Source organism: Halomonas sp. GXIMD04776 (genome assembly GCF_049808615.1).
Taxonomy (GTDB): domain Bacteria; phylum Pseudomonadota; class Gammaproteobacteria; order Pseudomonadales; family Halomonadaceae; genus Modicisalibacter.
Genome location: NZ_JBNCAN010000009.1, coordinates 1 through 55,574 on the forward strand (window position 1 = coordinate 1; position 55,574 = coordinate 55,574).

60 protein-coding genes and 1 pseudogene (1 of these 61 running past the window's edge) are annotated in these 55,574 nt (G+C 59.7%); 38 read left to right on the forward strand and 23 right to left on the reverse strand.

Annotated features, from left to right (window positions below; translation table 11 throughout):
* Window positions 1–99 precede the first annotated feature (99 nt).
* From ACPF7Z_RS07505 to ACPF7Z_RS07545, 9 genes and pseudogenes are all read right to left on the reverse strand, one after another.
* Window positions 100–369, reverse strand: a pseudogene (locus tag ACPF7Z_RS07505) (thiaminase II); the annotation flags it as partial.
* A gap of 44 nt (window positions 370–413) precedes the next feature.
* Window positions 414–767, reverse strand: coding sequence for a DUF4870 family protein (locus ACPF7Z_RS07510; RefSeq protein WP_425192652.1), 354 nt, complete (start codon window positions 765–767; stop codon window positions 414–416).
* A gap of 162 nt (window positions 768–929) precedes the next feature.
* Entirely contained in the window at window positions 930–2,177 is a 1,248-nt protein-coding gene (locus ACPF7Z_RS07515; protein WP_425192653.1) for a PQQ-dependent sugar dehydrogenase, read from the reverse strand.
* Window positions 2,178–2,453: 276 nt separating this feature from the next.
* Window positions 2,454–3,521 (reverse strand): hypothetical protein, encoded by a 1,068-nt coding sequence (locus tag ACPF7Z_RS07520; RefSeq protein ID WP_425192654.1) that lies wholly within the window; start codon window positions 3,519–3,521, stop codon window positions 2,454–2,456.
* Window positions 3,518–4,630, reverse strand: coding sequence for an HlyD family secretion protein (locus ACPF7Z_RS07525; protein WP_425192655.1), 1,113 nt, complete (start codon window positions 4,628–4,630; stop codon window positions 3,518–3,520). The genes ACPF7Z_RS07520 and ACPF7Z_RS07525 overlap by 4 nt, the downstream gene beginning before the upstream one ends.
* 112 nt (window positions 4,631–4,742) lie before the next feature.
* Window positions 4,743–5,864, reverse strand: coding sequence for a poly-gamma-glutamate biosynthesis protein PgsC/CapC (locus ACPF7Z_RS07530; RefSeq protein ID WP_425192656.1), 1,122 nt, complete (start codon window positions 5,862–5,864; stop codon window positions 4,743–4,745).
* On the reverse strand, window positions 5,864–7,144 hold the full coding sequence (gene pgsB / locus ACPF7Z_RS07535) for a poly-gamma-glutamate synthase PgsB (protein WP_425192657.1): 1,281 nt from the start codon (window positions 7,142–7,144) through the stop codon (window positions 5,864–5,866). Before pgsB ends, ACPF7Z_RS07530 begins: the two co-directional genes overlap by 1 nt.
* Window positions 7,145–7,396: 252 nt before the next feature.
* A complete protein-coding gene (locus tag ACPF7Z_RS07540; protein WP_425192658.1) occupies window positions 7,397–8,335 on the reverse strand; it encodes a lysophospholipid acyltransferase family protein in 939 nt (312 codons plus the stop codon).
* A 60-nt stretch (window positions 8,336–8,395) separates the two neighbouring features.
* Window positions 8,396–8,779 carry a VOC family protein gene (locus tag ACPF7Z_RS07545; RefSeq protein ID WP_425192659.1) on the reverse strand — a complete coding sequence of 128 codons (384 nt, stop codon included), beginning with the start codon at window positions 8,777–8,779 and terminating at the stop codon, window positions 8,396–8,398.
* Between the two features lie 46 nt (window positions 8,780–8,825).
* On the opposite strand from ACPF7Z_RS07545, the gene ACPF7Z_RS07550 reads away from it, so the two are divergent.
* From ACPF7Z_RS07550 to ACPF7Z_RS07605, 12 genes are all read left to right on the forward strand, one after another.
* Window positions 8,826–9,461, forward strand: coding sequence for a class I SAM-dependent methyltransferase (locus tag ACPF7Z_RS07550; protein WP_425192785.1), 636 nt, complete (start codon window positions 8,826–8,828; stop codon window positions 9,459–9,461).
* A gap of 229 nt (window positions 9,462–9,690) precedes the next feature.
* Window positions 9,691–11,094, forward strand: coding sequence for an MFS transporter (locus ACPF7Z_RS07555; protein ID WP_425192660.1), 1,404 nt, complete (start codon window positions 9,691–9,693; stop codon window positions 11,092–11,094).
* 161 nt (window positions 11,095–11,255) lie between these two features.
* Entirely contained in the window at window positions 11,256–13,049 is a 1,794-nt protein-coding gene (locus ACPF7Z_RS07560) for an acyl-CoA dehydrogenase (RefSeq protein ID WP_425192661.1), read from the forward strand.
* A 14-nt stretch (window positions 13,050–13,063) separates the two neighbouring features.
* Complete coding sequence (locus tag ACPF7Z_RS07565; RefSeq protein WP_425192662.1) at window positions 13,064–14,692, forward strand: acyl-CoA synthetase; 1,629 nt, start codon at window positions 13,064–13,066, stop codon at window positions 14,690–14,692.
* A gap of 32 nt (window positions 14,693–14,724) precedes the next feature.
* A complete protein-coding gene (locus ACPF7Z_RS07570; protein WP_425192663.1) occupies window positions 14,725–15,573 on the forward strand; it encodes a 3-hydroxybutyryl-CoA dehydrogenase in 849 nt (282 codons plus the stop codon).
* A gap of 24 nt (window positions 15,574–15,597) precedes the next feature.
* Window positions 15,598–16,371: an enoyl-CoA hydratase-related protein gene (locus ACPF7Z_RS07575; protein WP_425192664.1), complete on the forward strand. Its 774-nt coding sequence runs from the start codon at window positions 15,598–15,600 to the stop codon at window positions 16,369–16,371.
* A 113-nt stretch (window positions 16,372–16,484) separates the two neighbouring features.
* Entirely contained in the window at window positions 16,485–16,694 is a 210-nt protein-coding gene (locus ACPF7Z_RS07580) for an addiction module protein (RefSeq protein ID WP_425192665.1), read from the forward strand.
* Entirely contained in the window at window positions 16,691–16,987 is a 297-nt protein-coding gene (locus ACPF7Z_RS07585; RefSeq protein WP_425192666.1) for a type II toxin-antitoxin system RelE/ParE family toxin, read from the forward strand. The genes ACPF7Z_RS07580 and ACPF7Z_RS07585 overlap by 4 nt, the downstream gene beginning before the upstream one ends.
* A 95-nt stretch (window positions 16,988–17,082) precedes the next feature.
* Complete coding sequence (locus tag ACPF7Z_RS07590; protein ID WP_298410397.1) at window positions 17,083–17,409, forward strand: hypothetical protein; 327 nt, start codon at window positions 17,083–17,085, stop codon at window positions 17,407–17,409.
* A 108-nt stretch (window positions 17,410–17,517) separates the two neighbouring features.
* A complete protein-coding gene (locus tag ACPF7Z_RS07595; protein WP_425192667.1) occupies window positions 17,518–17,937 on the forward strand; it encodes a GFA family protein in 420 nt (139 codons plus the stop codon).
* A 145-nt stretch (window positions 17,938–18,082) separates the two neighbouring features.
* The gene (locus tag ACPF7Z_RS07600) at window positions 18,083–18,316 is read left to right on the forward strand and encodes a hypothetical protein (RefSeq protein ID WP_425192668.1); all 234 of its coding nucleotides are present in this window, start codon (window positions 18,083–18,085) and stop codon (window positions 18,314–18,316) included.
* Window positions 18,303–18,566 (forward strand): type II toxin-antitoxin system RelE family toxin, encoded by a 264-nt coding sequence (locus ACPF7Z_RS07605; RefSeq protein WP_425192669.1) that lies wholly within the window; start codon window positions 18,303–18,305, stop codon window positions 18,564–18,566. The genes ACPF7Z_RS07600 and ACPF7Z_RS07605 overlap by 14 nt, the downstream gene beginning before the upstream one ends.
* A 161-nt stretch (window positions 18,567–18,727) precedes the next feature.
* On the opposite strand, the gene uraH is transcribed toward ACPF7Z_RS07605, so the two are convergent.
* Window positions 18,728–19,141 (reverse strand): hydroxyisourate hydrolase, encoded by a 414-nt coding sequence (gene uraH / locus ACPF7Z_RS07610; RefSeq protein ID WP_425192670.1) that lies wholly within the window; start codon window positions 19,139–19,141, stop codon window positions 18,728–18,730.
* A gap of 203 nt (window positions 19,142–19,344) precedes the next feature.
* On the opposite strand from uraH, the gene ACPF7Z_RS07615 reads away from it, so the two are divergent.
* From ACPF7Z_RS07615 to ACPF7Z_RS07635, 5 genes are all read left to right on the forward strand, one after another.
* Window positions 19,345–20,016: a heavy metal response regulator transcription factor gene (locus tag ACPF7Z_RS07615; RefSeq protein WP_425192671.1), complete on the forward strand. Its 672-nt coding sequence runs from the start codon at window positions 19,345–19,347 to the stop codon at window positions 20,014–20,016.
* Window positions 20,016–21,377, forward strand: coding sequence for a heavy metal sensor histidine kinase (locus ACPF7Z_RS07620; RefSeq protein ID WP_425192672.1), 1,362 nt, complete (start codon window positions 20,016–20,018; stop codon window positions 21,375–21,377). The genes ACPF7Z_RS07615 and ACPF7Z_RS07620 overlap by 1 nt, the downstream gene beginning before the upstream one ends.
* A 70-nt stretch (window positions 21,378–21,447) precedes the next feature.
* Complete coding sequence (locus tag ACPF7Z_RS07625) at window positions 21,448–22,611, forward strand: CynX/NimT family MFS transporter (protein WP_425192786.1); 1,164 nt, start codon at window positions 21,448–21,450, stop codon at window positions 22,609–22,611.
* A gap of 143 nt (window positions 22,612–22,754) precedes the next feature.
* A complete protein-coding gene (locus tag ACPF7Z_RS07630; RefSeq protein ID WP_425192673.1) occupies window positions 22,755–23,369 on the forward strand; it encodes an undecaprenyl diphosphate synthase family protein in 615 nt (204 codons plus the stop codon).
* 268 nt (window positions 23,370–23,637) lie between these two features.
* Window positions 23,638–25,221, forward strand: a complete 1,584-nt coding sequence (locus ACPF7Z_RS07635; protein WP_425192674.1) for an esterase/lipase family protein — start codon at window positions 23,638–23,640, stop codon at window positions 25,219–25,221.
* A gap of 44 nt (window positions 25,222–25,265) precedes the next feature.
* Here the strand turns inward: ACPF7Z_RS07635 and ACPF7Z_RS07640 are convergent, their stop codons facing one another.
* Window positions 25,266–25,934: a 2OG-Fe(II) oxygenase gene (locus ACPF7Z_RS07640; protein WP_425192675.1), complete on the reverse strand. Its 669-nt coding sequence runs from the start codon at window positions 25,932–25,934 to the stop codon at window positions 25,266–25,268.
* 1 nt (window position 25,935) lies between these two features.
* On the reverse strand, window positions 25,936–26,577 hold the full coding sequence (locus ACPF7Z_RS07645; protein ID WP_425192676.1) for a CoA pyrophosphatase: 642 nt from the start codon (window positions 26,575–26,577) through the stop codon (window positions 25,936–25,938).
* 71 nt (window positions 26,578–26,648) lie between these two features.
* On the opposite strand from ACPF7Z_RS07645, the gene ACPF7Z_RS07650 reads away from it, so the two are divergent.
* Window positions 26,649–27,206 carry an NUDIX hydrolase gene (locus ACPF7Z_RS07650; protein ID WP_425192677.1) on the forward strand — a complete coding sequence of 186 codons (558 nt, stop codon included), beginning with the start codon at window positions 26,649–26,651 and terminating at the stop codon, window positions 27,204–27,206.
* Here ACPF7Z_RS07650 and ACPF7Z_RS07655 read toward each other — a convergent pair.
* Window positions 27,203–27,514, reverse strand: a complete 312-nt coding sequence (locus ACPF7Z_RS07655; protein ID WP_425192678.1) for an NGG1p interacting factor NIF3 — start codon at window positions 27,512–27,514, stop codon at window positions 27,203–27,205. The genes ACPF7Z_RS07650 and ACPF7Z_RS07655 overlap by 4 nt on opposite strands.
* Window positions 27,515–27,685: 171 nt before the next feature.
* Here ACPF7Z_RS07655 and ACPF7Z_RS07660 point away from each other — a divergent pair, with 171 nt between their 5' ends.
* The 12 genes from ACPF7Z_RS07660 (at window position 27,686) to lpxL (ending at window position 38,948) form a co-directional block, all read left to right on the forward strand.
* Window positions 27,686–28,000 carry an FtsB family cell division protein gene (locus ACPF7Z_RS07660; protein WP_425192679.1) on the forward strand — a complete coding sequence of 105 codons (315 nt, stop codon included), beginning with the start codon at window positions 27,686–27,688 and terminating at the stop codon, window positions 27,998–28,000.
* The gene (ispD, locus tag ACPF7Z_RS07665) at window positions 27,997–28,731 is read left to right on the forward strand and encodes a 2-C-methyl-D-erythritol 4-phosphate cytidylyltransferase (RefSeq protein WP_425192680.1); all 735 of its coding nucleotides are present in this window, start codon (window positions 27,997–27,999) and stop codon (window positions 28,729–28,731) included. The genes ACPF7Z_RS07660 and ispD overlap by 4 nt, the downstream gene beginning before the upstream one ends.
* A 9-nt stretch (window positions 28,732–28,740) precedes the next feature.
* Window positions 28,741–29,250, forward strand: coding sequence for a 2-C-methyl-D-erythritol 2,4-cyclodiphosphate synthase (gene ispF, locus ACPF7Z_RS07670; protein ID WP_425192681.1), 510 nt, complete (start codon window positions 28,741–28,743; stop codon window positions 29,248–29,250).
* The gene (gene truD / locus ACPF7Z_RS07675; RefSeq protein ID WP_425192682.1) at window positions 29,247–30,299 is read left to right on the forward strand and encodes a tRNA pseudouridine(13) synthase TruD; all 1,053 of its coding nucleotides are present in this window, start codon (window positions 29,247–29,249) and stop codon (window positions 30,297–30,299) included. The genes ispF and truD overlap by 4 nt, the downstream gene beginning before the upstream one ends.
* Before the next feature lie 78 nt (window positions 30,300–30,377).
* Window positions 30,378–31,133, forward strand: a complete 756-nt coding sequence (surE, locus tag ACPF7Z_RS07680) for a 5'/3'-nucleotidase SurE (RefSeq protein WP_425192683.1) — start codon at window positions 30,378–30,380, stop codon at window positions 31,131–31,133.
* On the forward strand, window positions 31,111–31,785 hold the full coding sequence (locus tag ACPF7Z_RS07685; protein ID WP_425192684.1) for a protein-L-isoaspartate(D-aspartate) O-methyltransferase: 675 nt from the start codon (window positions 31,111–31,113) through the stop codon (window positions 31,783–31,785). Before surE ends, ACPF7Z_RS07685 begins: the two co-directional genes overlap by 23 nt.
* Window positions 31,782–32,711 (forward strand): DUF368 domain-containing protein, encoded by a 930-nt coding sequence (locus ACPF7Z_RS07690; protein ID WP_425192685.1) that lies wholly within the window; start codon window positions 31,782–31,784, stop codon window positions 32,709–32,711. The genes ACPF7Z_RS07685 and ACPF7Z_RS07690 overlap by 4 nt, the downstream gene beginning before the upstream one ends.
* 6 nt (window positions 32,712–32,717) lie before the next feature.
* Window positions 32,718–34,007, forward strand: a complete 1,290-nt coding sequence (locus ACPF7Z_RS07695; RefSeq protein ID WP_425192686.1) for a peptidoglycan DD-metalloendopeptidase family protein — start codon at window positions 32,718–32,720, stop codon at window positions 34,005–34,007.
* A gap of 129 nt (window positions 34,008–34,136) precedes the next feature.
* Window positions 34,137–35,111 (forward strand): RNA polymerase sigma factor RpoS, encoded by a 975-nt coding sequence (gene rpoS / locus ACPF7Z_RS07700; protein ID WP_425192687.1) that lies wholly within the window; start codon window positions 34,137–34,139, stop codon window positions 35,109–35,111.
* Window positions 35,112–35,280: 169 nt separating this feature from the next.
* A complete protein-coding gene (locus ACPF7Z_RS07705) occupies window positions 35,281–36,810 on the forward strand; it encodes a TolC family outer membrane protein (protein WP_425192688.1) in 1,530 nt (509 codons plus the stop codon).
* A 43-nt stretch (window positions 36,811–36,853) separates the two neighbouring features.
* Entirely contained in the window at window positions 36,854–37,960 is a 1,107-nt protein-coding gene (gene alr / locus ACPF7Z_RS07710) for an alanine racemase (protein WP_425192689.1), read from the forward strand.
* Window positions 37,961–38,033: 73 nt separating this feature from the next.
* Entirely contained in the window at window positions 38,034–38,948 is a 915-nt protein-coding gene (lpxL, locus tag ACPF7Z_RS07715) for an LpxL/LpxP family Kdo(2)-lipid IV(A) lauroyl/palmitoleoyl acyltransferase (protein ID WP_425192690.1), read from the forward strand.
* A 181-nt stretch (window positions 38,949–39,129) separates the two neighbouring features.
* On the opposite strand, the gene ACPF7Z_RS07720 is transcribed toward lpxL, so the two are convergent.
* The 6 genes from ACPF7Z_RS07720 to ACPF7Z_RS07745 all read right to left on the reverse strand — a co-directional run bounded on the left by ACPF7Z_RS07720 (window position 39,130) and on the right by ACPF7Z_RS07745 (window position 45,376).
* The gene (locus tag ACPF7Z_RS07720; protein ID WP_425192691.1) at window positions 39,130–39,882 is read right to left on the reverse strand and encodes an SDR family oxidoreductase; all 753 of its coding nucleotides are present in this window, start codon (window positions 39,880–39,882) and stop codon (window positions 39,130–39,132) included.
* Between the two features lie 53 nt (window positions 39,883–39,935).
* A complete protein-coding gene (locus ACPF7Z_RS07725; protein WP_425192692.1) occupies window positions 39,936–41,264 on the reverse strand; it encodes a DUF2254 domain-containing protein in 1,329 nt (442 codons plus the stop codon).
* A 124-nt stretch (window positions 41,265–41,388) separates the two neighbouring features.
* A complete protein-coding gene (gene ettA, locus ACPF7Z_RS07730; protein ID WP_425192693.1) occupies window positions 41,389–43,050 on the reverse strand; it encodes an energy-dependent translational throttle protein EttA in 1,662 nt (553 codons plus the stop codon).
* A 125-nt stretch (window positions 43,051–43,175) separates the two neighbouring features.
* The gene (locus ACPF7Z_RS07735; RefSeq protein WP_425192694.1) at window positions 43,176–43,367 is read right to left on the reverse strand and encodes a PA3496 family putative envelope integrity protein; all 192 of its coding nucleotides are present in this window, start codon (window positions 43,365–43,367) and stop codon (window positions 43,176–43,178) included.
* A 147-nt stretch (window positions 43,368–43,514) separates the two neighbouring features.
* Window positions 43,515–43,946, reverse strand: coding sequence for a PAS domain-containing protein (locus tag ACPF7Z_RS07740; protein ID WP_425192695.1), 432 nt, complete (start codon window positions 43,944–43,946; stop codon window positions 43,515–43,517).
* Between the two features lie 116 nt (window positions 43,947–44,062).
* The gene (locus ACPF7Z_RS07745) at window positions 44,063–45,376 is read right to left on the reverse strand and encodes an MFS transporter (RefSeq protein WP_425192696.1); all 1,314 of its coding nucleotides are present in this window, start codon (window positions 45,374–45,376) and stop codon (window positions 44,063–44,065) included.
* Window positions 45,377–45,458: 82 nt separating this feature from the next.
* Here ACPF7Z_RS07745 and ACPF7Z_RS07750 point away from each other — a divergent pair, with 82 nt between their 5' ends.
* Window positions 45,459–45,728 (forward strand): SelT/SelW/SelH family protein, encoded by a 270-nt coding sequence (locus tag ACPF7Z_RS07750; protein WP_425192697.1) that lies wholly within the window; start codon window positions 45,459–45,461, stop codon window positions 45,726–45,728.
* A gap of 5 nt (window positions 45,729–45,733) precedes the next feature.
* Here ACPF7Z_RS07750 and ACPF7Z_RS07755 read toward each other — a convergent pair whose 3' ends face one another.
* A complete protein-coding gene (locus ACPF7Z_RS07755; protein ID WP_425192698.1) occupies window positions 45,734–46,753 on the reverse strand; it encodes a zinc transporter ZntB in 1,020 nt (339 codons plus the stop codon).
* Window positions 46,754–46,866: 113 nt separating this feature from the next.
* On the opposite strand from ACPF7Z_RS07755, the gene ACPF7Z_RS07760 reads away from it, so the two are divergent.
* A complete protein-coding gene (locus ACPF7Z_RS07760) occupies window positions 46,867–47,754 on the forward strand; it encodes a DMT family transporter (protein WP_425192699.1) in 888 nt (295 codons plus the stop codon).
* Window positions 47,755–47,791: 37 nt separating this feature from the next.
* Here the strand turns inward: ACPF7Z_RS07760 and ACPF7Z_RS07765 are convergent, their stop codons facing one another.
* The 3 genes from ACPF7Z_RS07765 to ACPF7Z_RS07775 form a co-directional block, all read right to left on the reverse strand.
* On the reverse strand, window positions 47,792–48,139 hold the full coding sequence (locus ACPF7Z_RS07765) for a type II toxin-antitoxin system RelE/ParE family toxin (protein ID WP_425192700.1): 348 nt from the start codon (window positions 48,137–48,139) through the stop codon (window positions 47,792–47,794).
* Window positions 48,136–48,399, reverse strand: a complete 264-nt coding sequence (locus ACPF7Z_RS07770; protein WP_425192701.1) for a type II toxin-antitoxin system Phd/YefM family antitoxin — start codon at window positions 48,397–48,399, stop codon at window positions 48,136–48,138. Before ACPF7Z_RS07770 ends, ACPF7Z_RS07765 begins: the two co-directional genes overlap by 4 nt.
* Before the next feature lie 62 nt (window positions 48,400–48,461).
* A complete protein-coding gene (locus ACPF7Z_RS07775; protein ID WP_425192702.1) occupies window positions 48,462–49,133 on the reverse strand; it encodes an arylesterase in 672 nt (223 codons plus the stop codon).
* Between ACPF7Z_RS07775 and ACPF7Z_RS07780 the strand changes: the two genes are divergently transcribed.
* From ACPF7Z_RS07780 to ACPF7Z_RS07805, 6 genes are all read left to right on the forward strand, one after another.
* Window positions 49,132–49,848 (forward strand): ABC transporter ATP-binding protein, encoded by a 717-nt coding sequence (locus tag ACPF7Z_RS07780; protein WP_425192703.1) that lies wholly within the window; start codon window positions 49,132–49,134, stop codon window positions 49,846–49,848. The genes ACPF7Z_RS07775 and ACPF7Z_RS07780 overlap by 2 nt on opposite strands.
* Window positions 49,845–52,445 carry an ABC transporter permease gene (locus ACPF7Z_RS07785; RefSeq protein ID WP_425192704.1) on the forward strand — a complete coding sequence of 867 codons (2,601 nt, stop codon included), beginning with the start codon at window positions 49,845–49,847 and terminating at the stop codon, window positions 52,443–52,445. The genes ACPF7Z_RS07780 and ACPF7Z_RS07785 overlap by 4 nt, the downstream gene beginning before the upstream one ends.
* A 37-nt stretch (window positions 52,446–52,482) precedes the next feature.
* Entirely contained in the window at window positions 52,483–52,611 is a 129-nt protein-coding gene (locus ACPF7Z_RS07790; protein WP_425192705.1) for an antitoxin, read from the forward strand.
* Between the two features lie 90 nt (window positions 52,612–52,701).
* Window positions 52,702–53,100 (forward strand): type II toxin-antitoxin system VapC family toxin, encoded by a 399-nt coding sequence (locus ACPF7Z_RS07795; protein ID WP_425192706.1) that lies wholly within the window; start codon window positions 52,702–52,704, stop codon window positions 53,098–53,100.
* 155 nt (window positions 53,101–53,255) lie between these two features.
* Entirely contained in the window at window positions 53,256–54,521 is a 1,266-nt protein-coding gene (glyA, locus tag ACPF7Z_RS07800; protein ID WP_425192707.1) for a serine hydroxymethyltransferase, read from the forward strand.
* Between the two features lie 212 nt (window positions 54,522–54,733).
* Window positions 54,734–55,574 carry the beginning of a type I secretion system permease/ATPase gene (locus ACPF7Z_RS07805; RefSeq protein WP_425192708.1) on the forward strand. 944 nt of this gene lie beyond the right edge of the window, so the window shows 841 of its 1,785 coding nt (coding positions 1–841); the start codon lies at window positions 54,734–54,736; its stop codon lies beyond the right edge, outside the window.

Consider the following 55,574-nt stretch of genomic DNA (forward strand, 5'->3'; position numbering starts at 1 on the left):
TGCGTTCTGAAACCAAAGAACTGATCAAAAAACCATCAAATTAGAGGCTTGGGCGCGGCAACGGCCCGCGCCCTCGGAATCTGGGCGCTGCTGACCAGCCCGGTGCAATATCCGGGCTAGCTCGACATCGAGAATGGTCTTCAGCCCCTCGAAACCATGACGAAGCTCCGTCATGTTGCGGCTCTTATAGACCGCCAAGGCATAGGCCCGGGCAAAATGGATCAGGAATAGATAATCCTGCTGCAAATAATGTCGAAAGGCGTCCGGCTCGAGGGTGCCGGCGCCCAACTGGCGCACGAAGTCGTGTTCGATATAGGCGCGCCAGTCGTCCTGACAGGTCTTTGTCAGGTCGCTGAAATGGTAATTCATGTGGCTCTCCGGCAGGGTCGAACGGTGTAAGATCTTTTACATTTCTACCATAACCAACTGCCCGGATTGGCCGGTGGCTGGCCGCGGCGCACGTCACGCAGGCCGATGACACAGCGTACGATCAACCACACCATCAGCAGCGGCCAGATCAATACACCGACCGCGATCAGGGTGAGCACGAAGGCGACGATGGAATAGAGCAGGCCGATCCAGAAGGTGCGGATCTGATAGCGATAATGCTCCCGTAGCCAGGGGGCGGCATCACCTTGGTAGACATAGGCCATGACGACCCCGATCAGCAGGGTGACATTGGCGGTGATCAGCCCTGCCAGATAGAGCACGTAGATGATCTGAGGGACGCTGATTTCGTCTTTCGACACGACCGGGGAGGTGGACATCGCAGACTCCGTAGATAATGGGTAATGTCTATTTTCCCATTCTATGAGCTGGGATTCGAGTATCGTTCTCCACGCCAAGAGCTTGCCCGCAATCTGCTGTGTGTCGGTCATACATCGTTAAATTCTGACGTTAACTCGCTAAATCATGAACAGACTCTAAGACTAGTCATTTGACTTGCTCAGCAGCTTACCCTTTTTTACGTCACCACTGGCAAAGGTCACCTTGTAAAGGCCGGTCTCGCCGCTGTCGGAGGTAAAGTAGAGCGTATCGTCCGCGGTGAAGACGACGCCGACTGGACGCGCCCAACGATTGCCTTGTTCGTCCTGAAAGCCGGCCAGCAGTTCGTGGATTTGTCCGTCGTTCGGCGAATCGAGAGTAATACTGGTGATCAGGGGCTCGCGTCGCGATGCCGGATCGCCGGAAGCGCCGCCGCGCGGCTTCGTGGCCCAGCTGCCGCGTACCGCCGCGACTGCATCCAAGCCAAGCGAACTGTCCGGCGATGCGAAGTCCAGCCCCATAGGAGCGCTGCGAGCAGGAAAGGTCGCAATCGGCGCGCTGACGTCGCCGGCCGGACGTGGTGGCTCGTGATCGATACAGTCATCGCGCTGGAGCTCTTCGTTTATCCACTGGAACCAGGGCATGCCAAAGAAGTCTCCCTGTTCGACCCGGACCAGCACCTCTCGGGGCTCCTCATAGCCCCAATGATCCGGTCCGTTGTTGGTGGCGTAGAGCGTGCCCTGATGATCCCAGGCCAGACCGATCGGGTTGCGCAAGCCGGTTGCATAGGGCTGCCATCTTGGGGAGTCGCCACTTTCATCGAGCACCATGATCCCGCCACGCCGATTCTCGAAACGATAGCTTTCCCCGATGTACTGATTCGAGCAGTTGCCCTGAATGCCCAGGCCCACGTAAAGACGCTCGTCTGGCCCAGTGACCAGGGTGCGGGAGCTATGACCGCCGCCCCCCGGGATGCGAGCAATCCGTTTGAAGTCATTCTCGCCAGGCCTGTCGCCGGGACGGTAATCGGCGGCCAGCAGGGCGTCGGTGGTGGCCACATAGAGCCGGTCGCCGCGCTGGGCCACGCTGTGGGGATAGCCCTCGATCCGGACCAGTACCTCGGCACGCTCGTAGGGCGGCGTCAGGCGATAGATGCGATTCGCCTGGCTGCCGATGAACATCTCGCCGTCGCGTCCCAGGCTGATCAGGCGTGGCGCGTCCAGATCGGCGACCTTGCGGATGGTCGTTCCCGGCGGGGCCATGAGGTGATGGGACGTGTTGGCGACCTCGACCGGAACCAGCCCACTGTCACTCTGCTGGGCGTAAAGAGATGAGGATGTGAACAGCGTCAGAAGCGTCAGGGTGAAAGTGATGAAAGCAGGGCGCTGATTACAACCTGGATCGATAGGCATGACCTCGACTCCTTGTCTTGTGTCCGCATCTGTTTCACCAGTGTAGACAGCGATGTTTAAAAAATTCTCTAAAGTTTCTTGTAGATACGAAATTTCCGATGCTCGGGATGGTTCTGATCCTGCTCGGGCGTCTTGCGATAGCGTTTGTATTCCCATTGATACTGCACCGGGTCCAGGACGATGGCGGCTTCGACGCGGTCGATGGACGATCAGGTGAAGGCCATGGGTGCGGGCGGCTGAGAACTGTGAGCCGCGCCGTGATAATGGCTGTCGCGCTCAGTGAGGATGTCTTACGTCGGGTGCCAGCGCCTCCAGGCTTTCGCGGAGGATGCGAGAGAGGTCGCGGCTTCTCAGGATCGGGTCCACGCGCTGCTCAATATGTAGAAACTCGGATCCGGGTGATGCAAAACCTACCTGCAAGGCGTCCCTGAACGCCCGCCACTGTACATTGTCGTGGCCGCAGAGACGGCGATACCGATATTGTGCGTGGTCCTGCGGATCCTGGCAGCTAACCGCGAGCCCTGGATCGCTGCCCAAACGACGCCGCAACGCGTCGCGCAAGCGGACAGACAACGGCGAGGTGCCTGGATCGGACGACGGCCCGCTTGAAACGATGAACCACGTCTCGAACGGCGACTCCGGGTCGCGGCGTCCCCGTGACATGCCGTGAAACTGAACGATGACGGCGGCCGGCCACAGGTTCGCCAGCACCAGATGGGCGGTGTGGAACAGCGTATCGACCGAATGTGCCGCGTCGGAAACCTTGTAAGGTTGCGGTTTGCCCTTGCCTGGCTCGGGGTTACAGACCCTTGTCCGGCCCGGCGACGATGACGGAGCGGAGGCCGCGCAGCGATGCGCACCGGCGACGATCGCGGCGCGCGCGCCGCTTTCTTCGACCAGCGCAACGGCTTGCTGCGCTGTACCGCGCTCGAATAAGGGATGCGGCGCCTCGGCGATCAGATCGCGTCCGGCAGAGACCGACAGCACGACCGTCGGCTTTCCGGTGCGCCCGCGCGGCGAGAGAACCACGAATTTCCCGGCGTCGCGCACCACGTCGTCGATCTTGTAGCCAAGGCTGCCCGCGCGGTCCCGCGCCGCCGCCAGCCTGCCCGCCGCCGCGTCGGTCACCAGCGCGGTGAAATCGGCGGCTTGGGCTGAATCGAACTGCACACCATCGCCCTGGCCCCGCTGGACCCGGGGCAGTGCTGCCACGGCCTCGGATAGAGACTGTCCCCGCAGCCAGGCTGGCTCGTCGTCCGGGCCACCCACGATCGATATGATGCCGCCAGCCACCATGATGATTGCCCCCAGAAAGAGTCCTGTCCTGCGGCGCGCCTGGGTCACCTGGTCGCACCGTTTGACGCCGTCTCGCCAGCTTCCGCCTCTTCGGAAAGGTCGAGCAGCCCGTCTTCGGCAGCCCCTTGCGTCACTGGCACGGCTTTCGCGCCGCCCGCCGGATCCGGGTCGAAGTCGATATTCGCCGCAAGACCCGGCAGTAGTCGGGTCTCGGGCGGTAACTCGGTCAATCCGATCCTGACGGCGTATCTCGGGTTGTCGGGAAGCAACGGACTAACGACCTCGGATGTCGTCCCGTCCTCGTCGGTCGTGTCCTGCTCGATCCGCATCGACTGGACCTTGCCGGGGAACGTCTCGCCCGGAATTGCATCGAACTCGACCGAGACGTCCTGTCCGCTTTCGACCTGCGCGAGGACGTCCTGATCCACGTAGGTCTCGACCCAGATCTGGTCGGAAATCCACTGCACGACCACCGGGTCGCCGGCCTGCACTGACCCGCCGGGACCGATGCTCCATTCGACGATCCATCCGTCGGCCGCGGCACGCAGCACCGTCGCCTCGAGCACCGCCTCGGCTCTGCTCAATTCGGCCTTGGCGCGGACAACCCGCGCCTCGAGCATCTGCAGGCCGGCTTGTTCGGAGTCGAGTGCCTTGAACTCGGCGCGGGCGGTACTCAGATCGCTTTTCGCCATGGCGACGTCGGCGCGGGCGGCGACACTCTCGGAAAGGGCGGTGGCCTCCGCAGCCCGTACCTCCTCGAGTTGCGCTTGAGAAATATTATTGCCTTCGGCCAACTGGCGGCTTCGTTCCCTCTCGCCCCGCCAGCGTTCCAACTCGGCCAGCCGGCCGTCAAGCGTACTTTCGGCTGCCTTGACGCGCGCCTCGTTCTGCTCGATAGCGAGCCTGCGAGTTTTCGTCTGCTCCTGGATAGCCAGTTTCTTCTGCTCGACCGCCGCACGGGCGAGTTCGAGCTCGGCGCGACGCTGTTCGACCCGGGCTGTCTCGCTCTGGTTATGCATCCGCGCGAGGACGTCGCCCGCCGAAACCTTCTCGCCCGGTTCCACCAGGACATCGGAGATCCGGCCGTCACGCTGTGCGCCGACCGGCGTAAGGACCCCTCTTACGACGCCCTCGTAGGTGCCGATGCTGCCCCCCAAAACCTGAAGCCGCTGGAAATGAAGAAACTGGCGGCGAGAAACAAACAGACGGCGAGCGTCGCCTTGAGCGCCCTCGAGGTGAGGATGCCGCGGAGATCGGGCTTGGATATCGTCATGGGGCAGATCCTTTCTGCGGGGTTGATGGGCGTGTCCGTTTGAACAGGCGAAGGGACGGCGCGTATATCACCGCAGCTACAGTGGCCAGGATGGTTGCCAGGCCCACGATCACGACCGCACGCCCCGCACCGAGTATCTCTACGATCAGCAGCGTCCCGGAAAGTGTGAAAAGGACATTGGCGCTGACACCGAGGACGGTGCGCGGCAGACCCACGCGGGTCACATCGGCAGCCAGCAGGCCCGTAAGCAGGACTGAAACGGCTGTCAGCGATGGCGACAGGACGGTCAGCGTGATCCCACCCCCAATGATCTTCTGCAGCCAAAACAAAGACCAGGACAGGCACGAGCCGACCAGCAGAACCGCGGCGAACTTGCGGCGCCCGAACAGCACCATCCTGGGCTCGAGCAACCGCGTAACCACCAGCAGCGTGACAGCGGCGAGGCCCACGAACACGGCGAGCTCGACCGGTTTCGTGGCCAGGATGCTCAGATAGGCGCCGCCGACAAAGCCGGCACAGCGCCAGTCGCGCCGCCGCGCGATGCCGAACCAGGCCGCGACACTGAAGAATACAGCGACGGGCAGAAGCGCGAGATCGAAGGCCAGCCCTGCCTCGCCAATCGCCGGCGGCATCTCCGCAAAGCGCGGCAGGAGGCTGACCGCCGCGAGGAGAAGCGCACCGACGGCGGCGCTGGCTGCAGTGATGTTCAAGGTGGTCTGTGCGATCCCGTGGCGCGACATGTCATGTGCGATGAGGCCTGGCACGATGTATCCCATGCCGGCCAGAAGCGGCGACGATCCTCCGGTCAACCCCAGCTGCGGCAGCACCGCGTGCAGCCCCACATTCAGCAGCGCCGAGCCCACGATCGAGGCGCTGAACTTTGCGCGCTTCGTCATGAACAGCACGCGCGGCAGGAGCACATGGACCGCGGCATAGACCAGCGAGGCCGAGAGCATGGCCGCGATCGCGATGCCCGGTGCGAAGATCGCAAAGCCGAGATAGCCCGGGACGGCGATGCCGCCGGTCGTGAGTTGTCGCTTCTCGTAGAGGCCGATGGATGCGGCGACCCCGGCGATGAAGCCCAGGCGCACGAGTTCGGGGTGAAAGAAGAACTCCATCAGGCAGACGCCTTGTGGTCGAGGTCGGATGCGTCCGCGGCAGTATCCTGGGCGTCGCCGCCACGGGGCTCGAAATGGTGCAGCAGCGCCTCGGCCTGCGCGGTATGAATGTTGACCAGACCGATCAGCATGATCGTCTCGGACTCGGTCGCGTCGAGCATCTTGTCCAACATCTGTTCGACGCTCAGTCCCCGGTGTGCGCCCATCTTCAGGATTCGGTCCATGGAAAACTCGTTGGCGACAAGGCGGTCGATCACCGGCCCCTCATAGGCGCCGAGGACGGCGATCTTGTCCACGTCGATGTCCCGCGCCGCGATCTCGGCGAACTGGAGCGCGCGTTCCTCGCGGTCGACGCGGTTGTTCAACAGGGCGATGCGCGTGGCGCCCTCGCCGCACCAGGCGTTGGCCTTGTCGATCGCCGCGACGGTGCTTTCGCGGTCATTGACCGCGAACAGATTGACCCAGTGGACCGTCCGTCCGCGCAGCGTCACTGTGTGGACCTGTGATGCGCCCGGATCCTCGGGGGCCTTGCGCATGCCGCGCAGAGCGACCTCGCGGTCGATGCCCAGCCGGTCGGCGACAGCCAGCGCGACGGCGATGTTCTCGCGGAAGGCGAACGGGCCGAACCCGTCGAGATCGGCGTCGGTGACGCGCGATGGGTCGCCCGCCTCGAAACTGCTCGACCGTTGGGCCGCCGTCTCCTCTAGAACGGCGACCAGATCGGGGTCGCTCTCGCCGGTGATGAAATGGCCGTCGAAGGGGCAGGTCTCGGACAGCGACCTTGCGATCTTCGGCAGCGTGTCGCCGAGTTGCTCCATGTGATCTTCCCGCACATTGGTGAGAACGCCGATCGTCGAGCGGACGATGAGCTTTTCCGACGCCCGCTGATAATCTGGACGGATCGCCATGCACTCGATGACAAGTGCGCGGGTATCGTCTGGTACGCTGCGCCGGATCACGTCGATCTGCTCGATGATGGTGGGGGCGCCCTGCCGTAGGATGGGACGATCGGCGCCCGTCTGATCCACCACCACGGCTGCGCTTCCGGTGGTCTTGGCGATCGTCGCGATCCCGGATTCACGCAGCGCCCCGGCGATCAGCCGCGTGACTGTGGATTTTCCCCGGATTCCGTTCACGTGGATCCGGTTCGGAATGCTGTCGATTTTCTTCATGTGACGGCGTGACTCGCGTGCCCACATCCCGATCACGCCGCCCGAGAGAACCAGCGCCACGACAAACGGAATAATACCGGCTATGTCGAAGTCCGTGGTGGCCAGCATCGCGCCTCTCCCTGTTATGTATATCTTTCACGCGTGGCGTCCCTCACACGTGGCGTTCTCCCAAGACGATCCCGGCGTGATGCAGGTCGTCTCGGGATTATCTTTGCGCAAGTACAAGCACAAGGCGGTTGGCCTTCCACCGGCATGCAGCGGCGTGTGACAGCCCGCTCGTCATTCTGTTCCAGCTATGAGCCCCGACGACCTGTGTCTTTGCCCTTCAACCGGTGTGGACAGCGCTGTTTAAAGCACACTCTAGAGTTTCTTGTAGATACGAAATTTCCGATGCTCGGGATGGTTCTGATCCTGCTCGGGCGTCTTGCGATAGCGTTTGTATTCCCATTGATACTGCTCCGGGTCCAGGTCGATGGCGGCCTCGACGCTGGCATTGACGCCGCGCGCTGAAATGGCTTCATCGCTGGCGTAGACGCGCTCGTCCGCGGCGAGAAAATGAATCGCGAAACCACGACCCGCAAGACGCCTGGCCACACCGGTCACTACCCGGGCCTGAGTGCGAGCCACCAGCTTGGGCAACAAGGTGGCCGTGTAGGCAGGGCGATGATAGAAATCGGCGAACACGCCGCTGCCCCAACTGGGCACCTGGTCTGGCAGAATCCCCACCGCCTCACTACGCTTGAGCGCCTTGAGCAGCGATGCCACGCCCCGCGAGTTGGTGGGCACCAGCGCGGCGCCCATGCGTTCGCGCCCATGGCGGATGATGGGTTCCAAGGCACTGATCTTGGGAGGCTCGTACATGGCGGTGAAGGGGAAATGCCCGGATAGCCAAAAGTTGAGCACTTCCCAGTTGCCAAAGTGGGGCGCCAGCACGATGACGCCCCGTCCCTCCGCCCGGGCATCATCCAGCAGTTCGCGCCCATGAACTTCGACAATCGATGTCTCGACGCGAGACGGTTCTGCCATCCAGGCAAAACCCAGCTCGAGCATCGTGGCAGTAGAGTGAACCAAGCTTTCTCGGGCACGAGCATGTCGCTGGTGGCTGTCGAGTTCAGGAAAGACATCCTGCAAATTGACATCGGTGACATGGCGCTCGCGGCGGCTGAAACGATGGACCTGTGGGCCCAGCAGCCGGGCCAGACGCCACAAGGTGCGAGGAGAACGCTTGGCCAGTACTCGCCACATCAAGGCGATGGCCTGAGCATGGAATTTGGGAGTGGACTTCTTTTTCTTACTCATGAAAACAGATGATGAAACGTTGGCTGCGGCATTGCGAACAGAATCGGGCAAAAAGGTGAATCATCCACGATCAGGGCGGCAGATTTCAATCAAATTACCATCCGGATCGCGCAGGTAGAGGGAGGTAATAGGACCTTGAACGCCCCGTCGGGGAACCGGGCCTTCCTCGATAGGGACTTGTAGCGTTTCGAGATGCGCCTGCACTTCCTTCAGGGGGAGTACACTTCTGACGCATAGATCGATACTGCCCGGGGTAGGGTGGGCCGCTTTGGGGCTCGACTCGGTGTCGGTTTGATGCAAACGCAACGCCGTATCACCCAGCATGAGATCGACCCGCTCAGCCTCCTGGTAGCGCGCTTCCAGTCCTAGTACGCGGGTGTAGAAATCCACCGCACGGGAAATATCCGTGACGGTGACGACCAAGTGATCCAGGCCGGTTAACATGGCAAACTCCGCTTGCATTTTCCTGAAGGATACGACGTTGACCAGGCTGCTGTCGTGCCCTCTGTGCACTCATGATGACATCACGCACTACCACCGGGATCGGCGCCGGGACTACTGGCAATGCCGACATTGTGCGTTGGTCTTTGTGGCTGCTCACCAGCAGCTTGGTCCCGAGGAGGAGAAGGCGGTGTATGACTGCCACCGCAACTCGCCCCAGGATATGGGCTATCGTCGTTTTCTGTCGCGGCTGTTCATCCCATTGCAGGCCCGGTTGGCTCCCGGCGCTCATGGACTGGATTTCGGCTGCGGACCCGGGCCGACGCTGTCGGTGATGTTCGAAGAGGCAGGTCATCCCATGGCCCTTTACGACATCTACTACGCGCCGGATCAAGGGATGCTCGAACATTCTTATGATTTCATCACCGCTTCCGAGGTGATCGAGCACCTGGCGTTACCGGGGCAAGTGCTCAAGAAGCTCTCCGAACGGCTTCATCCCGGCGGCTGGCTGGGGTTGATGACCAAGCGTGTGACGTCTCGAGAGGCCTTCGCCGACTGGCACTATATCCAGGACCCGACTCACATCAGCTTCTTCAGTGAGACGAGCTTGCGCTGGCTGGGTGAACGCCTGGACCTGCACGTTTCTTTCCCCGCCGCCGATGTAGTGCTCATGCAAAAGCAATAGCCCGCTTTTAGTGCGTTATTCGTGCCATCGAGAGTGCTTGTAATAGCGTTACAATCACCGCTCATCAAGGCATTGAACAGCGCTGCACCAGGTCTTGAAAGGAGGCCTGGAAAGGGGCTTCACAATGCTTTGTAAAAAAATGTGCGCCAGCGTATATTCCGCGCTAATTACCAATCTGAATCCTGGCCGTCCCGGCAAGGTGCGTTATTTCCAAGAGGCTTCTTTATTTATGTCGCGGCAGCTATTGGCCATGGCGCTAGCCCCTTTGTTGGGATTATTCATCCTGACGATCGGCAATGGTTTTCTGGCCACGTTGATCACCTTGCGGCTCGACGCCGCAGGAGTCTCCGCGGTCATGATCGGTTGGGTGTCTTCGGCTTATTTCATCGGTCTGGCCATCGGGGCGATGTTCAACGATCGTCTGCTGCTGCGTATCGGTCATATTCGTGCCTATGGCAGTTTCGCCTCCCTGGTGGCGGTGACGGTACTGTTACAGGGGCTCTGGCTCGACCCCTATGCCTGGTTCGTGCTGCGTCTGATCGGTGGCTGGGCCACGGTAGGTGTGTATCTGGTCATCGAAAGCTGGCTGCTGACCTCTGGTGACCAGAAGGTACGCGGTCGCCTGCTGGCGCTGTACATGATTGCCCTCTATGCGGCAGGGGTTCTAGGGCAATTATTGTTGGGGGTGACGGATGCCATGGGCGTGACCGCTCCTTTCATGGTGGTGGGCATGCTGGCATCGCTGTCGGTATTGCCCATGGCGATGATCCCGCGAGTATCGCCGCTGATCGAACAGGCTGAGCCCTTACCCCCGCATCGCTTGATTACCATCACGCCTACCGGTGTCATGGCGGCTTTTGGCTCGGGACTTGCCGTGGCGGCGGTCTATGCGCTACTGCCTCTCTATCTCCATAGTCTCGGTATGACCGTGCAACGCGTCGGCCAGATGATGGCCGTGATGATTCTTGGCGCCATGTTGCTGCAGTATCCTATTGGTCGCTGGTCGGATCGCCACGACCGTCAGCTGGTGCTGATTCTCATCGGGGCTTTCTTCGCGCTGATTTCGCTCGGCATGGTCATGCTGCCGCACAAGCAGTGGATGTTGGCGGGGCTCTTGTTCCTGTTAGGTGGCGGTGTCTTTGCTCTGTATCCGGTAGCACTCAGTCATGCTGCGGACCGGGCCCCGGCAGGTGCCTTGGTGCGCATGAGTCAGGGGCTGCTTCTGATCAACGCGCTCGGCTCCACTATCAGCCCGCCCTTGATCACCCCGGTCATGAGCTGGCTCGGCGATGCAGGCTTGTTCTGGTCGCTTGGCAGCCTCGGTCTGTTTCTGGTGCTGTTTTTCACCTGGCGGCGCAGCGTGCGTCCGGCTCCCATCCCGGCAGCGCCATTTACTGCCAATGCGCCCATGACCGTGATCGGTGCCGAACTCAACGTTACCGAAGAACTGATGCAGGGAGCCATCGAGCACGAGCATCACGAGGACCTTTCCCAGGTCGTGCCCGACATTGAGGTGGCCGAGGCTTTTGTCGGTCCACCGCAGGAGGAAGATGCTCCTGTTACCTATTTCGATGTCGATGCCGAGGCCGGCGCGCCATTCGATAGCAGGCGTTATGAGCGTTCCTCTTTCTGACCACTCTGACTACCACTACGAAAAAAGCGCCCAACGGCATGACCGTTGGGCGCTTTGCGTTTCGCCCTATCCATTCGTGACAGGGTAAGGCGTTTGGTTAATGGCTAATAAAGGCTGAGGACTCTACCATCGTTGGTATCCCTCATTGATAGGTGTTTTCCATGATGTCTTATGCCGCCCCGGTACGCGACTATCGCTTCGTGCTTGAGGAACTGCTCGAGCATGGTTCGTTGCAACTTCCCCACTTCGAGGAGACCAGCCCCGATCTGATCGAGGCGGTGTTGGAAGAGGCGGCGCGGCTGGCCAACGAGGTCTGGGCGCCGCTCAATTATAGCGGCGATCGTCAGGGGGTGATGCTCGAGGATGGCCAGGTGAGCACGCCACAGGGCTTTGCCGAGGCCTATCGCGCTTATATCGATGGCGGCTGGAACGGCATCGGTGTCTCGGAGGCCTTGGGTGGCCAGGGCCTGCCGGAGGTGGTGGCAAGCACCGTGCAGGAGATGCTGCATGGCGCCAACATGGCCCTCGGCCTGTGCCCCATGCTCACCGCCGGCGCTATCGAGGCATTGTCCCAGCACGGTTGCGACAAGCTCAAGGCGCTCTATTTAACGAAGCTGGTGAGCGGTGAATGGACGGGCACCATGAACCTCACCGAACCTCAGGCCGGCTCGGATCTGTCCCAGGTGCGCACCAAGGCCGTTCTGGAAAACGATCACTACCGCCTTACCGGCCAGAAAATCTATATCACCTGGGGTGAACACAATATTGCCGAAAACATCGTGCATTTTGTTCTCGCCCGCACCCCGGACGCTCCCGAAGGCAACAAGGGCATCTCACTGTTTCTGGTGCCCAAGTTTCTGGTCAATGACGACGGTAGCCTGGGTGAGCGTAACGATGTGGTCTGTGCCTCTCTTGAACACAAGCTGGGCATTCACGCCTGCCCCACCTGCACCCTGAGCTTCGGTGAAAAGGAGGGCGCCATCGGCTATCTGGTGGGCGAGGTCGGCCGCGGCCTGAATCACATGTTCACGATGATGAACGAGGCACGCCACAAGGTCGGTGTCGAGGGTATCGGCGTTGCCGAGCGCGCCTGCCAGCAGGCGCTGGGCTATGCGCTGGAGCGTGTTCAGGGGCGCAGTCCCAAGGCGCGGGGCGGGGCGTCCTGCGCCATCGCCGATCACCTGGACGTGCGGCGCATGCTGCTGTCCATGCGTGCTCGTACGGATGGCCTGCGAGCATTGGCGCTATTCTGCGCCGCCCAGATGGATAATGCCCGCCACGCCATCGATGATGAAGCGCGACACAACGCCCAGAATCGGGTCGATGTGTTGATTCCGGTGGTCAAGGCCTTCTCCACGGATCAGGCGGTTGAGATCGCTTCTCTCGGGATTCAGGTGCATGGTGGCATGGGGTTCATCGAAGAAGCCGGCGCTGCCCAGTTATTTCGGGACGTGCGTATCGCGCCCATCTACGAAGGCACCAACGGCATCCAGGCGCTGGATCTGGCGGGCCGCAAGCTGCAGCGCGATGGCGGTGCGGCGCTATGCGCCTTGATCGATGAGGTCGAGACCACGGCCAGTGCGCTTTCCGACAACGCGGCGTTGGAGTCACTGGGAGAGAGTCTCGCGCAAGGCTCGGCAGACCTGCGGGCCGCCATGGCGATTCTGCTGGAGGAGGGGGGCGATGCGGACCATGGACCCGATGCCATTCAGGCCTATGCCACGCCGTTCCTGTCCCTGGCCGGCCATGTGCTGTGTGCCTGGCAGATGGGGCGAGCGGCGTTGGTGGCTCAGGCGGCCCTGGATGAAGGCAAGGGAGACGCGAATTTCTACCGCGCCAAGTTGGCAAGCGCCGACTTCGCCCTGCGCCACTGGCTGCCGGAAGGGCGTGCCCAGCGGGCGGTGATCGAGGCGGGCATGACTACGCTGCTGGATTTCGAGCCCACCAGCCATTGAGAGGAGACGCCACCATGTCCAGCATTTTCGAGCAGGGCCTGCCTCAGACGCCGGCCAATCATGTCGCGCTGTCGCCGCTGACCTTCATCGAGCGTACCGCTCAAATTTATCCCGACTACCCGGCGGTGGTCCACGGCAAGCTGCGCCGGGATTGGCTCACCACCTGGCAGCGCTGTCGGCGTCTGGCCTCGGCGCTTGCCGGGCGCGGCATTCAGCCGGGCCAGACCGTGGCCGCCATGCTGCCCAACGTGCCGCCCATGTTCGAGGCCCATTTCGGTGTGCCGCTGGCGGGCTGCGTCCTCAATACCCTGAACATTCGCCTGGACGCAGAGGCCATCGCTTACATGCTCGCTCATGGCGAGGCCAAGGCGATCCTGGTCGATCCGGAGTTCGCCGATGTCATCGAGGACGCGGTGGCCAAGCTCAATGACAAGCCGCTGATCGTCGATGTGGCGGATGCCCTATTCGAAGGCCAGGCCCGACGCATCGGCGAGATCGAGTACGAAGACCTCTTGGCCGAGGGCGATCCGGAGACACCCTATCGCCTGCCTGAGGATGAATGGCAGGCCATCTCGCTGAACTACACCTCCGGCACCACCGGCAAGCCCAAGGGCGTGGTCTATCATCATCGCGGCGCCCACTTGAACGCGGTGAGCAATATCCTCGAATGGGCCATGCCCCATCATCCGGTCTATCTATGGACCTTGCCGATGTTCCACTGCAACGGCTGGTGCTTTCCCTGGACCATTGCCGCAGCGGCGGGCACCAATATCTGCCTGCGCAAGGTCGAGGCCAGAAAGGTCATGGAGTTGCTGGTCGATGAGCAGGTCACCCACTTCAGCGGGGCACCGATCGTACTCAATGGTCTAGTCAATCTGTCCGAGCAGCACAAGCGCATGCTGGAACATCCGGTCAAGGTCACCGTGGCCGGGGCCGCACCGCCGGCCTCGGTGATTTCCGGTATCGAAAAACTGGGCATCGAGGTAACCCACGTCTACGGTTTGACCGAAGTCTACGGGCCGGTCACGGTATGTGCCTGGCGCGAGTCCTGGAACGAGCTACCCTTGGAAACGCGAGCCAAGATCAAGGCACGCCAGGGCGTGCGTGGCCACATGCTGGAGGCACTGTGCGTCGCCGATGCCGATACGCTAGAGCCGGTGCCCAAGGACGGCGAGACGATCGGCGAGATCCTGATGCGGGGCAACAACGTCATGAAAGGCTACCTGAAGGATGAGAAGGCCACTCAGGCGGCGCTGCAGGGCGGCTGGTACCATACCGGCGACTTGGCGGTGTGGCATGCGGACGGCTATATCGAGATCAAGGATCGCCTCAAGGACATCATCATTTCCGGTGGGGAGAACATCTCCACCATCGAAGTGGAAGATGCCATCTACTCACATCCGGCGGTGGAGGAGGCCGCGGTGGTGGCGCGTCCGGACGAAAAATGGGGCGAGACGCCCTGCGCGTTTGTGAAGCTCAAGCCCGGTCATGAAGAGACCACCGCCGAGGAGATCATCGCCTACTGCCGCGAGCATCTGGCTCATTTCAAGGTGCCGCGCCATGTGATCTTCAGCGAACTGCCCAAGACCTCCACCGGCAAGATCCAGAAATTCGTGCTGCGCGACGAAGCGCGTAAGCAATGATGGTTCAGCAGTAATACAAAGGAGAGACACGGATGAGCAGCAATCGAATCGGCGTCGTCGGTGCCGGCACTATGGGGCAGGGAATCGCCCAGGTGCTGGCCGCAAGCGGCTGCGAGGTACAGTTGTACGATGTCGCCGACGAACAGTTGGAACGCGCCAAGGGTGGCATTGGTAAAGGCCTGGACAAGCTGGTTGCCAAGGAACGCTTGTCTTCTGAGGATCGCGATAGCGCCCTGAAACGCCTCGAGACCACCTCCAAGCTCGAGGATCTGAAAGAGTGCGAGATCATCATCGAGGCGGCGCCTGAGAACGAAGAGCTCAAGGAGCGACTGTTTCGTGATCTCAGTCAACTGGGCAAGGAGGTGATCCTTGCCTCCAACACCTCATCCTTGTCTTTGACTCAGCTGGCGGCGGTGTGTGACCAACCCGAGCGGGTGGTAGGCATGCACTTCTTCAACCCGGTGCCGGTACTCAAGCTGGTCGAGGTGATTCGCGCCGAGCAGACCTCTGACGCCACGGTGAAGAAGATCGAGCAGCTTGCGGAGAAGATGGGCAAGACCGCCGTGCCCATCGCGGATTCGCCAGGATTTGCGGTCAACCGCCTGCTGGTGCCGATGATCAACGAGGCTGCCTTCCTGGTACAGGAAAACGCCGCCACCCCGGAAGCCATCGATCAAGCCATGAAACTCGGCGCCGCCCATCCCATGGGGCCGCTGGCCCTGGCCGACCTGATCGGGTTGGACGTGTGTCTGTCCATCATGGAGGTATTGCAGCAAGGCTTCGGCGATCCCAAGTATCGACCCTGCCCACTGCTCAAGCGCATGGTGGCCGCAGGCTACCTGGGCCGCAAGAGCGGGCGCGGTTTTTATCACTATGAATAGCATAGCGACGAATAAGGAGGTTTTATGAGCGACAAGCTGATCGAAGTGACCGAAAAAGAAGGCGTAGTGCGTCTGACCCTGAATCGCCCCAAGGCACTCAACGCGTTGAATTCCGACCTGATCGCAGAGTTGAACAAGGTGCTGGTCGATCTCGAACAGCGTGATGATCTGCGTGCCGTCTTGATCACCGGTGCCGGCGAAAAATCCTTCGTTGCGGGCGCCGACATCAGTGAAATGCGGGACAAGACCCCGGAGGAAGCGCGGGTCTTTGCCAGTCAGGCCCTGACCACGGTCAAGCGGCTCGAACGCTTGCCCGTGCCGGTGGTGGCCCTGGTCAACGGCTTCTGCCTGGGCGGCGGCTGCGAACTGGCCCTGGCCTGTGACTGGGCCATCGCCAGCGATAACGCCATCTTCGGCCAGCCGGAAGTCGGCTTAGGCGTGATTCCCGGCTTCGGTGGCACTCAGCGCCTGCCGCGTCGGGTCGGCCCCGCCCTGGCGCTGGATCTGATCACCACCGGGCGCAAGATCGACGCCGCCGAGGCTTTGCGCATCGGTTTGGTCAATCGTGTGGTATCGGCGGGGGAACTCGACGCCGTGGCGGAGGAACTCACCAAGCAGTTTGCGGGCAATGGCCGCCAGGCGATCCGCTCTGCCAAGCAGGCCATTCATGACGGCATGGACCAGGACCTGGACAGCGCCCTGGCACTGGAAACCAGCCTGTTTGCCCTGGGCTTTGCCGGGGAAGAGCAAAGCGAAGGCATGGGCGCGTTCGTGGAGAAGCGCAAGCCGAATTTCTAAGCGGGTGCTTAGATGGCTAGGATAGTGGCAGTAGCGGCGACGTTACTGCCACAGTTGTTTATGGCGTATTCTGTGCAGTAAATGAGTAGCACTTGAAAGAGGGAGTGGCCACCATGAATGCATCGTTACATGATCTTCCTATCGAGCAACGAATCCAGTTGGTCGAGGATCTCTGGGATAGCATTGCGGCCGATCAGCAATTGCTTCCGTTCACCAAGGAGCAGCGACAAGAGCTGGATAGACGTCTGGATGCTTTCGAAGCGGATGGTAACACGGGTCGGAGTGCCGATTCCGTGTTGTCTGACATTCGAAGCAAGCTATGATGATTGAGATTCGCCTCCGCCTTGAAGCACACCAGGATCTGGAGCAAGCAGCGCAATGGTATGAATTACAGCGCCAGGGGTTGGGTCATGATTTTCTTGATGGCGTAAGCGCAACTTTGGACAGTATTTTGGAAAATCCTGACGCTTATCCAATGGTTCATCGCAGTACGCGTCGTGCACTTATCAGCAAGTTCCCGTTCGGGATCTTTTATCGAGTAGAAGGCGATGTGGCAGTAGTCATTGCGGTGATGCATGGAAGTCGGCACCCTCGACGTTGGCAAGCAAGAGACTGACGCCAATCTGAATAGCAACAAGGTGTAGCTGCATTGCCAAGGCCGTTTCTTGTTGGCAGAAGACACCTCATTCCAGTCATTGAAGGCGGCACACGTTGAAACCTCCTATCACGCCAGATGGCCGCTACATCGTCGTTCGCGGTCGGCTCTGGCGAGCGAGCAATCCCCACCTGCCCGAACATGAGCGCGAAGCGCTGGTGAAGGACTTGATGACGGCGCGGCGCGAAGTGAAAGCCGCCCGTGACGCGGAGGACGAGGAACGCCTGACCGCCGCAAGAAAAGCCGTCGATGCCGCCAAAGTCGGACTGGGCGAGCGTGGCCCGGTCTGGTGGACGGATGGCGCCAAGGACTTCAATCGTCACCTGGCCAAGAACACGCCCTATGCCGATTGGTATGCCGAGCTTCCTGATTCGAAGACCTGATATCTCATCCAAGCCGATTACAAATGTCATTTAAGATGATGTGCCGGTACGTTGACTCAGTATTCCTGTGGGCTATCCAATCACTGTTAAATATCAAAGGGTCGATCGATGAAAGGTGAATGTCTCTGCGGCGAGGTGAAGTTTGAAATTGAAGGGAAAATACGAAACCTTTATCAATGCCATTGCTCGTTATGTCGCCGAGCTACCGGGGCTGCCGCCAACGCTGCGACTTTTGTAACCGCGCAGAGGTTTCGTTGGGTATCAGGCGAGAATGAGATCAGGTCTTTCCTGAAGCCCACCGGCTTCCGGAGCGATTTTTGTTCAATATGCGGGAGCCCAGTTCCGAATAGACTGAGAGGAACTGATATGGTCTGGGTTCCTGCAGGTTTACTCGATGAATTGATCGAATCACGGGTTTCTGCACATCTTCACATAACGTCTGCCGCCCCTTGGGAGCAGGAATCCACCGGATGCGTTCGGTTGGATGGCGGGCCTGATAGCCTGGAGTCGCTTAACAAGTTGTTGTAGTTCGTTTCGGGCCTCCGGTTTTACACTGAACGCTATTTCGCTGCGCTACATGAGCGCCGCTAAACGTAAGTGTTAGCTGTGCGTTCTTTGATGTTTTGACGTCATGACGTCATAATGCGCACTAATGTAAACTTTGGAGACTGCCATGAGCGAGACATCAAAGCGTTCTACGATTTATTTCGACCCCCAATTGCATGCCGCGCTTCGGCTGAAGGCCGCTCACACGCACCGTTCTCTATCAGATATTGTCAACGATGCCGTTCGTGCGGCGCTGGCTGAGGATCAGGAAGATCTGGCGGTGTTCGAGGAACGGGTTTCCGAGCCGACGATGAGCTATGAGGCCTTGCTGGACGATTTGAAGGCTCATGGCAAATTATAAGCTTGTCTTCAAAAAATCCGTCTCAAAGAACCTCAGATCAATTCCAAACAGGGATCTTGCCCGCCTTCTTCAGCGCATGCAGGCGTTGCAGGAGAATCCTCGTCCAGTCGGCAGTGAAAAGCTGTCAGGACAAGAGCGTTACCGGATTCGACAAGGCGTATATCGAATCATTTATGAAGTAGCAGATGAGCTTCTTGTCGTGACGGTTGTGAAAGTTGGTCACCGGAAGCATGTCTATAAGCGCAGCTAATCTATGCAATGTAGTCTTGCTTGAGGGCTTCGGTTTCGAAAAAGTTAATATATCGATGCCATGAAGATGAGTGTCAAAAACCCCGCCCCGAGTGTTTATAACCCCGGGGCGACGTTTTTTATCAGGCAATGTCTACCATTGGTAGAGTCTGGGGCGCTGCCTTAGCTGCCGCGGTAGGTGGAGTAGCCGTAGGGGCTCAGCAGCAGCGGGATATGGTAGTGCTGGTCGGTGTCTTCCACCTTGAAAGGTACCGGAATCTCCGGGAAGAAGGTCTCGGTATCGTGGGCTTCGAACCAGTCGCCTGTCTCAAAAGTTACGCGATAGACACCGGACTCGAACGCCTGATCTTTCGGGAACAGGGCGCTGATACGTCCAGACTCCTCGTCCGTGGTTGCCTGGTTGAGTGTTTCCCAGCCCCCGTCGGTCTGCTTTTCCAGAACCACCTCGACACCTCCGGAGGGCTTGCCGTCCTGAATGTTGAGCACGTGCACGCTCAAGGGGTTGTCCGCGGCCTGGGCCAGGGTGGCAGCGCCACACAGCGCGATGCCGGCAAGCATGGAGGATAGGGTTTTCATCGTTGTCTCCTTGTCAGGTTATTGGTCCGAGTCTTCTCGGTGAACGTGACGTCATCCTGACACTCGGTCCCCGTCATTCCCCTTGCTCGAACATTACAAAGATGTAATGGGCAAGATGCCCGAAGCCGGCTAGCCTAACCCTTTTCAACCAAGCCCTTTTGATCAAGCCTTCTCGCACAGGCCCTTACTGAAGAGTCAATGACATGCGCATTCTGGTAGTGGAAGACGAGGCCAAGACTGCCGATTATTTGCGTAAAGGGTTGAGCGAATCCGGGTATCGAGTCGAAGTGGCGCGGGATGGCCTCGATGGGCAGCATCTCATTCAGGAGTTCGAGTTTGATCTGATCATCCTCGACGTGATGCTCCCGGGGCTCGATGGCTGGCAACTGCTGCAGCTCATCCGGCGCCGCTGTCAGACACCGGTGCTGTTTCTGACGGCCCGGGACGAGGTGGAGTACCGCGTCAAGGGGCTGGAGCTCGGCGCCGACGACTATCTGGTCAAACCCTTTTCCTTCGTCGAGTTGTTGGCCCGGGTGCGAACCTTGCTGCGTCGCGGCCCACCCCGGGAAACGGAGCAATTTCAGGTGGCGGATCTGCACATGGATGTGCTGCGCCGCCGGGTAACGCGTCAGGATGACCGCCTGTCATTGACCAACAAGGAGTTTGCGCTGCTTCACCTGCTTCTGGAGCGAGAGGGCGAAGTGCTCTCGCGCACCTATATCGCCTCCCATGTATGGCAAATGAACTTCGACAGCGACACCAACGTGGTCGAAGTGGCGGTACGACGGTTACGTGCCAAGATCGACGATCCCTATGACATCAAGCTCATCCATACGGTGCGCGGGATGGGCTATGTCCTCGAGGCCTCGAATTGATGCGCTGGCTCCGCTCGTTGAGTGTTCGTCTGGCCTTGATGTTTGCCCTGGTCAGCCTACTGCTGTTGGGCAGCATCGGCTTCTATCTTTATCAGTCGCTTATCCGGGAAATCGCCTGGCGCGACGATCAGATGCTGCTCGGGCGTCTGGAGCGCATGGAAATCCTGCTCGAGGATGGTGAAAGCATCGCCGCCCTGCGCCGTCGCCCCCAACTGTATGCCAACATGCTGGGCAATCGCGAGAGCCTGCTATGGATTCTCGATGCCCAGGGGCAGGTGCTGATCGAGGTTAATCCCGCCGGTCTTGCGGTGCCACGCCCAGCAGAATCGGCTGAAGTACGACTCGGTGATTACCCCGGAGTAGAACGCGCGCGTCTGGCCTGGCAGAGCCTTGAGCAGGGTGGGCGGCGCCTTACGATGGTGGCGGGCAAACGGCTGGATGAGCGCGACCAGATGTTGGCGGCCTATCGCTATAAGCTCTGGTTGTCCCTGGGTGTAGGGGCCTTGTCGGCCTTCCTTTTGGGATGGGGAATCAGCCGCCGGGGATTGCGCCCGGTGCGAAGGCTTGCCAGGCGCGCCATGACCATCGATTCGCAGCATCTTGACCTGCGACTGGACAGCGACAGCGAAGTCGTCGAGCTGCGTTCCTTGAGCGTCGCCCTGAATCAGATGCTGGATCGCCTGGAAGAAGGGTTCGCCCAGCTATCGCGATTCTCCGAGGATCTTGCCCACGAGATGCGCACGCCGCTGAGCAACTTACTGGGGCACACCCAGCAGGTGCTGCGCCAGGAGCGGCCCACCGAGGATTACCAGTCTCTGCTGGCATCCCATATCGAGGAGTACGAGCGGTTGTCGCGGATGATCAACAGCATGCTGTTTCTAGCGCGTACCGAAAGCCCCTCGGTGGTCATGAAATGCGAGGACGTCGATCTTGGCCGGCTCGTCGGGCAGCTATACGACTACTTCGAGGGCATGGCGGAAGAGGATGATCGTGAGCTCGTCAATCAGGCGAGCGATAGCGTGGTGGCGAATCCGGATCTGCTGCGTCGAGCACTGGCCAATCTGCTCGCCAATGCGTTGCGCTATGGCCGGTCCGGCACGCCGATCCGAGTCGCCAGCAACGTCGAGAAGGATCGTGTGGCGATCAGGGTTCACAACCTGGGTGGGCCCATCGATCCAGCGGATCAATCCCGCATTTTCGATCGCTTCTACCGCTGTGATCCCGCGCGGACCGGTGCAGGGGATTCTGGTGGGCTGGGGTTGGCCATCGTCCGTTCGATAGCGCAATGGCATGGGGGTAGCGTCAACGTCGAAAGTGGGGTAGAGGGCACGACGTTCAGCATGATTTTACCAGCGGCATAGAGCTGATATGTACCATCAAATAGACGAAGGTTTTATCCAAAAGGGTAGGGCGCCATCTCCTTTTGGCCTGATAGGCGGCTTGGCGCTGATTGTCATGCTGGCTCTCAACCTCCGGCCTCTGATTGCCTCTATCAGCCCGCTGCAGAATGTCATCCGCGACGACACGGGCATGAGCTTCCAGTCCGTTGGCTTGCTCACCACATTGCCTTTTCTTTGCATGGGCCTAGTGGCATTGATAAGCGCCCGGTTAGCAGCCCGGGTGGGTGAAACGCGAGGCGTATCTCTAGGGTTGATGTTCATTCTGCTGGGATGCCTCATACGCATCCTCAACCCAAGCGCCGCTGCCTTGCTTGCCACGGCCTTGGTAGGGGGAATAGGCATTGCCATCATCCAGACGCTACTGCCCGGTCGCATCAAGCGTGATTTTTCGAGACGAGTTCCCTTGGCCATGGGTGTCTATTCGGCGGCCCTGATGAGCGGGGGTGGGTTGGCCGCCTGGATCAGCCCGCGTATCGCTGGGCAGACGGGCTCCTGGTCGCTGGGTGTGGGCTTGTGGTTCATTCCAGCGCTGATCGCGCTGGCGGGTTGGTTATGGAAAGTACCGCAAACCCGCGGCAGTCGATCGCCGGTAGCGGCCAATCGTCTCTGGTATTTCCCCCGCGCCTGGGTGCTGGCGCTGTATTTCGGTGTCATCAATGCAGGGTATTCCAGTGTCATAGCCTGGCTGCCTGCTTATTATCAGCATTTGGGGTGGAGCAGCTCACATAGCGGGTCGTTGCTGGCCTGGATGACCATGTTTCAGGTATTAGCGGCGTTGGTGATGCCCGCGTTGGCACAGCGACAGAGTGGCACGGATAGACGACTGCTGTTGGGCATCAGCTTGTTGGCTCAACTGATTGGCTACCTGGGTTTGATTCTGCTGCCGGGGCCGGGTGCGTTGATCTGGGTTGCAATCGCTGGCTTCGGGCTTGGTGCCTGTTTTGCGCTGGGCTTGATACTGGCGCTTGATCATCACCCTGACCCGCGGATTGCCGGACAGCTGGCCGCCTTCATGCAAGGCATCGGCTTTATTATCAATGCCACCTCACCCTGGATCAGTGGCGCCTTGCGCGAAGCCACCGGCGGATTCATCGCCGTCTGGATCATGCTGGCCCTGGGGGTGAGCGCAATGATTGGGCTCACGCTGATCTTTCGGCCGTCACGCTACGAAACACTTGGCTTGGAAAGGGCATGATGTCAACGCTTGCGCCGCGCGTCAGGCGACAATCATACTGCAGACGAGTCAATCCGGGCATTCTTCCAGTTCGGCAAGGCCGGTCTCTTGTCGAGTTTTGGTGAGGCTTTCATGCAATATAGCGATGAGATGGATCAACAAGAATGGCAAAACGTGCATTACCCAACCATATAGGCTTCATCCCCGACGGCAATCGACGCTGGGCCGTCCAACGGGGGCTTTCCAAGGAGGAAGGTTACCGCTTTGGTATCGAGCCGGGTCTTGCCCTGTTCGAGCAGTGCAAGGAGTTGGGGATTCCCGAAGTCTCCGTGTATGGCTTCACCCAGGACAACACCAAGAGAGCCTCGCCGCAGATTCAGGCGTTTCGCTCTGCCTGCGTGGAGTTTGCGCTGGAGATCGCCCGCCGCGGTGCGGCCTTGCTGGTGGTCGGCAAGTACGGCTCCAGGCAACTGCCCGAGGAGCTGCGTGCCTTCCAGACACGGCAAGGAGAGGGCATCAAGGTGAATTTTCTGGCGAACTACCACTGGGAATGGGATCTGGCGGGCCTTGCCGAAGGTGAGATTCGCTCTCGAGAAGTGTCGCAACTGGATCTGATCGTGCGCTGGGGTGGCGGTCGACGGCTGAGCGGTTTTCTGCCGGTGCAATCGGTATATGCGGATTTCTATGTCGTCGACGATTACTGGCCGGACTTCACGCCGGAGCACCTCGATCGGGCCCTGGCCTGGTTCAAAAAGCAGGACCAGACTCTGGGTGGGTAGGCCTTGCATCAAGCCTTTTGCCCGCGTCGGAATTTACGAGATAAAGACCCCGAATGCGTGATCACCAGCCCCGGGAAAGGAGTCGCCTGTTTAGAGGTTGGTTGTGCCAGGTGGCCAACTGATTGCTTGCGAAGAGCCAAGGCCGAGGCATTTTTTCACCGTTAATATAATGTTTTTGCTTGTAAGGTGCTGTAAAGAGGCTAGGCTAAAATTACACGAGGTTATCATTCTCGCCGACCCTGGCTAAGACAGCTTTGGAGGATTGGTGATGAGTGTTGCGCTTCATCCTTATCACCCGATCATCTACGTGCGTGGATTCGCCGCCACTCAGGGCGAGATCGAGGACACGGTAGCCGATCCCTACATGGGCTTCAACATCGGTTCGACCAAGACGCGGGTCGCCTGGACCGGCGACGTACGGCGCTTTTTCTTCGAATCGCCGCTGGTGCGGTTGATGAGCGATCATGGCTACAAGGATGTCTTCGTGGAAGGCGACGATCTGGTTGCCGCAGAGCGCCACGATAAACCCGTACCCTATCGTTGCATCGTCATCTACCGATACTACGATGAGGCCTCCAACGATTTCGGCGATGGCGAGACGCCGCCCATCGAGCACTTCGCCAAGGGGCTCAGCGACCTGATCCTGCGCCTGAGAGACAAGCTCTGCGCAAATAAAGCCAATAGCATCAGTCCGGAGGCATGTCGCGTGTATCTGGTGGCCCACTCGATGGGTGGACTGGTGTGTCGCGCCTTTCTGCAGAATCCCAAGCTTGGCTCGGCAGAGGCGCGCAAGGCCGTGGATAAGTTATTCACCTACGCCACGCCTCACAATGGCATCGACATGCGTATCGTGCGCAACGTACCCGGCTGGCTCTCCTTCGGCGATATCAACAATTTCAATCGCGAGCGGATGGCGAACTATCTCGATGTGCCCCAGGGCGACGATGTCTCGGTGGTGAAGGGCTTCCCGGCGGAGCGCATCTTCAACCTGGTGGGCACCAATCCCCGGGATTACACCGCGGCGGGGGGCTTGTCGTCCTGGGCCGTGGGGGAGGCCAGCGATGGGCTGGTGTGCATCCGTAACGCCACGACTCACGGGCCGGATAGTCAGGGCAAGGAGGTAACTTCACCCCGGGCGTTCGTGCATCGTAGTCATTCCGGTCATTACGGCATCGTCAATTCGGAAGAGGGCTACCAGAACCTGACCCGATTTCTGTTTGGCGAACTGCGGGTGGACGGCGTGCTGGATATCGACGACATCACCCTGCCACTGGAAGTACAGAAGGCAAAGGAGGCAGGCAAGACGGTTCGTGCCTCCTATCAGTTCGAAGTCGCGGCCAGCGTGCGCGGCTGCCAGTGGCAGATGACCCGGCGTGAGGTGCGCGAGAACTCGGCGATCTTTCGCACCTTCGCCGATCTGTTCCCGGACAAGACGAACTCAACCGTGGTGACCGGCCATTCGCGTCGCCCCCACCTGTTTTCCGTTTTTCTTGATTGGGACAAGAGCGTCAAGCGGCAGTCCTCCAAATCGGTGAGCTTTGCGGTCGACCTGAAGGTGCTGGTGCCGGACTACGAAGTGGATGGGGTCATGTTTCTCAAGCGTCACTTCGAGGGTGGCTTCATCCTGCGACGACTAATCCTGATCGAGGTATTCCCGGATACAAATTCCAGGGCGGGCTGTCGCATCAAGTATGGTTTTCAGGAGATGAATCCAGGCAAGCCGGGCATTCTGGCCCAGACCCGAGCTATCGATGGAGAGACTCGCGGTTTGGCCTTCGATATCCCCATCGAACAGAAGGCCCGCCCCGGCTTGCGGGGCCGTCTATGTATCGAGGCTCGGCCCTGGAGTTGAACTGGAGTTGAATAAGTTCAGTAAGCTGAATGAGTCGGGTGCCGCTAGCGAGCCGGATCGACCCGCCCACTCAGGGATGCATTGCGCCGAAACCAGCCGGCGATGCTGTCCCGGGGATGGCGGGTCGGCAGTACCGCATGGGGTACCCGATCGGAAAGAAAACAGACGAAAGTACCGGCTTCGGGCAGCACCCGCGCCAGTTCGAGCTGTTCGTTGTCGCTTGCGTAGAGGGCCATTTCGCCGCCGCCATCCACCGGCCAGTCGGGGTTAAGGTATAGCACCGTGGAGACGATGCGGTTAGCCCGACCCTGGAAGCTGTCGAGGTGCGTCTTGTAGAAGGCACCGGTTGGATAGTGGGCGAAGTGGGCCTCGAATTCGAATAGGCCCAGATAGAGCGCTCGATTGATCTGCTGCTGTAGATCATCCATCAATGCCAGATAGTGGCGCTGAGCCTGGCTCTCCCGATTCAGCCAGTGGATGGCGTCGCCGCGAATGTCGCGCCGTAACTGATGCTGGTCGCCGCGTCCTATACCGGCAAGGGTCAACGCCTCGGTGGCCGCCAGTGCCTGTAATTCTTCCTGGAGTGCCTGGCACAGTGCCACGTCGATAAAATGCTCGCCAATGAACCAGCCCTGGTCGACGAGATCGTCGACCAGGCGGGACAGAGCGTGGTCATTCAGCGTCCGGGACATGCGAGGAAGCGGTGGCATCATGTCAGGCGTCCTTGTCATCACCAAACACCGGTTGTCGGGCATCTAGTCGATAGTTCAAACGGCTGTCGGGGGGTGGCCGGTCGAGGCTGATGGATTGGTCAAAGCCGACCGCCAGCAGTTCCACCAGCATCATCGCGGAAAGCCCCCAGATAACATAGTCACCGGCTTGGTAGCTGGGCACGTAAAGTGATCGTCCCTCGACACTGATCACATCGGTATGACTACGACGATCTTCGAGAAATACCGGTAAAGGAACCTCGAAGATGGCGTCCAATTCGCCGAGCTCGGGATGTAGTGGCAAATCTGCGGGGATCAGCCCGACGAAGGGGGTCACGCGAATGCCATGCAACGAAACCAGATCGCCCAGTCGGCCAAGCAGTGTGACGTGTCGTGGTGCCAGGGCGATCTCTTCCTGAGCCTCGCGTAGGGCAGTGGTCAAGAGATCAGGGTCATTGGGTTCGCGCTTGCCTCCCGGAAAGGCCACCTGACCACCATGCTGCTTTAGATGTGTTGCGCGGCGGGTAAACAGTAGCGTGGGTTCCGGGCGGGCGACGACAGGAATGAGCACCGCGGCCTGGGGCAGGGTCAAACCCAGCTTGCGCGGTGCGTGTGCTTGCAGGCGTTCGTGGAGTTTCTCTAACATGGAGCTTCCATTGAGTTTCATTACTTGTACTCAGCCCCCCGAAAAGCGTCAAGCGACGCGCGCGAGGTATTATGAACTTCTGCAGCCATTGCGGGCACGCTGTGCATTTCGCCATCCCTGAAGGCGATGACAGGCCTCGCTACCTGTGTGATGCCTGTGGTGCCATTCACTACCAGAATCCGCGTATCGTCGCCGGAACGCTACCGATTCGTGATGGTCGTGTACTGCTGTGCCGACGAGCCATTACTCCACGTAAGGGCTATTGGACGCTTCCGGCGGGGTATATGGAAAACGCCGAAACGACTGTCGAGGCGGCGGCACGAGAGACGCTCGAAGAAGCCTGCGCCGAGGTCAACATTCATGATCTTTACACTCTGATCAACCTGCCGCATATCAACCAGGTGTACATGATCTTTCGTGCCGATCTGACCAGCGACTTCGCTCCCGGTCCGGAAAGTCTGGAGGTGGCGATGTTCGACGAGCACGAGATTCCCTGGGACGAACTGGCATTTCCCACCATCGAGCGCACCCTGCATCACTACTTCGGCGATCGCCACGAGGCAATCTTTCCGTTGCATATCAGCGATATCGGTCGCGACGATCGGGAGCGTTATTTCGGCAGTGCCTAGAAATCTTCCAGCTTCCATACCTCGTAGGCGGGCTCTTCGTAGGGATGAGCGGCCTTGAGCTTGGCAACCGCCTCGGCGATCAGGTTATCGCTGCACACCAGTTCCACCTTTAGTTCATCCACATGCTGCAGTTCACCCAGGGTGCCGATGTGCGGGTCGGCGCCCTCGATCGGTCGGAACTGTCCGCTGCCGCGAGTCTGGAAACAACAGGCCTCGTAATTGCCGATACGGCCGGCGCCACTGGAAAAGACGGCTTCCTTGACGGCTTCGGCGACATCGATGGGGACGAAGAAAGCCAGTTTGTACATAGGAGGTGCTCCAGGCATTAAGCGTGTTTTGACGCGCTATTGAGAGAGAATTGTGATGATTTTCACGCGCTAATTGGCCTGCGCGACTCTAGGGATGATGGCATAATAGCCGCCGATGTTTTAGGCAACGCGTCTGCGACGATTCTTTCTGCGAACGAACGGGATACTACGATGCTCAAGTGGCTCGCTATCGTACTGATGGGTCTGTTCGTCTTGCTGCAGTATAGCCTGTGGTTTGGCGAGGGCGGTCTACGCGAACTGGCGCACATTCGTGCTCGAACCGATGCGCTGGCCGCCGAGAACGCCACAGCGTTAGCCAATAACCAGCGTCTCGCTGCCGAGGTCGTCGATCTAAAGAATGGACTCGATGCCATCGAGGAGCGGGCACGCAGCGATATCGGTATGGTCCGCGAGGATGAGCAGTTTTTCTGGGTGCCAGGTGTGGACACTCAGGATTCGTCATCTTCCACTGGAGGGGCACAGTGACAGTCGGGAAGCTATGGCTGATCGTGCCCGCCGCTGGTAAAGGGCGGCGCATGGGCGCCAATCGACCCAAACAATATCTGTTCATCGACGAAAAGCCTGTTCTAGCACATACCTTGTCACGTTTGTATCACGCCTATCCGCAGGCATCGTTGCAACTGTGCCTGGATGAAGACGATGCCTGGTTCGATGCGCGCTGGGTGCCCTTTGGCGATTGGCGGCGTGTGACCGGAGGCGCCGAGCGGGTGGATTCAGTCCTTCAGGCACTCGACGGCCTGGCGACCGAGGCCGCCGACGACGACCTGGTACTGGTGCACGACGTCGCGCGCCCCTGTGTGCACCTCGACGACTTGCAACGCCTGCTCGAGATGCTTGCGGAAGAGCCGGTCGGCGGGCTTCTGGCTACACCTGTAGCGGATACCATGAAGCGTGCCGACGAGGCGGGCCGAGTGGCTGCCACCGAAGCCCGGGAGGGACTCTGGCATGCGCTGACGCCACAGGGTTTTCGCTATGGCCTGCTGCGCAAGGCGCTGAAACGGGCCATTGAGAAAGGTATTCACGTCACCGATGAGGCATCGGCAGTCGAGGCTCAGGGCCTGGCGCCTCGTCTGGTAACGGCACGACGCGATAATCTCAAGATCACTCATCCTGAAGATCTTGCGCTGGCGACGCACATTCTGGCGGCCCAGGCAAAAGCGATTGCCGGGTCTGTGGTAGATGATTGCTATGAATAGGGGGCTGACATGATTCGCATCGGTCACGGGTTTGATGTGCACGCCTTCGGTGAAGGCGATCATCTGACAATCGGGGGGGTACGTATTCCCCATGCCCAGGGTTTCATCGCCCATTCCGATGGGGACGTGCTGATACATGCGGTGTGCGACGCGCTGCTCGGCGCCTGTGCCCTGGGCGATATCGGACGGCATTTTCCCGACACCGATCCACGCTGGGCCGGTGCCGACAGTCGCGCCTTGCTGCGTCATGTCTTGAGCCTGATCGATGAGGCCGGCTACCGGCTGGGCAACCTGGATGCCACGATCATCGCTCAGGCGCCCAAGCTGGCGCCGCATATCGGCGCCATGAACGCCACACTGGCGGCGGATCTCGAGGTGACCCTGGACGCGGTCAACGTCAAGGCGACCACCAGCGAACGGCTGGGTTTTACCGGGCGCTGTGAGGGCATCGCGGTGAATGCCGTCGTCGTGCTTTTCAAGCGTGGTGCCAAGGATGGAAACCCAGGGATGATGCGGTGACCGAGACGAGCGACGCAATCTGGCCCCCTGTCTGGCCCCATGCTCATGGCGGGCCGCTTGCGGTCGGGGATTACCGCGGGGCACCGGAGGATTTCGTGGTCGAGGAGTGTCTCGGATTCGAGCCGGAAGGCCACGGCGAGCACCTTTGGCTGTGGGTGGAAAAACGTGATCTGACCACGCTGGAATTGGCTCGGCGACTCGCCAGAGCCTGCGATGTAACGCCTCGCCAGGTCGGATTCTCGGGAATGAAGGACCGCGTGGCGGTGACGCGCCAGTGGGTGTCGGTGCATCTGCCCGGGCGCGAGGCGCCGACGGATCTCATTGAGCGTTTGGGCAATACCCCCGTGCAGCTTCTGGAGCAGCATCGTCATCCGCGGAAGCTCAAACGCGGGGTGCATAACGCCAACCGTTTCATCCTGCGCATCAGCGGCGCGGTCGGCGAGCATCCTGCTCTTGAGCAGCGTTGGAAGACGCTTTGCGAGCGGGGGGTGCCCAACTATTTTGGACCGCAGCGTTTCGGGCCTGGTGGGCGCAACCTGTTTCGCGCACGGGATGTTCTGCGTCGTGGCTGGCGCAAGCGCGACGATCGGGAAGGTATGCTGCTGTCGAGCGCACGCAGTTATCTGTTCAATGGGCTACTGGCGATGCGCGTGGCCGAAGACAATTGGGCCACACCACTCGCCGGCGATGTGCTGATGCTCGACGGCAGTGCCAGTCAGTTCGTTGCGGAGCAGCAGGACGAGACCCTCGTCGAGCGCGCCTCACGGCTCGATTTGCACCCGAGTGGTGTGCTGTGGGGTACGGGACGATCCTTGGCCCAAGGTGAAGCCGCGCGCTACGAGCAACGTCTGAACGACGAACACCCTGGTTTGTGTAAGGGGCTTGAACGCGCTGAGGTCCGTCTGGCACGGCGGGCACTTCGAGTATCGTTGGGCGCCCCAACGCTGTCTCGCGATGAAAGTAGCTTGATATTACGTTTTGAACTACCACGCGGTGCTTTTGCGACTGCGGTGCTACGCGAGCTCATCATGCATCCGACGCTTGATTGACGATGACGGTATTGCAGCTATTCATCAGTAATGAAAACTATTGCGGCGACAGGTGTCGTGGCAACTTCAGGAGGAGCGATGCGCAAGCTGTTGCTATCCAATGACGATGGGGTACATGCCCCGGGGCTACGAGCCTTGTACGATGCCTTGAATGCCCATGCACGATTGCGCGTGGTCGCGCCGGACCGGGACAAGAGCGGCGCCAGCAATTCATTGACCCTGTCCCGCCCCCTGGCGCTGGCGGCGCTGGATAACGGGTTCTACAGTGTCGACGGTACCCCGGCGGATTGTGTCTATCTGGGGGTGAATGGCGTCTGGGGCGAGAAGCCCGACCTGGTCATATCGGGCATCAATCACGGCAGCAACCTGGGGGACGACGTCCTCTATTCGGGCACCGTGGCGGCGGCCATGGAAGGGCGCAATCTGGGCATGCCGGCCATCGCCATGTCGTTGGTCGGCTCGCGTCACTTCAAGACCGCGGGCCGAGTCGCCGCGAGCCTGGTAGGCGCGGCGGGGTCATTATCACTGCCGCCGCGCAGCCTGCTCAACGTCAACGTGCCGGATGTACCCTGGGAGGAGCTGCAAGGATTTCGCGTGACCCGCATGGGATACCGAGGCCCGGCGACCCAGCCATTGGAAGTCAAGGACCCTCGGGGCAGAGTGCGCTACTGGATTGCCGCTGCCGGTGAGAATGCCGATGATGGCCCGGATACCGACTTCGCCGCCATCGAAGCAGGCTATGTCTCGATCACGCCGCTACAAACCGATCTGACCCGACACGCGGCGCTTGAAGGCGTGCAAGGATGGCTGGATGCGTTGTCACGAACCGGGTGAACTCAGCGGCATCGGCATGACCTCTCAGCGTACCCGGGATCGCATGGTCGCGAGATTGGTCGATGCCGGCATTCAGAATCAGCGTGTCATGGAGGTCATGGCCCGGGAACCGCGTCATCTGTTTCTTGATGAGGCCTTGTCTCACCGGGCCTACGAGGATACTTCCTTGCCTATCGGTCATGGCCAGACGCTATCGCAGCCCTGGATGGTGGCGCGCATGAGTGAACTGGTGCTGGCAGAAGAGCCGTCGAACGTGTTGGAAATCGGGACCGGTTCGGGATATCAAACCCTGATCCTCTCGCGACTGGTCGACAAGGTATGGTCGCTGGAGCGTATCCGCGTTCATCATGCTCGCGCACGTACGCGGTTGGCGCGCCTGGGCGCCTATAATGCGCGCCTGCGCTTGACCGATGGTGCGCATGGCTGGCCCGAGGCGGCGCCTTTCGATGTGATCCTGCTGACCGCCTGCGCGAGTGAACTTCCCGAGGCGCTATTGGCTCAATTGAGTGATGGCGGCACCTTGATTACACCGCTGGAGGATAGCGATGGCAGTCAATGGCTGACCCGGGTGCAGCGACGCGGTAATGTCCATGAATATCAACGGCTCGAGCAGGTACGCTTCGTGCCGCTTCTGGAAGGAGTCATACGTTGAAACGAGCGCTTGCGCTGTTTCTCAAGGGTGCTGGGATGGGCGCCGCGGATGCGGTGCCGGGTGTGTCTGGGGGCACCATCGCCTTCGTGACCGGTATCTATGAAGAGCTGATCTTCACCATTCGTCGCTTCGGGCCGGATGCCTTCGGCGCCTGGCGCCGGCATGGCCTGAGTGGGCTGTTCGAACATCTCAACCTGGCATTTCTTGTGCCACTGGTGGCGGGAATACTGGCGAGCCTTATTAGCGTGGCGCATCTGGTGACGTATCTGCTTGCAGCGCAACCCGTGTTGCTCAACGCCTTCTTCTTTGGTCTGGTGGCTGCCTCGGCGGTGGTCGTGAGGCGGCAGATCGACGGTTGGCGCTGGTGGCACGTGCTGCCGCTCATCTTTGGGCTGTTGCTGGCCCAGATGCTTCCCACCCTTATGCCGCTGATGGCGGGTTTCGGTGATCTGATTCTGGTGGCCGGTGGCGCCATCGCCATCAGTGCCATGCTGCTACCCGGGGTGTCGGGCAGCTTTCTGCTGTTGTCCATGGGGCTTTACGGCACGGTCATGGAAGGCATCAAGAGTTTCGATATCATCCTGATCCTGCAGTTCGGTGCCGGCTGTGCCTTGGGACTGTTTTTCTTCTCACGATTGTTGGCTTGGCTTTTTCGTCATTACCATACTTCTACGCTACAGCTTCTGGTTGGTTTTATTATCGGTTCGCTGCCCTTGCTCTGGCCTTGGCGTGAGTTGGTCAGTTATCGTCTTGGACCCGATGAGCAGTTGATTCCGCTCGACTATCGTTATTTGTTACCCGGCGATTATACCTCGTTGACGGGTGATTCCGCCCAGTTGCTACCGGTGGTCGTGCTCATGGCACTAGGCCTGCTGCTGGTATTGGCGGTCGGTGAACGCCATCCGTTATCTTCCGAAAAGGACTGAATCCCTATGCGCAAGGCTCTTCTCGTAACCGCGCTGGCGCTTGGAGTCGCTGGTTGTGGCACGCCCAACACCAGCCCCGATGTACGCGATCTATCCGTGTCCCGTGAAACCCAGGCTGGCGAAAGTGTGACCGTCCAGGAAGGCGATACGCTGTACGGTATTGCCTGGCGACAGAACATGGATTTTCGCGATTTGGCCAGGCTCAATGGCATCACGCCCCCATATCGTCTGCAACCGGGCCAGACGCTGCAGCTTGGTGGCGCTGGACAGGGTGGGCAGGCCGCCTCCGGGGGCGCTGCGGCCGCGTCCGATCCTAACCTGGCACAGAATGACATGACCGCGGGTGCTGCTGGGGCGGCAGGCGTTTCCGGTACTCAGGCACCTGATTGGCTGGCGCCGGACACCGAGGCCATCGAGCGTAATCGGCGCTTGACTAGCCGCCCGCTGGAATCCTCATCGGAGAGGTCCGCTTCTCAGCAAGCGCCTTCTTCTCAGCCGTCTTCCTCTGCACCATCGAGCACTCAGGCGGATGCCGAGCAAGCACAAGGCACCCGCGGTCAGGGGCCCATCTACAACTATGGTAGTCCCGGCGCCGATGGGCAATTGAGTGCGCAGGATCGCGCTGAACGCGAGGCATTGGCACGTCAGCGCGCGCAAGCCCAATCACAACCCCAGTCCCAGCCTTCGGCGCGGGAGAACGCGTCGGCAAGGGATGAATCCACCCAAAGCGCTCAACCCCGGGGAAGCAACCAACAGCCGCCCAACCAGGGGGCTCAACAAAACAATCAGGCAGCGCGTCAGCCGGGTAATGCTGCAGCTCAGGAAGAGGCGACCGTCGCCGGCCCTGCGGCGGATGCGGGTACGGCGGTGGCCGGCGGTGCGGATGCGCCCTCGGCACAGCAGCGCACCTACACACCGGTTGAAAACGTGTCCTGGCAATGGCCAGCCGAGGGGCAGCTGGTGGGTCGTTTCAGTGATGGCTCAAGTATCACAGCGGGCATTGATATCGCTGGACAAAAGGGGCAACCTGTCAAGGCAGCGGGCCCCGGTATCGTGGTCTACGCAGGCGATGGGGTACGCGGTTACGGCAACCTGATTCTACTCAAGCACAATGACAGTTTCCTGAGTGCCTATGCCTACAACGATAGCCTTAAGGTGCGCGAGAACGACGTTGTCGAAGCCGGTCAGGTGATCGCTACCATGGGTGATACCGACGCCGATGGTGTCAAGCTGCATTTCGAGGTACGCCAGGACGGCCAGCCTCGAGACCCCCTTGAGTTTTTGCCACAACGCTAGAGGGGGCGTCTCATCGCAGGAAAAGGACGATCGTCGCACTCCGTGAGTCGGCGATCGCGCCAGGACGGGTCATAAAAACAACAGAGCCGGTCAATGACTCTTTTCCACGCAGATAACGGGGTAGCGACAATGAGCATGCTTGAAAGGAATCTTCAGGAAGTTGATCTCAATGATGTGGATGATGAAGTCGAGGTCATCGTTGATGACGTGGATGCCAAGGAAGTGGCGGCATTTGAAAAAGCACTGAGCCGTGAGGAAAACAACTACCACCAAAGTCTTGATGCTACTCAGATCTATCTCAATGAAATCGGTTTTTCACCTCTACTGACGCCGCAAGAGGAGGTGCATTTCGGGCGTCTGGCGCAACGCGGCGACCCTGCAGGACGCCAACGCATGATCGAGTCCAACCTGCGCCTGGTGGTCAAGATCGCCAGACGCTATCTCAATCGCGGACTGACGCTGCTCGACCTGATCGAGGAGGGCAATCTCGGTTTGATCCGCGCCGTGGAAAAATTCGACCCGGAACGCGGTTTCCGCTTTTCAACCTACGCTACCTGGTGGATTCGTCAGACTATCGAGCGGGCCTTGATGAATCAGACCCGCACCATTCGCCTGCCCATTCATGTGGTCAAGGAACTCAATATCTACCTGCGCGCCGCTCGCGAGCTGACCCAGAAGCTCGACCACGAGGCGACCGCCGAGGAGATTGCCGACTACCTCGACAAGCCGGTGGGGATGGTCAAGAAGATGCTGGGGCTCAACGAACGAATATCCTCTGTGGATTATCCGCTTGGCGGTGAGAGCGACAAGCCGCTGATCGAGACATTGGCCGACGAGAACGAGAGCGGTCCGGAATCGTCGCTGGTCAATATCGACGTCAAACAGCATGTCGACGACTGGCTGGTGGAGTTGACCGACAAGCAGATGGAAGTGGTGGTACGCCGCTTCGGGCTGCATGGTCATGAGGCATCGACGCTGGAAGAAGTGGGAGAGGAGATCGGCCTTACGCGCGAGCGGGTGCGACAGATTCAAGTCGAAGCGCTCAAGAAGCTGCGCCGAGTACTCGAGAAACAGAATCTGACGCTGGAAGCCATCTTCGAATGAGTGGTGGACTGGAACGCTGAAAATAATGAACGCGAGTCCTGCGCTCGCGTTCGTTATTGTGTTTATCCGATGTGATTCAGAGCAAGAGACACGACCGAAAGATTGATTGGCAAGCAAACATGCGTCATTGTATGTATGATTCCGCGCAGGTTCAGAAAGGATACTATCGATGTCGTCTTCAGACGCTTCTTCGCGTTCATATATCAAAATCGAGGGTCTGCAGCGCAAGTTGCTGCCTTTTATGGTGGCCGCCCTGGCGTCTTCTCAGGTTCCGGCGGCCGATTTGCTGACCATCACTCGCGATGCCTTGAAAAACAACGCGGCACTGGCATCGGCGCAGTCGATCTACCGTAGCGTCGAGGAAGAACGCAATGTGCAGCGCGGCGATCTGTTGCCGCAGATCGGTGCCAATGCCAACGTCGCCCATAATCGGACCTATGAGGAAAGCTCCTTCGCGGATGAGATTGCGACGCAAGGAGGCTCCTCCGGAGGTGCTACAGGAGGAGGTGGCGCAGGGCTTGGAGGTGGTCTACCGCCAGGTACTCCCAGTGACGATAACTACAACTCCACCAGTATCGGCCTGGAAGCCACCCAGGCGCTTTTCGATGCCACCAACTGGTACGAGTTGCAGCGTGCCGAAGAGGAAATCGATCAGCAGGGGTTTTCACTGCTCAGCGATCGACAACAACTCATCTTTGATGTGTCCCAGGCCTATTTCGAGATTTTGCGTGCCAAGGATGTACTGGGCGCGCGAATCGCCCAGGAAAAGGCCATCGAGCGCCAACTGGAACAGGCCCAGGAGCAATTCGAGGTAGGGCTGATCGCCATTACCGATGTCCAGGAAGCCCGGGCCGCCTCGGATCTGGCGCGGGCCGAACGTATCGCTGCCCGCAGCGATCTGCAGGTCAGTTTCGAGCAGTTGGAACGCCTCACCGGTAAACGCTATGACACCATCGAGGGCCTTGCCAAGGATTTGCCCATCGAATCGCCTCTCCCCAAATCCCGTGAGGCATGGGTGGCACTCGCCATGGAAAACAACCCAACGTTGCTCGCGACCCAGGCGGCGATTGACGTTGCCAATCGTAATGTGGACATTGCGCGTTCGGGCCATCTACCAACCCTCGATGCCTTTGCCCGTTACGACTATTCCAAGACCGACATCGACTACCTGGAGGGTCACGACTCTGCCAGTCAGATTGGTCTCCAGGCCAGTCTGCCCATCTTCACCGGCGGCAGGACAAGCGCTCAGGTCAACCAGGCCAGCTATCGCCTGGAATCCACCCAGTACGATTTCGAATCCCAGCGCCGGGAAACCGTACAGCAGGTGCGCTCGTTGCTGACCCAGGTCAAGAACGATGTGGCAACCGTCGAGGCACGGCGCCAGGCGATCACCTCCAACCGTAGCGCCCTGGAGGCCACCCGCTCAGGCTACGAGGTGGGTACCCGTAACATCGTCGACGTGCTCGACGCCGAGCAGAACCTCTACAATGCCCTGGCCAACTACGCCGAGGCGCGGTACACCTACGTGACCGACATGTTGCAGCTGAGACGCGCGGCGGGAGTGCTGGACGATCGTGATATCCGCACGCTCAACGATTGGCTGCGGGATGACCTGTCGGTCGAGCTGAGCTACTCCGAAGATGCCAATGACGCGCTCATGAACATCGGTGAGCCGCCGGTACCACCACAATCCCGTTAGCGAAACAGTATTCTGTTAAGCCGCCTATTGTGAGCCGTCCATTGTGAGTCGTCCTTTAATAGCCGAGATCGATCTCGACGCCCTGCGTCACAACTACCGCGTAGCCCAGGGGTTAGCGCCGCAAAGTCGGGCATTGGCCGTCCTCAAGGCCGATGCCTATGGTCATGGTGCCGTGGCCTGCGCTCAGGCGCTTGATGATCTGGCGCCGGCGTTTGCGGTGGCCTGTATCGAAGAGGCCCAGACACTGCGCAAAGGCGGTATCGGCAAGCCTATCGTGCTACTGGAGGGCTTTTTTCAAGCTGACGAGTTGCCGCTGATCGAGTCGTTAGGACTGTGGACAGCGGTACACAGCGAATGGCAGGTCAATGCTTTACTTGCTTATCGGCCTCGCCGCCCGATACCCGTTTGGGTCAAGCTCGATTCGGGTATGCACCGTCTGGGCTTTCCCGAACAGCAACTCGATCGCATCTGGCAACGCCTGCTCGACGCGCCCGGCCAGGTCTGTGATCTGCATTTGATGAGCCATTTCGCGACCGCGGATGCGCTGGAACCCCATTATTTTCAACGTCAACTGCGCTTGCTGAACGAGTGGTCAGCGAGACTCGATGCCCCGACCTGCCTGGCCAATTCGCCGGCCACGCTGGCCTGGCCCGAGGCACACGGTGCCTGGAATCGCCCTGGCGTAATGCTATACGGCAGCGATCCCCTGGAAGGTGCCAACGATGCCAGTCGTGCCCTCAAGCCGGTGATGACGCTGCGTTCCGAAATCATCGCCGTTCAGGAGCTCGGTGCCGGTGAACCGGTGGGTTACGGCGGGCGCTGGACAACCCCGGCACCGACTAGAATCGGTGTGGTCGCGGCAGGCTATGGTGACGGCTACGATCGCCATGCCCGGGACGGGACACCGGTGCTGGTCGACGGTCAGCGCTGCAGAATTGCCGGTAAGGTATCGATGGACATGCTCACGGTGGATATTACCGCGTTACCCGAGGCAGGTATCGGCAGTCGTGTCACGCTGTGGGGGCAGGATGAAGGCGGTGCCGTGCTGTCGGTGGATGAGGTGGCTCATCATTGCGACACCATCAGTTATACCTTGTTGACCGGCGTGCTACCGCGAGTACCGCGTCGCTATCATGAAGGGATGAGCTGACGCCTGACGCGCGAGCCTTGGCCAGCTACAATGATCGGCTTTGAGGCGAGCTCCAGGATAAGCGACGCGGCGCATGGCAGATACTCCTTCCAAAACCTCCTTCTTGACACCCAAGTACTGGCCTACCTGGCTCTCCATCGGTTTGATGCGAGTAGGCGCCTGGTTACCCTGGTCGCTAAAACTCTGGGTAGGCAAGCTGATCGGCTTGTTGGCCTGGCGTTTTGCAAAGCGTCGTCGGCATATCACGGAGACCAATCTGCGTCTGGCCTTTCCCGAGCTGGATGAGACGAGCCATGCCCAACTGGTGCGCGAGACCTTCATCGCCAATGGAATCGGTATTCTCGAGACCGCCACCGGCTGGTGCCGCGATCCTGAACATTTGCGTCATCGGGTGACCTTTCAGGGCGAACGCCACATGCAACAGGCGTTGGCGCAGGGCAAGGGGGCGCTGATCATCGGAATTCATTTTTCCACCCTGGACATGGGAGGGGCGCTGCATTCGCTGTTCTTTCCTGCGGATGTGGTCTATCGACCCCACGACAACGCTCTGTTCGAGCGCTTCATGACCCGCGCGCGTTCACGGATCTTCGACCAGACCATCGACCGCCATGACTTGCGTGGCGTGGTACGCCGTATCAAGGCCGGCCATGCGGTGTGGTATTCCCCGGATCAGGATTTCGGACGCCAGGCCAGCGTGTTCGCGCCGTTCTTCGGCGTCGAGGCCGCCACCGTCAAGCTCACCGGCAAGATCGCGCGCATGACCGGCGCACCGGTCATGCCCCTGATCTTTCATCGTAATCCGAACAATCGCAGCTATACCCTGGAGTATCTGCCGGCCCTGGAGAACTTTCCCAGCGGCAATGAGGTGGAGGATGCAACCCGAATCAATGCGGTCATCGAGGCAGCGATTCGGCGCCATCCGGAGCAGTATCTATGGCTGCATCGGCGCTTCAAGACCCGCCCGCCGGGAGAGCCGGGCGTCTATTGACGCCTGAGCTGCATGTCTCAGCGAGACACACAAGCCCTATAAAAAACCCTTGCCTCAAAAACGAGGCAAGAGAATCATCGATTAAAAGAGATGGTGGGAGCCCGGTTGACCGGGCGATTTCAAGACCACTATCGCTCTCTGTAGCGAGCGCCTACCGGTGATCCAAGCTTGAACCGGTTTCTTACATTTCCTGTGCAGTAGGGCGCAGGATCACTTCGTTGATATCCACGTCCGCCGGTTGCTCGATGGCATAGACGATGGCCCTTGCCACGCTGGCGGCAGGAATCGCCATTTCATAAAGATCGTTGACCTGCTTGGAGGTCTCATCGTGGCCCACGCTTTGAGGCAGCTCACTTTGCACGGCACCAGGAGACAGGGTGGTGGTGCGAATGTTGGGTCCGGCTTCCTTGCGCAGGCCTTCCGAGAGGGCCCAGACGGCAAATTTCGAGGCGCTGTAGACAGCACTGCCCGGGAAGACCACATGGCCAGCCACGGAGGAAAGATTGATGAAGTGGCCGCTTTGCTGCTGGTTCATGATCGGCAATGCGGCGTAGATGCCATACATCACGCCCTTGACGTTGACATCGATCATCTGCTCCCACTCGTCAATCCGGCCTTCGGCCAGCGGGGAGAGCGGCATTAATCCGGCGTTGTTGACCATCACATCGAGACGTCCGAAGGTGTCCGTGGCATGCTTGACGAGGGCCTCGACCTGGGCGCGATCGGTCACGTCGGTAGCCTTGACGGTGGCTTCGGCGCCGATTTCCTTGAGTTCCTTGGCCAGGTCGTCGAGACGCTCCTTGCGGCGCGCTGCAAGTACCAGCTTGGCACCACGTTTGGCGAGATGGCGAGCCGTCTCGGCGCCCAAGCCGCTGCTGGCACCGGTGATGACGACGACTTTTCCCTGAATCTGATCGTTCTGTTCGTGGCTCATGCAAGCCTCCATGCGTCGCTGACTGAATGTTCGTTCTCTGAGGTGGGGATGCGCTATCGAATTTTCAAGGTCGCGGGGAGCTGTAGACGGTGTTCACCGCTACTCAATCGTTCATTGATGAATTGGTGATCCAGCCTATCTCGAGCGATTTGATAGAGCCTCTCGACGACTTGGTTCGCATGGGCTTGGATCACTTCCAGTTCCTGATGTCGAGCATAGAGCGAAAGGGTCTTGAGCGCCTTGAGCAGCGCCAGAAGGATGCTTATATCCTCCCTGCCGTAGTGAAGTATGGGCATGAAAAGTCGATAGAGCAGGGTTTCGAAAGAGCGTATCGGCCAGGTGACGCGAATATGACCCTGGTCGTCGGCCAAGACGTTGCTGGGTAAAAGCTTGAGACGCCGGATCAACAGTTCGGTGATTTGATGAAGGCAAAGGCGCGCGGTACCTGGATCGTTGATCCCTGGCGATAGCGCCTTGATGGCGATTTCCATTAGCTGGGTAAGGCCGTTGACATACAGATCCTTGACGGTTTCACCCTGGACGTAAACCAGCTGCGCCAGCAGCTTCTGGCACCAGGCGTCGTCGGGTTCTTCAGGAGCTTCGACCTTGAAGAGCGGAAAGTTCTCGACGGTGTAGTCGCCAAAGCTGAAGTTGATATGCACCACCGCATCCTGGGATTCGGCGATCTCGGCCACGGCCTCGAGATCGACATTCTGGATGTAGCCGCTGCGCTGGGAGTGAATCGGGTGGCAGGACGCACCGATGGCCGGTAGCGGATCCATGTAGCGCCAGCGTGAGGAGCGTTGCTGAGATTCGAGATGCTCGAGAGCCTGGCGCGTCTCGCGGTGCAGCCCCTCGGTGATGGCGTTGATCTGTACCGATTGGGAGGCGTTGTGAATGAAGTATACGAACAGGCCCAGGCAGTGAACCACCATGGTGACGCCTAGATAGGCGCCCATCGAGCGCCATAGACTGGGCGTCTCGCCTTTCAAGGGCACGATCAGCAGGATGAGAATGAACAAAATGGTGCCCAGGTAGTGCCCCAGCACCCGCTGGTGATGGCGCTCGGTGATCAGTCCGAACACCAGTTTGTGAGAAAAGTTACCCCCAGCCTGAGACAATACCGTCATGACCATTGAAAAGCTGAACACCATCAGTGAGACCATGCCGGCGATCAATGTCGAGAGCAGCGCACGAGCCGTCTCCGGATCCTTGAACTTCAGCCAATTCAGCATATCGGGCAATGCATCGTTCTCGATCGATGGAACGACCACCGCAAGGCCCAGAATGAGATAGAGCAGGGCCAACTGACTGGGCAGATAGGCGATGCTATGGCGAAAATTCTTCACTGCCCGGAAGGGCCGGGCCAATACTGAGTTCATCGGTGTATCCTTGCGATGGCGTCGCTCGCTCTAAGGTCGACATTGTTTTGTCACACATGAAAAAGGGCTTCTTTCCAAAGCGGGAAAGAAGCCCTTGAGCCCGTGGCGGCTAGCGTAACAAACGTCAGGCATCGATACGCTTGTACTTCATGCGATGGGGCGTGTCGTTACCCACGCGCTTCTTGTGATCTGCCTCATAGTCGCTGTAGTTGCCCTCGAAGAACACCACCTGGGACTCGCCCTCGTAGGCAAGGATGTGAGTGGCGATGCGGTCGAGGAACCAGCGATCGTGAGAGATCACCAGAGCACAACCCGGGAAGGCCAGTAGCGCCTCTTCCAAGGCGCGCAGGGTCTCGATGTCCAGGTCGTTGGAAGGCTCGTCAAGCAGCAGTACGTTGGCGCCTTGCTTCAAGGTCTGAGCCAATTGCAGGCGGCCGCGCTCGCCACCGGAGAGCTCCGATAAACGCTTCTGCTGGTCGTTGCCCTTGAAGTTGAAGCGACCCACGTAGGCCCGGGACGACACCTCGTAGCCGTTGATATTGAGCATGTCCTGACCTTCAGAGACCGCCTCCCACACGGTCTGCTTGTTATCGAGGGCATCGCGCAACTGCTCGACATAGGCGATCTTGACGGTGTCGCCGATGACGATCTCGCCCTCGTCGGGCTGTTCGGTGCCGTTGATCATGCGAAACAGCGACGACTTGCCCGCGCCATTGCCACCGATAATGCCGATGATGGCACCCTTGGGTACCTGAAAGGAGAGATGTTCGAATAATAGTTTGTCGTCATAGCGCTTGCTGACGTCGTGCAGTTCGATCACCTTGTCGCCCAGACGGGGGCCGGGTGGAATGTAGATCTCGTTGGTCTCGTTGCGCTTCTGGAAGTCGCCGGATTGCATCTCCTCAAAGCGATTGAGGCGGGCCTTGCTTTTGGCCTGGCGCCCCTTGGGATTCTGGCGTACCCAGTCGAGTTCTTCCTTGATGGCTTTCTGACGCGAGGCTTCCTGTTTGGCTTCTTGAGCCAGGCGCTTCTCCTTGGCTTCGAGCCAGTCGGAGTAGTTGCCTTCGAAAGGAATACCCTGACCACGGTCGAGCTCGAGAATCCAGCCGGCCACGTTGTCCAGGAAATAACGGTCGTGGGTGATGGCGACGACGGTGCCCGAATAATCGTGCAGGAAACGTTCGAGCCAGGCCACGGATTCCGCGTCCAGATGGTTGGTAGGCTCATCGAGCAGCAGCATGTCCGGATTGGAGAGCAGCAACCGGCATAATGCCACGCGACGGCGTTCGCCTCCGGAGAGCACGCCGACGTTGGCATCCCAAGGCGGTAGACGCAGCGCCTCGGCGGCCACTTCGAGCTTGCGCTCCAGGTTGTGAGCATCGGAGGCTTCGATCAGGTTCTCCAATCGCGCTTGCTCCGCAGCCAGGGCATCGAAATCCGCATCCGGTTCGGCATAGGCGGCATAGACAGCGTCGAGCTGTTCCTGGGCCTTCTTGATCTCGCCCACGGCTTCCTCGACGGTCTCGCGTACGCTCTTGCTATCGTCAAGCTCCGGTTCCTGAGGCAGATAGCCGATATTGAGGCCGGGCATGGGGCGAGCTTCGCCGTTATACTCGGTATCGACGCCTGCCATGATACGCAGCAGGGTCGATTTGCCCGCGCCGTTGAGGCCGAGTACGCCGATCTTGGCGCCAGGAAAGAAAGAGAGCGAAATGTCCTTGAGAATCTCGCGCTTCGGGGGCACGACCTTGCCCACCCGATTCATGGTGTAGACGTATTGCGCCATGGAAATCCATTGTGTTGGGGGTTGCAGTGGCCTTGATGATAGTGGCCATGCCGAGTAAAGGCCAGCCCGGTACCAACGCCAGCTTGAACCACGCTAGTGTTGGGGCTGGCGTTGGCGCAACAACATTATTCTTCTTCTAGATCCCAGTCGTCTTCTATTGCACGCTTCAATCTGCGCTCTTCCAGTAATGCCTCGACCTGGCGGCGTAGGCGTAATGTATCGTTACGACTACTCCGAGAACGATGATACTGCGTGTCGTCGGCTTCTAAGATGTCCTGCTCGTCGAGTTGTTCGTCATTAAGCGTGTCATGGCTCATGCTCGACCCTCCGATGACGCTATATGAGTAAATGACATCCTCAGTGAATCGTGCTCGAAGCGTTTTCCAGACGAATCAGAATGCCATGTTCGCTATATAGCGCTGGTTGTAGTCGAGAACAAGCGTTTTATAGAAAATCTCGTGTAATCAAGCGTTGAGCTTGGCTTTGAGCGCATCGAGTTCCTGAAGCGCCTCGACGTGTTGGGTGACATCCTTTTGTACACCGATGAAGTAGGTGAGCTGGTCCTGCTCATCGAACACGGGGGTGATCGAAAGCTCGTTCCAGAACGGGCTGCCGTCCTTGCGATAATTGCGCAGCACTTCACGACAGGGGCGTTGCTCGGCGATCGCCCGGCGGATGTTTTCCAGTCCAGGTTGGTCGTGATCGTTCTTCTGCAGGAAGCGGCAGTCGCGGTAGAGGATTTCGTCGGTGCTGTAGCCGGTCAGACGCTCGAATCCTTGGTTGATGTAGATCAGAATGGTGTCATCACCTTCCTGTTCGGCAACGACGATGCCATCCGCCGACGCATCGACGATACGTTCCAACAGCTCCGCGTCGATCATTGTGGGTCTTTTCATACGTATCGCAGTCCTGTGGCAGATCGGGGGCGCGCTCGACAAAACATCGGCCGTCGATGAGGCCTCGTTATGTCTATCATGGCCAGCCTGGACAATGTTTTCAACGCTTTGTCCTACTATTCGACCTCTGGAAGACGCTGAGCAGCCAACGACGCCGCCAGAGCACAAAGTGCGAGTACCAGCAACAGACCAGCGCTGCCCAGCCACTGAGCAAGCACACCGATAACTGCACCGACGATCAGCATCAAAATACCGGTCAAGGTATTCGATAGAGCGACATAGAGGGCGCGGTCATCGCGGGTCGCCATGTCCACGATATAGGTCTTGCGCCCCAGCCTGACACCCGCATGGGCAATGACCAGGACGCCATAGACGATAGCGAACGGCCAGATTGTCCTGCTCCAGTCCCCCGGTGCCCAGGCGACCCCGGCCACCGTCAGGCAACACAGTGCCGCGATGACGCCGGCATCGCGCATCACGCGACGGCTCGACTTATCGGCACGCTTACCCCAGAACGGGCTGGCCAGCATACTGGCAAGGCCGGAGATTACGATGAGCACACCCAGCCCGCCGAGATCCTCACCACTTTGCTGTTGGCCGAGCAGTGCGATGTAAGGCAGGGCAAGGGCGCTCGACAACAGCAGTGCCCGGGCCACATTGAAATGCAGGAAGGTACGGTCCTGATGCAGCAGCCGAAGGCCCTGACGAATGCTATTCCAGGCGTTTTCCCCGCCTTCGGTGGCACCGTGATCCTCCCGGATCATGGCTGCGCAGACGGCATTGAGCGCCCAGCCCAGTGCCGCAATGGCCAATAAGACCGTCAGCACGAGCTCTCCGGGGCGATCGTCGAACAGCATCAGCACGGCGCCAGACAGCAATGTCACACCGCCCGCGACGCTACCGCTCCAGCCCATCAGATTACCGCGGCGCTGTTTGGCGATGGTCTTGCCCAATACATCCTTGGTGGCAATGGAGGAGAGTCCCCGGGCCAGGGAGAGTGCCACCAGCACGATCAGAACCAGCGCGCCGCCCAGCCCGCCGCTACTCGTCATCGCGAGTATCGCCAGCACTGCCGCGCATAGTGCCTGGAGCGCGCCCCCTATGACCCAGACCCACTTGCGCTGTGGCATATGACGAATGAAGCCGGCAATGAAGACCTGAGGCAGCAGGGCGCCGGCCTCCCGAATCGGGACCAGCAGGCCCACCATCCACAGTGGCGCCCCGATCGCACCCAGTAGCCAGGGAAGAATCAGCCGTGCACTGGAGAACTCATCCGCCAGCTTATTACCCAAGGAAGCGAAAAGGTGGCGAAAGAAATTGCCGGGCTGCTCGTGACAGGCTTCATCGGAGATGTCCTTGCACAAGCGACTGTCTTCGTCACCGGTCAACCATTCGTAGAAACGTGACTGGGTTATACGAGCATTGGCCATGCACACCCTCCATGATGAGATGTCGGTAATCCCGGGCACATTGTTATGATGATCCATCAACAGATCGTAAAAGAGAAACACGATGGCTCGAGTACGTATCCATTATTGCACGCAATGCCACTGGCTTCTGCGGGCCGGCTGGTATGCCCAGGAGTTGCTTTCCACTTTCGGTGAGGACCTCGGCGAGGTTGCCTTGGCGCCCAGTCATGGCGGCCACTTCGAAATACTCTTCAATGAAGAAGTGATCTGGGAACGCAAGCGCGACGGCGGCTTCCCCGACATCAAGGAGCTCAAGCGCCGGGTGCGCGATCGGCTCGATCCGGGCAGGGACCTGGGTCATATCGATCGCTAGCCCCCTTACCACCAGTGCTTGCGCTTGAGCAGTGCCATCACGGCGATACCGAGTACCAGGGTGATGCCGATGAACACGATGAACCCGTATGGGCTCTGGGCGCCGGGAATGCCGCCCACGTTGATGCCCAGCAGACCGGTAAGAAAGCTCAAGGGCAGAAATACCGTGGTGATGATGGCGAGCATGTACATGCGCTGGTTGAGCTGCTCGTTGTGTTCGCTCCAGAGTTGTTCCTGAAGGATCAGCGCGCGTTCCTGCATGGCGTTGAAGTCCTCGATGTAGCGCGACAGTTGGTTGGCGCTCTCTCGCAGCGACACCTTGGTTTCCTCGTCGAGCCACAAAGGACCCTGGGCCAGCTGCGCCAGACAGTCGCGCTGTGGCCCCATGAAACGGCGTAGATTGATTAGAGGGCGTCTAATCCGCGTCAAATCGTCGCTGTCCACGTTCTCCGTATCGCCAAGCTGGGCGTCTTCCAGTTCGGCCAGACGCTCGTCGAGCTGATGCGTCACGTCGCCGACCTGATCGACCAGTGTTTCCGTCAACCAGGCCGCCAGGTCGGGAATCGATTCGGCACCGTCGCCGCTGTCGATGCGTTCACGCACCACGCTGACCGCATGCAGTGGGCGGCGGCGCAGCGTGATCAGGCGCTTGGGGGTCATCCACACCCGCAGCGAGATCAGATCGTCCCGCGCGGCACCGGGGTTGAAGTTGATGCCACGCAGCGTGGTCACGATACCGCGTCCGAAACGCGCCACTCGCGGGCGCGTATCTTCTTCGAGTAGCGCCTCGATGACCGCCTCGTCGAGCTCCGCCAGGGAGTGCAGATAGGTCATGACGTCATCGTGACGAAAGTCCAGGTGCAGCCATAGTGCGGCGTCATCGTTGTTCCACAGCGCATGCAGCTGTGCGTTGTCGAGCAGGGTGCCGCCGCCAACACCATCCAGCTGATAGGCGGTAACGAAAGCGCTGGCCTGCGGGGGCGGTGTATCGGACGTCGTCGGCAGGTTGTCGCTGGATGCCGCCATGAAGGGATTCCTTATTAAAACCAGTGGTCCTGTAATCGCCATGCTCGTCTGAGCGACGCAAGACGGTTAGGCTGGCTACTTTAGCGTAAACCCATGGCAGACAGGGAGTAGGCATGACACAGGATCGGCGCGCGATGCTCTACGGGGTGGGAGCGGTGGCACTATGGTCCACGGTGGCCACGGCCTTCAAGCTGGCCTTGACGACCATGACCCCGGCTGAGCTTATCTGGATCGCGGCGCTGGTTTCCTGGTTGTTGATCGGCGGGTTGGTCATTCAGCGCGGTCAATTCCGCCTCGCCTTGCGCAGTGGCTGGCGCACCGCGCTGTGGGCCGGATTGATGAATCCGGTGGCCTACTACCTGGTGCTGTTTGCGGCCTACGATAGGCTGCCTGGGCAGGAGGCCATGGCGCTCAACTATACCTGGGCGCTGGCCATGGCCTTTCTTGCCGTGCCGATCCTCGGCCAGCGATTGACGCGCATGGATATTCTCGCCGGGTTGATCGCCTATGCCGGGGTCTGGGTCATCGCCACTCGCGGGGCAGTGTTCGAAGTGGCCTTTGCCGATCCGCTGGGCGTCGGGTTCGCCCTGGCCTCGACGTTACTCTGGGCGCTCTACTGGCTGCTGAATGCCAAGGATCATCGCGAGCCGCTGGTCGCCCAATGGCAGAACTTCAGTGTCGGCTTACCGGTCTTGACCGCTATCGTCGCCTTCGGCCCCGGCTTTACCTGGCATGGTTGGAGCAGCCTGGGAGCGGGCATCTATGTGGGCTTGTTCGAGATGGGCATCGCCTTCGTGCTCTGGCAGATAGCGGTGCAGCAGATATCGCGTACCGCCAAGGTCTCCAACCTGATCTTCCTGTCGCCACCAGTGTCGCTGCTGCTGTTGCATGTCGTCGTCGGCGAGCCGATTCTCGTCTCGACCTTGATCGGCCTGGTGTTGATTCTCGGCGGCCTGGGGTTGCAGCAGTTGCAGAAGGCGCCCGCGCCGGCTCCGGCATGATGTTTGTAGGAGATCGCTTCAGCGAGCGATGGTGGTGTTACATGAGCATCTGATACTGAAACAATAGCTGCTTGAAATCCTGGCGCTGATGGGCGAACAGATAAATGGAGACGGCATGGGTTTCCGGCCAGATGCGGTAAACGACACGGTAATTGTCGATCAGCAGTTCGCGGTAGTGGTGGGTGCCAAGCGCCGCTGCCTGTCGGCAGATCGCATAGGTGGCGGCATGGTCTGATAGGCGATCCGTAGCGGTATCAATTAGATGTAAAGATATCGTTTGAGCATCATCGAGGGACATCGCCAATTGATCGATCAAAAAATGTTCGCAAAACTCCAGGGAGGCCTCGGCGGTTTCCTCGAAATAGATCTCAAAGCGTCGACTCACAGTGGCTCGCCTTTATCAGCCTGATGGCGAGCCTTGAGCTTGGCCTTGAATTCCTCGGCGCTCATGGTCATGCCGGCTTCACGGCTGCGTTCACCCAGGCTCAATAGCTTGAGCAGGGCGATGCCCTGTTCGCGGCGCTCGTGGGCGGCATAGGATTCCACCACATAGGTCGGCTTGCCATGCTGGGTGATGACCAGCGGCTCCTCGACATCCAGGGTGGCGGCATTCTGCTTCAGATAGCTGATGGTTTCGATGCGCATGGGATTCACCTTATCAAGCGATGGACCAAGTTTAGTTCATCAATGGACCATTGGCGAGCCGGTCATTGGCTTGCCATTCGCTCCTGGGTCTGCTCTGGCAGCAGCGCTTTCAACTCGGGCCAGACATTCTCGAGCATGCGCGGCTGGGCCTCGGCGGTGGGGTGGATGCCATCGTCCTGCATCAGGTCCTCCTCAAGGGCGACACCGTCGAGCAGAAAGGGCACCAGGGGTACATCGTATTGCTCGGCCAGATCGCGATAGACCGCCTTGAAAGCCCTTGCGTAAGCCTGGCCATAGTTAGGGGGTATCTCGATACCCACCAATAGCACCTCGGCATCGGCCTTTTGGCTTGCCTCGATCATGCTCGAAAGATTATGGCGCATCTGCTTGGGGGACAGGCCGCGTAGACCGTCGTTGCCGCCCAGCTCGATCAGAACGATGTCCGGGGCGTGTTGTCTGAGTAGCTTATGCAGGCGGGTCGCACCGCCAGACGTGGTCTCTCCGCTGATACTGGCATTGACGACCTTGACCTCGTCGCCCAGGCGTTGGCGCAGTAGACTGATCCAACCGGCCTGACGCTCGATGCCATAGGCGGCGCTGAGGCTATCACCCATCACCAGCAGTGTCGTATTGGCGGCACTTGCCATGCCTGTCCACAGCGACAGCAATAACAGCAGCGTCGCCATCAGGCGTCCGCTCAGGCACCGTGAAACCACAGGGAAAGCGTGCATCATGTTCAACTCCCAAACGCGTGAAATGACCTCGATTCTACATGCTCGGCGCCTTGGCAAGCAGGTTCTCAGCGGCGAGCGTCGGCTGGATATTCTAAGCAATCTCGATCTCGAGGTGTTCCCCGGTGAGAGCGTGGCGATCCTGGGGAGTTCCGGCGCCGGCAAGTCCACCTTGCTGGGCTTGCTGGCGGGGCTGGATATTCCGACCAGTGGTGAGCTCATCTTGTTCGGCCAGTCGCTGACCGCTCTCGATGAGGATGGTCGCGCGGGACTTCGTGCCGGGCGAGTGGGCTTCGTGTTCCAGAATTTCCAGCTGTTGCCGACTCTGACCGCCCTGGAAAACGTGTTGCTGCCGCTGGAACTGTTGCCAGGCAGCGATCATCAGGCCAGAGGTCGGGAGTGGTTGGCCCGAGTGGGCTTGGGAGAGCGCATGAACCATCTGCCCAAGCAACTCTCCGGCGGTGAGCAGCAGCGGGTGGCCGTGGCTCGCGCCTTCGTCACCGCTCCCGAACTGGTGTTCGCCGACGAGCCTACCGGCAACCTTGATCGCGGTACCGGCGGAAAGGTCATCGATCTATTGTTCGAGCTCAACCGCGAAGCCGGCACGACCCTGGTGCTGGTCACCCACGATCATCATCTGGCGCGGCGCTGCGATCGCTGTCTCAAGCTCGATGCTGGCCATCTGGCCGCCCTTGACCGGGACGAGGTAGAAGCATGAGCGAAGGCATCAGTAGAAGCGCGAATCCCAGAGTGAAGAGTGCTGTAGATAAAAAGGATAAAGGCGAGGCCGGTCTACTACGACTCTCCTTGAAGGGGCTGCGGCGTGACCTTCGTGCAAGCGATGTGCGTGCGCTGTTCGTGGCCCTGGCCCTGGCGGTGGCGGCCTCGACCATGATCGGCTTCTTCCTCGATCGGCTTGATCGGGGGCTGACCCGGCAGGCAGGCCAGCTGGTAGGTGGGGATATCAAGCTCGAACAGAGCAAGCCCTTCGATGCGAACCTGCGCCGGCAATTGGAAGAGGCGGGGCTGACCCTGGCGGACCAGGTCGATCTGGTGTCGATGGCAAGCCGCAACGAGTCGTTTCAGCCCGCGAGTCTCAAGGTGGTGGATGAGGCCTATCCGCTCTATGGCAAGGTGCTGGTGGATATGGGCGACGGTGTCGAAGAAGTGGCCCATGGGCCGTCACCAGGGAGTGCATGGGTCGCGCCACGTTTGGCGCAATTACTGAATATCGCGATTGGCGAGTCATTTCAGCTCGGTCAGATGCAGCTCAAGGTGAGCGGACTGATCGAGCGCGAACCGGATCAATCCGCCGGTTTCGGCAGCTTCAACCCGCGTCTGATGATGCACATCGACGATCTCGATGCCACCGGATTGGTGCGCCCGGGCTCCCGGGTCGAGTATGAGTTGCTAGCCAAGGGACCGCCCGAGGCGGTGGCTGGGGTCGAAGAGTTGCTTGCCCGACTGGAGCGGCAAGGTGTCGAGGTGGAGGACGTGCGCGAGGATCGCCCGCAGCTCGGCAACGCCCTGGAGCGGGCGGAGAAGTATTTGAGCCTGGCGGGATTGGCGGCGGTGCTGCTGGCTGGAGTCGCGGTCGCCATGGCCACCCGGCGCTATGTCGATCGCCACCTGGATACCGCCGCCTTGTTGCGCTGTTTTGGTGCGTCTCAACGCCAGTTGACGCAGCTGTTCGCCTTGCAACTGCTGTGGCTGGCGCTTTCCGCTTCGATCCTCGGAGCGCTGCTGGGACTGGCTGGGCAAGCGGGGTTGCTGGCGCTGCTGACACGCTTTCTACCGTTGGAGTTGCCGCCCCCGGGTATATTGCCGCTATTACTTGGCATCTTGACCGCGATTGCGGTGCTGGTGGGCTTTGCCGGACCGACCCTGCTGCGGCTCAAGCAGGTCAGCGCGCTCAAGGTATTGCGCCGTGAGCTCGATCCATTGCCGGCCTCCGCCTGGTTGGTGGTCGGTGTCGCGAGCCTGGTGTTTGGCGGTCTGCTGTGGCTTTATTCCGGCGATTTCATGCTCTCTCTCGGTTTGTTGCTGGGCGGTCTGGTGGGGCTGGTACTGCTGTGGACGTTGGGCTGGTTGTTGCTCGGGTTGGTACTGCGCCTGGCCGGGCGTTTCGGCAATGGCGCAAGCGGGGGTGCCCAGGCGTTGCGCCTTGGCGCGCGGCAGCTGGCGCGGCGGCGCCAGGCCAGTCTCGGTCAGTTGCTGGCCTTCGCGGTGACCTTCGCCGCCATGGCGATCATTACCTTGGTACGGGGCGATCTCTTGACCACTTGGCAGGCCCAGCTGCCCGAAGATACGCCGAACTATTTCGCCATCAATATCCAGCCCAACGAGCGCGAAGGCTTCATCGATATTCTGGGCGATGCCGCGGACACGCGAAGTGCCCTGTACCCCATGGTGAGGGGGCGCATCGTGACGATCAACGATCAGCCGCCACAGGAGGTCGTGCCGGAGGAGAGTCGAGGTGACAACGCCCTGCGCCGGGAGCTCAACCTGACCTGGCAGACCGAGGTGCCCTCCGGCAACCGTATCGTCGAGGGGCAGTGGTTTGCGCAGGATGTCGAGGCGGCTCCTGAGAACGATCAGCCTGTGCCGATTTCAATGGAAAGCGGCCTGGCCGGACGCCTCGAGGTCGATCTTGGGGATACTCTGACATTCTCTATTGGCGGGGCGGATATTACCGGCGAAATCACCAGCCTGCGCAGCGTCGAGTGGGACAGTTTCAAGCCCAATTTCTTTGTCATCTTCCCGCCCGGCACCCTGGAGCGTTTCGGCCATAGCTACATCACCGCCTTTCACGTCGAGGATGGCAGCAATGTCCCGGGCAAGCTGGTATCCGCCTATCCCGGGGTATCGTTGATCAACGTCGAGGCCATCCTGGGTCGAGTGCGGGAGCTATTGTCTCAAGTGACCCGGGCGGTGGAATTCGTATTGGCCTTCGTGCTGCTTGCCGGGGTGAGCGTGCTCTATGCCGCCCTGACCGCCAGCCACACGCTGCGCACCCATGAAAGCGGCCTATTGCGGGTGTTCGGCGCCGGTGATCGGCTGATTTCCAGGGTTCAGGGCGTGGAGTTCGCGCTATTGGGCTTCACCAGTGGTCTGATGGGAGCGCTGCTAGCGGAAGCCGCCGCCGCCGGAGTGTATATCGGCTGGCTGGAACTGGCACCCCGAATACATTGGTTGATGTGGGTGATCCTGCCCGTTGGCGGAGCGCTGCTCATCGGCCTCATCGGTCACGCGCTATCCCGCAGCGTGCGCCGTCAGACACCCATGGCAAGCCTGGGGCTACTGGGCGAGGCATGAGAAAGCTCACCTTTTTCAAAACGGTCGGAGCCAAGCCGTGCGACTGCCCGTTGCCTACCGCTTTGATGACTGTGAAGAGGTGTTTATTCGGCGTGACCCGGACACCGGCGATGTCATCATCTCGCGTAGCCCCGACAACTGGGATTCTTTCTTGGCGGCGCGGTAGAGCTGCGCTGTTGAAAAAGACTTTACTCAGCCAGGAAGAGCACCAGCAAACAGGCACGCAGGAGCGTGATCCCTTCGAAGGATGGAGGGAATGAAACGCACCATGCTGGATACGAATATCGTGAGCCACTTTGTGAAGGGGCTCCCGGCAGTGGATGCTCGAGTCTTGGCCGCCCCGATGACATCCCTGTGTATTTCAGCGATCACAGAGGCGGAATTGCTTTATGGGCTTGCCAAGCGGCCCCAGGCCAAGCGGTTGGCGTTAATGGTTCACGAATTCCTGCGCCGTATCGATGTGCTTTTATGGAATAGCTCGCTGACAAACCGATACGGCGTTGTCAGGGCGGACCTTGAAAGCCGAGGAAAGACACCCGGCGATCTGGATCTTCTTATCGCTGTACACGCACTGGAAGTTGGGGCTGTACTGGCTACCAATGACAGGGTCTTTCAGTATGTGGATGGCTTACACATCGAGGATTGGACCCAGTAGTTTCGGGTGTTAAAAAATCAAACAGTCTGACCGTCAGTGTTACTAAACCAGGATTGAGTAATTATCGAATGACCTCGAGGCCCTTTCCTGTGAAAGGAGTGTGGCGCTGAGGTATCATGTTCGTCTTGGTTTCTCCAACTCGAGGATGCCCGCCGATGTTCACCCGTGACATGCAGATTGCCGGTTTCGATGATGCCCTGTTCGACGCGATGGAGAAGGAGGTCGTGCGTCAGGAAGCCCACATCGAGCTGATCGCTTCCGAGAACTATGCCAGTCCCCGGGTCATGGAGGCTCAAGGCACTCAGTTGACCAACAAGTACGCCGAAGGCTATCCCGGCAAGCGCTATTACGGCGGCTGCGAATATGTCGATGTGGTCGAGGACATGGCCATCGATTATGCCAAGAAGCTATTTGGCGCCACCTATGCCAATGTGCAACCGCACTCTGGCTCTCAAGCCAACGCTGCGGTATTTCAGGCGCTGGTCAAGCCCGGCGATACCATCCTTGGCATGAGCCTGGACGCGGGTGGTCACCTGACCCACGGTGCCAAGCCGAATTTTTCCGGCAAGCACTACAACGCCGTGCAGTACGGTCTCGATGACAGCGGTCGCATCGACTACGACCAGGTCGCGACCCTGGCCAAGGAGCACAAGCCGAAGATGATCATCGCCGGCTTCTCGGCCTATTCACAGATCATCGATTGGCAGCGCTTCCGTGAGATCGCCGACGAGGTAGGAGCCTACCTGCTGGTTGATATGGCGCACATTGCGGGCCTGGTTGCCGCTGGTGTCTATCCGAGCCCGCTGTCTCATGCGCACGTGGTCACCACCACCACCCACAAGACGTTGCAGGGTCCGCGCGGCGGCTTGATCCTGTCCGCCGAGGGCAGCGCGGAGGTGGAGAAGAAGCTGCAATCCGCGGTGTTCCCTGGCAGCCAGGGCGGTCCTTTGATGCATGTCATCGCCGCCAAGGCGGTATGCTTCAAGGAAGCCATGACGCAGGAATTCAAGGAGTATCAGCAACAGGTAGTCAAGAACGCTCAGGCCATGGCCGGTGTTTTCATGGAGCGTGGTTACGACATCGTCTCGGGGGGGACCGAGGATCATCTTTTCCTGCTGTCTCTGATCAAGCAGGGCATTACCGGCAAGGATGCAGATGCCGCGCTTGGGCGCGCGCATATCACGGTCAACAAGAACGCCGTGCCGGATGATCCGCAGAGCCCCTTCGTCACCTCCGGGCTACGTATCGGCACGCCGGCGGTCACCACCCGGGGCTTCGGCGAGAGTGAATGCAAGGAGTTGACGGGCTGGATCTGCGATATCCTCGATGCCATGGCCGAGGGCGATTCCAGCGCCGCGGAAGCCGAGGTGAAAAGCAAGGTCGAGACCCTCTGTGCCCGCTACCCGGTCTATCGCGACTGATCTGAGGGTCATGTTGTCAGACGCTTTTTTCCCATCCGGCTGATCTGAAACCCGCAAGGCGTCTTGGCCCATCAAGGCGCTTTTATTTGCAATTTATTCTCATTTCAACATCAGGAATCTGGTACCCTGGCGCCTCGCTAGGGCCGGGCAAAAGGAATGCGCTGCGCCCAAATGGACATTCACCATTCATTTGCCAACAGCGAGCCGTGCCTATGGCCATCCGTAAAGAAGCCACCGACCTGCAGCGTGCGCTGAAAGCCTGCAAGGGGTCCTTCATGACGGTGGGGTTTTTCAGCATGTTCATCAACCTGCTCATGCTGGTGCCTCCTCTCTACATGCTGCAGGTTTACGATCGAGTCATCACGACGCGCAGCGAAGAAACCCTGCTCATGCTCACCTTGGTGGTGGTTTTCCTGTTCGCGGTAATGGGATGCCTTGAACTGGTGCGCTCGCGAATCCTGATCCGGGTCGGCAATCGGCTCGATACGTCGATCAACCAGCGCCTCTATACCGCCATGTTCCGGCGCAGCGTGCTGGCTCAGGGGCAGCAGACCGCACAACCGCTCAATGATCTGACCAATGTGCGACAGTTCTTGACCGGCAATGGTCTCTTTGCCTTCTTCGATGCCCCTTGGGTGCCGGTCTATCTGGCGGTGCTGTTCCTCTTTCATCCTTGGTTGGGCATCTTCGCGACGATGGCGGGCATCGTGCTGCTGATGCTGGCGATTGCCAACGAGAAGGCGACCAAGACGTTGCTGGCCGAGGCCAGCAGCGAGCAGATCCAGGCGCAGGAGCTGGCCAACAGCAATCTACGCAATTCGGAAGTGTTGCACGCCATGGGCATGCTGCCCGGCATCATGGGACGCTGGGCCAGCAAGCACTACGAGTTCCTGGCCAAGCAGTCCCAGGCCAGCGATCGAGCCGGTGCTTTGACCAATGCGTCCAAGGTGCTGCGGCTACTGTTCCAGTCCCTGATTCTCGGCCTGGGCGCGTACCTGGTGCTGCAGGGCAGCATGACCCCGGGCATGATGATCGCTGGTTCGATCCTGATGG

Coding starts and splice junctions, on each gene's coding strand:
- ACPF7Z_RS07530 (WP_425192656.1), bottom strand. CDS start 5,864: ATGGAGTTCTTCTTTCACCCCGAACTCGTGCGCCTGGGCTTCATCGCC.
- ACPF7Z_RS07575 (WP_425192664.1), top strand. CDS start 15,598: ATGAGCGACAAGCTGATCGAAGTGACCGAAAAAGAAGGCGTAGTGCGT.
- ACPF7Z_RS07555 (WP_425192660.1), top strand. CDS start 9,691: ATGTCGCGGCAGCTATTGGCCATGGCGCTAGCCCCTTTGTTGGGATTA.
- ACPF7Z_RS07780 (WP_425192703.1), top strand. CDS start 49,132: ATGTTCAACTCCCAAACGCGTGAAATGACCTCGATTCTACATGCTCGG.
- ACPF7Z_RS07755 (WP_425192698.1), bottom strand. CDS start 46,753: ATGGCGGCATCCAGCGACAACCTGCCGACGACGTCCGATACACCGCCC.
- glyA (WP_425192707.1), top strand. CDS start 53,256: ATGTTCACCCGTGACATGCAGATTGCCGGTTTCGATGATGCCCTGTTC.
- ettA (WP_425192693.1), bottom strand. CDS start 43,050: ATGGCGCAATACGTCTACACCATGAATCGGGTGGGCAAGGTCGTGCCC.
- ACPF7Z_RS07735 (WP_425192694.1), bottom strand. CDS start 43,367: ATGAGCCATGACACGCTTAATGACGAACAACTCGACGAGCAGGACATC.
- lpxL (WP_425192690.1), top strand. CDS start 38,034: ATGGCAGATACTCCTTCCAAAACCTCCTTCTTGACACCCAAGTACTGG.
- ACPF7Z_RS07785 (WP_425192704.1), top strand. CDS start 49,845: ATGAGCGAAGGCATCAGTAGAAGCGCGAATCCCAGAGTGAAGAGTGCT.
- ACPF7Z_RS07795 (WP_425192706.1), top strand. CDS start 52,702: ATGAAACGCACCATGCTGGATACGAATATCGTGAGCCACTTTGTGAAG.
- ACPF7Z_RS07600 (WP_425192668.1), top strand. CDS start 18,083: ATGAGCGAGACATCAAAGCGTTCTACGATTTATTTCGACCCCCAATTG.
- ACPF7Z_RS07545 (WP_425192659.1), bottom strand. CDS start 8,779: ATGTTAACCGGCCTGGATCACTTGGTCGTCACCGTCACGGATATTTCC.
- ACPF7Z_RS07695 (WP_425192686.1), top strand. CDS start 32,718: ATGCGCAAGGCTCTTCTCGTAACCGCGCTGGCGCTTGGAGTCGCTGGT.
- ACPF7Z_RS07725 (WP_425192692.1), bottom strand. CDS start 41,264: ATGAACTCAGTATTGGCCCGGCCCTTCCGGGCAGTGAAGAATTTTCGC.
- ACPF7Z_RS07595 (WP_425192667.1), top strand. CDS start 17,518: ATGAAAGGTGAATGTCTCTGCGGCGAGGTGAAGTTTGAAATTGAAGGG.
- ACPF7Z_RS07630 (WP_425192673.1), top strand. CDS start 22,755: ATGGCAAAACGTGCATTACCCAACCATATAGGCTTCATCCCCGACGGC.
- ACPF7Z_RS07620 (WP_425192672.1), top strand. CDS start 20,016: ATGCGCTGGCTCCGCTCGTTGAGTGTTCGTCTGGCCTTGATGTTTGCC.
- ACPF7Z_RS07655 (WP_425192678.1), bottom strand. CDS start 27,514: ATGTACAAACTGGCTTTCTTCGTCCCCATCGATGTCGCCGAAGCCGTC.
- ACPF7Z_RS07540 (WP_425192658.1), bottom strand. CDS start 8,335: ATGAGTAAGAAAAAGAAGTCCACTCCCAAATTCCATGCTCAGGCCATC.
- ACPF7Z_RS07685 (WP_425192684.1), top strand. CDS start 31,111: ATGCGTTGTCACGAACCGGGTGAACTCAGCGGCATCGGCATGACCTCT.
- surE (WP_425192683.1), top strand. CDS start 30,378: ATGCGCAAGCTGTTGCTATCCAATGACGATGGGGTACATGCCCCGGGG.
- ACPF7Z_RS07775 (WP_425192702.1), bottom strand. CDS start 49,133: ATGATGCACGCTTTCCCTGTGGTTTCACGGTGCCTGAGCGGACGCCTG.
- ACPF7Z_RS07565 (WP_425192662.1), top strand. CDS start 13,064: ATGTCCAGCATTTTCGAGCAGGGCCTGCCTCAGACGCCGGCCAATCAT.
- ACPF7Z_RS07650 (WP_425192677.1), top strand. CDS start 26,649: ATGAACTTCTGCAGCCATTGCGGGCACGCTGTGCATTTCGCCATCCCT.
- ACPF7Z_RS07760 (WP_425192699.1), top strand. CDS start 46,867: ATGACACAGGATCGGCGCGCGATGCTCTACGGGGTGGGAGCGGTGGCA.
- uraH (WP_425192670.1), bottom strand. CDS start 19,141: ATGAAAACCCTATCCTCCATGCTTGCCGGCATCGCGCTGTGTGGCGCT.
- ACPF7Z_RS07745 (WP_425192696.1), bottom strand. CDS start 45,376: ATGGCCAATGCTCGTATAACCCAGTCACGTTTCTACGAATGGTTGACC.
- ACPF7Z_RS07720 (WP_425192691.1), bottom strand. CDS start 39,882: ATGAGCCACGAACAGAACGATCAGATTCAGGGAAAAGTCGTCGTCATC.
- pgsB (WP_425192657.1), bottom strand. CDS start 7,144: ATGCTGGCCACCACGGACTTCGACATAGCCGGTATTATTCCGTTTGTC.
- ACPF7Z_RS07705 (WP_425192688.1), top strand. CDS start 35,281: ATGTCGTCTTCAGACGCTTCTTCGCGTTCATATATCAAAATCGAGGGT.
- ACPF7Z_RS07605 (WP_425192669.1), top strand. CDS start 18,303: ATGGCAAATTATAAGCTTGTCTTCAAAAAATCCGTCTCAAAGAACCTC.
- rpoS (WP_425192687.1), top strand. CDS start 34,137: ATGAGCATGCTTGAAAGGAATCTTCAGGAAGTTGATCTCAATGATGTG.
- ACPF7Z_RS07570 (WP_425192663.1), top strand. CDS start 14,725: ATGAGCAGCAATCGAATCGGCGTCGTCGGTGCCGGCACTATGGGGCAG.
- ACPF7Z_RS07770 (WP_425192701.1), bottom strand. CDS start 48,399: ATGCGCATCGAAACCATCAGCTATCTGAAGCAGAATGCCGCCACCCTG.
- ACPF7Z_RS07640 (WP_425192675.1), bottom strand. CDS start 25,934: ATGATGCCACCGCTTCCTCGCATGTCCCGGACGCTGAATGACCACGCT.
- ACPF7Z_RS07645 (WP_425192676.1), bottom strand. CDS start 26,577: ATGTTAGAGAAACTCCACGAACGCCTGCAAGCACACGCACCGCGCAAG.
- ACPF7Z_RS07740 (WP_425192695.1), bottom strand. CDS start 43,946: ATGAAAAGACCCACAATGATCGACGCGGAGCTGTTGGAACGTATCGTC.
- ACPF7Z_RS07635 (WP_425192674.1), top strand. CDS start 23,638: ATGAGTGTTGCGCTTCATCCTTATCACCCGATCATCTACGTGCGTGGA.
- ACPF7Z_RS07515 (WP_425192653.1), bottom strand. CDS start 2,177: ATGCCTATCGATCCAGGTTGTAATCAGCGCCCTGCTTTCATCACTTTC.
- ACPF7Z_RS07510 (WP_425192652.1), bottom strand. CDS start 767: ATGTCCACCTCCCCGGTCGTGTCGAAAGACGAAATCAGCGTCCCTCAG.
- ACPF7Z_RS07750 (WP_425192697.1), top strand. CDS start 45,459: ATGGCTCGAGTACGTATCCATTATTGCACGCAATGCCACTGGCTTCTG.
- ACPF7Z_RS07660 (WP_425192679.1), top strand. CDS start 27,686: ATGCTCAAGTGGCTCGCTATCGTACTGATGGGTCTGTTCGTCTTGCTG.
- ACPF7Z_RS07615 (WP_425192671.1), top strand. CDS start 19,345: ATGCGCATTCTGGTAGTGGAAGACGAGGCCAAGACTGCCGATTATTTG.
- ACPF7Z_RS07585 (WP_425192666.1), top strand. CDS start 16,691: ATGATGATTGAGATTCGCCTCCGCCTTGAAGCACACCAGGATCTGGAG.
- ACPF7Z_RS07560 (WP_425192661.1), top strand. CDS start 11,256: ATGATGTCTTATGCCGCCCCGGTACGCGACTATCGCTTCGTGCTTGAG.
- ACPF7Z_RS07580 (WP_425192665.1), top strand. CDS start 16,485: ATGAATGCATCGTTACATGATCTTCCTATCGAGCAACGAATCCAGTTG.
- ispF (WP_425192681.1), top strand. CDS start 28,741: ATGATTCGCATCGGTCACGGGTTTGATGTGCACGCCTTCGGTGAAGGC.